Origin of the sequence: Thermorudis peleae (assembly GCF_000744775.1) — a bacterium.
GTDB classification, from domain to species: Bacteria; Chloroflexota; Chloroflexia; order Thermomicrobiales; family Thermomicrobiaceae; genus Thermorudis; species Thermorudis peleae.
The window spans coordinates 115,344-172,232 of the sequence record NZ_JQMP01000003.1; the positions used below are offsets into that span (position 1 = coordinate 115,344).

Annotated in this window: 51 protein-coding genes (2 of these 51 running past the window's edge); 30 read left to right on the forward strand and 21 right to left on the reverse strand. The window is 69.1% G+C overall.

The features are described 5' to 3' along the window. The 7 genes from N675_RS03555 to N675_RS03580 all read right to left on the reverse strand — a co-directional run. Positions 1-427, reverse strand: partial view of a YceI family protein gene (locus N675_RS03555; RefSeq protein ID WP_081886834.1) — the 5' portion only. 137 nt of this gene lie to the left of the window's left edge; 427 of the gene's 564 nt are visible here — the first part of the coding sequence; the start codon lies at positions 425-427; its stop codon lies beyond the left edge, outside the window. A gap of 420 nt (positions 428-847) precedes the next feature. Further along, complete coding sequence (locus tag N675_RS03560) at positions 848-1,756, reverse strand: DUF1028 domain-containing protein (protein ID WP_038038114.1); 909 nt, start codon at positions 1,754-1,756, stop codon at positions 848-850. Positions 1,757-1,994: 238 nt separating this feature from the next. Continuing rightward, a complete protein-coding gene (locus N675_RS13975; protein WP_156100806.1) occupies positions 1,995-2,978 on the reverse strand; it encodes a CARDB domain-containing protein in 984 nt (327 codons plus the stop codon). Beyond that, complete coding sequence (locus N675_RS03565; RefSeq protein WP_038038115.1) at positions 2,924-3,151, reverse strand: hypothetical protein; 228 nt, start codon at positions 3,149-3,151, stop codon at positions 2,924-2,926. Before N675_RS03565 ends, N675_RS13975 begins: the two co-directional genes overlap by 55 nt. Positions 3,152-3,162: 11 nt before the next feature. Next, positions 3,163-3,729 carry a hypothetical protein gene (locus N675_RS13480; protein WP_051914057.1) on the reverse strand — a complete coding sequence of 189 codons (567 nt, stop codon included), beginning with the start codon at positions 3,727-3,729 and terminating at the stop codon, positions 3,163-3,165. A gap of 136 nt (positions 3,730-3,865) precedes the next feature. Continuing rightward, positions 3,866-4,207: a hypothetical protein gene (locus N675_RS03575; protein WP_038038116.1), complete on the reverse strand. Its 342-nt coding sequence runs from the start codon at positions 4,205-4,207 to the stop codon at positions 3,866-3,868. Then, the gene (locus tag N675_RS03580; protein WP_038038117.1) at positions 4,170-5,621 is read right to left on the reverse strand and encodes a hypothetical protein; all 1,452 of its coding nucleotides are present in this window, start codon (positions 5,619-5,621) and stop codon (positions 4,170-4,172) included. The genes N675_RS03575 and N675_RS03580 overlap by 38 nt, the downstream gene beginning before the upstream one ends. Positions 5,622-6,398: 777 nt before the next feature. Here N675_RS03580 and N675_RS03585 point away from each other — a divergent pair. Then, positions 6,399-6,668, forward strand: a complete 270-nt coding sequence (locus N675_RS03585) for a GlsB/YeaQ/YmgE family stress response membrane protein (protein ID WP_038038118.1) — start codon at positions 6,399-6,401, stop codon at positions 6,666-6,668. A 45-nt stretch (positions 6,669-6,713) separates the two neighbouring features. Next, entirely contained in the window at positions 6,714-7,193 is a 480-nt protein-coding gene (locus tag N675_RS13485; RefSeq protein WP_051914059.1) for a YggT family protein, read from the forward strand. Positions 7,194-7,451: 258 nt separating this feature from the next. Here N675_RS13485 and N675_RS13490 read toward each other — a convergent pair whose 3' ends face one another. Together N675_RS13490 and N675_RS03605 are read right to left on the reverse strand one after the other, a co-directional pair. After that, positions 7,452-9,104 (reverse strand): trypsin-like serine peptidase, encoded by a 1,653-nt coding sequence (locus N675_RS13490; protein WP_051914061.1) that lies wholly within the window; start codon positions 9,102-9,104, stop codon positions 7,452-7,454. 541 nt (positions 9,105-9,645) lie between these two features. Further along, positions 9,646-10,590 (reverse strand): fumarylacetoacetate hydrolase family protein, encoded by a 945-nt coding sequence (locus N675_RS03605; protein ID WP_038039234.1) that lies wholly within the window; start codon positions 10,588-10,590, stop codon positions 9,646-9,648. Positions 10,591-10,912: 322 nt separating this feature from the next. On the opposite strand from N675_RS03605, the gene N675_RS03610 reads away from it, so the two are divergent. The 4 genes from N675_RS03610 to N675_RS03625 all read left to right on the forward strand — a co-directional run bounded on the left by N675_RS03610 (position 10,913) and on the right by N675_RS03625 (position 13,471). Beyond that, entirely contained in the window at positions 10,913-12,190 is a 1,278-nt protein-coding gene (locus N675_RS03610; RefSeq protein ID WP_038038119.1) for an MFS transporter, read from the forward strand. 276 nt (positions 12,191-12,466) lie between these two features. Next, complete coding sequence (locus N675_RS03615; protein ID WP_156100807.1) at positions 12,467-12,766, forward strand: hypothetical protein; 300 nt, start codon at positions 12,467-12,469, stop codon at positions 12,764-12,766. Continuing rightward, complete coding sequence (locus N675_RS03620; RefSeq protein ID WP_038038121.1) at positions 12,766-12,984, forward strand: hypothetical protein; 219 nt, start codon at positions 12,766-12,768, stop codon at positions 12,982-12,984. The genes N675_RS03615 and N675_RS03620 overlap by 1 nt, the downstream gene beginning before the upstream one ends. Before the next feature lie 196 nt (positions 12,985-13,180). Continuing rightward, positions 13,181-13,471 (forward strand): hypothetical protein, encoded by a 291-nt coding sequence (locus N675_RS03625; RefSeq protein ID WP_156100808.1) that lies wholly within the window; start codon positions 13,181-13,183, stop codon positions 13,469-13,471. On the opposite strand, the gene N675_RS03630 is transcribed toward N675_RS03625, so the two are convergent. Next, the gene (locus N675_RS03630) at positions 13,468-14,112 is read right to left on the reverse strand and encodes a LysE family transporter (RefSeq protein WP_051914065.1); all 645 of its coding nucleotides are present in this window, start codon (positions 14,110-14,112) and stop codon (positions 13,468-13,470) included. The two genes, N675_RS03625 and N675_RS03630, sit on opposite strands and share 4 nt — an antisense overlap. Positions 14,113-14,391: 279 nt before the next feature. Here N675_RS03630 and N675_RS03635 point away from each other — a divergent pair, with 279 nt between their 5' ends. The 6 genes from N675_RS03635 to N675_RS13505 all read left to right on the forward strand — a co-directional run bounded on the left by N675_RS03635 (position 14,392) and on the right by N675_RS13505 (position 21,341). Then, the gene (locus tag N675_RS03635; protein WP_038038123.1) at positions 14,392-15,279 is read left to right on the forward strand and encodes a major capsid protein; all 888 of its coding nucleotides are present in this window, start codon (positions 14,392-14,394) and stop codon (positions 15,277-15,279) included. 65 nt (positions 15,280-15,344) lie between these two features. Beyond that, the gene (locus N675_RS03640; RefSeq protein WP_038038124.1) at positions 15,345-16,673 is read left to right on the forward strand and encodes a phage portal protein; all 1,329 of its coding nucleotides are present in this window, start codon (positions 15,345-15,347) and stop codon (positions 16,671-16,673) included. Between the two features lie 3 nt (positions 16,674-16,676). After that, complete coding sequence (locus N675_RS13495; protein WP_051914068.1) at positions 16,677-17,231, forward strand: hypothetical protein; 555 nt, start codon at positions 16,677-16,679, stop codon at positions 17,229-17,231. Between the two features lie 13 nt (positions 17,232-17,244). Continuing rightward, on the forward strand, positions 17,245-18,975 hold the full coding sequence (locus N675_RS13500; protein WP_051914070.1) for a hypothetical protein: 1,731 nt from the start codon (positions 17,245-17,247) through the stop codon (positions 18,973-18,975). Further along, positions 18,972-20,477 carry a phage terminase large subunit family protein gene (locus N675_RS03655; protein WP_081886837.1) on the forward strand — a complete coding sequence of 502 codons (1,506 nt, stop codon included), beginning with the start codon at positions 18,972-18,974 and terminating at the stop codon, positions 20,475-20,477. Before N675_RS13500 ends, N675_RS03655 begins: the two co-directional genes overlap by 4 nt. A gap of 18 nt (positions 20,478-20,495) precedes the next feature. Further along, positions 20,496-21,341 (forward strand): N-acetylmuramoyl-L-alanine amidase, encoded by an 846-nt coding sequence (locus N675_RS13505; protein WP_051914072.1) that lies wholly within the window; start codon positions 20,496-20,498, stop codon positions 21,339-21,341. Between the two features lie 146 nt (positions 21,342-21,487). Here N675_RS13505 and N675_RS03665 read toward each other — a convergent pair whose 3' ends face one another. The 3 genes from N675_RS03665 to N675_RS03675 are packed head-to-tail and all read right to left on the reverse strand — an operon-like array spanning position 21,488 to position 24,712. Continuing rightward, positions 21,488-22,324 (reverse strand): carbohydrate ABC transporter permease, encoded by an 837-nt coding sequence (locus tag N675_RS03665; RefSeq protein ID WP_038038126.1) that lies wholly within the window; start codon positions 22,322-22,324, stop codon positions 21,488-21,490. Beyond that, a complete protein-coding gene (locus N675_RS03670) occupies positions 22,321-23,289 on the reverse strand; it encodes a carbohydrate ABC transporter permease (protein ID WP_051914074.1) in 969 nt (322 codons plus the stop codon). The genes N675_RS03665 and N675_RS03670 overlap by 4 nt, the downstream gene beginning before the upstream one ends. A gap of 4 nt (positions 23,290-23,293) precedes the next feature. Then, positions 23,294-24,712, reverse strand: coding sequence for an ABC transporter substrate-binding protein (locus tag N675_RS03675; RefSeq protein WP_051914076.1), 1,419 nt, complete (start codon positions 24,710-24,712; stop codon positions 23,294-23,296). A gap of 205 nt (positions 24,713-24,917) precedes the next feature. Between N675_RS03675 and N675_RS14245 the strand changes: the two genes are divergently transcribed. The 3 genes from N675_RS14245 (at position 24,918) to N675_RS03690 (ending at position 31,223) form a co-directional block, all read left to right on the forward strand. Continuing rightward, complete coding sequence (locus N675_RS14245; protein ID WP_038038127.1) at positions 24,918-25,250, forward strand: hypothetical protein; 333 nt, start codon at positions 24,918-24,920, stop codon at positions 25,248-25,250. A gap of 283 nt (positions 25,251-25,533) precedes the next feature. Continuing rightward, complete coding sequence (locus N675_RS13510; RefSeq protein WP_197066267.1) at positions 25,534-30,717, forward strand: PAS domain-containing protein; 5,184 nt, start codon at positions 25,534-25,536, stop codon at positions 30,715-30,717. Between the two features lie 56 nt (positions 30,718-30,773). Further along, positions 30,774-31,223, forward strand: a complete 450-nt coding sequence (locus N675_RS03690; RefSeq protein ID WP_038038128.1) for a hypothetical protein — start codon at positions 30,774-30,776, stop codon at positions 31,221-31,223. 141 nt (positions 31,224-31,364) lie between these two features. Here N675_RS03690 and queF read toward each other — a convergent pair whose 3' ends face one another. Then, entirely contained in the window at positions 31,365-31,748 is a 384-nt protein-coding gene (queF, locus tag N675_RS03695; protein ID WP_038038129.1) for a preQ(1) synthase, read from the reverse strand. A 301-nt stretch (positions 31,749-32,049) separates the two neighbouring features. After that, on the reverse strand, positions 32,050-34,095 hold the full coding sequence (locus N675_RS03700; protein WP_038038131.1) for a choice-of-anchor Q domain-containing protein: 2,046 nt from the start codon (positions 34,093-34,095) through the stop codon (positions 32,050-32,052). 560 nt (positions 34,096-34,655) lie between these two features. Here N675_RS03700 and N675_RS03705 point away from each other — a divergent pair. From N675_RS03705 to hemG, 5 genes are all read left to right on the forward strand, one after another. Then, a complete protein-coding gene (locus N675_RS03705) occupies positions 34,656-35,570 on the forward strand; it encodes an LLM class flavin-dependent oxidoreductase (protein ID WP_051914079.1) in 915 nt (304 codons plus the stop codon). A 69-nt stretch (positions 35,571-35,639) separates the two neighbouring features. Then, positions 35,640-36,398: a tyrosine-protein phosphatase gene (locus N675_RS03710; RefSeq protein ID WP_051914082.1), complete on the forward strand. Its 759-nt coding sequence runs from the start codon at positions 35,640-35,642 to the stop codon at positions 36,396-36,398. 146 nt (positions 36,399-36,544) lie between these two features. Further along, positions 36,545-37,594 (forward strand): uroporphyrinogen decarboxylase, encoded by a 1,050-nt coding sequence (gene hemE / locus N675_RS03715; RefSeq protein WP_038038132.1) that lies wholly within the window; start codon positions 36,545-36,547, stop codon positions 37,592-37,594. Positions 37,595-37,630: 36 nt separating this feature from the next. Continuing rightward, positions 37,631-38,641 (forward strand): ferrochelatase, encoded by a 1,011-nt coding sequence (hemH, locus tag N675_RS03720; RefSeq protein ID WP_051914083.1) that lies wholly within the window; start codon positions 37,631-37,633, stop codon positions 38,639-38,641. Next, positions 38,638-40,104, forward strand: coding sequence for a protoporphyrinogen oxidase (gene hemG / locus N675_RS03725; protein ID WP_051914084.1), 1,467 nt, complete (start codon positions 38,638-38,640; stop codon positions 40,102-40,104). Before hemH ends, hemG begins: the two co-directional genes overlap by 4 nt. On the opposite strand, the gene N675_RS03730 is transcribed toward hemG, so the two are convergent. Continuing rightward, positions 40,058-40,654, reverse strand: coding sequence for a phosphatase PAP2 family protein (locus N675_RS03730; RefSeq protein WP_051914085.1), 597 nt, complete (start codon positions 40,652-40,654; stop codon positions 40,058-40,060). The genes hemG and N675_RS03730 overlap by 47 nt on opposite strands. Before the next feature lie 120 nt (positions 40,655-40,774). Here N675_RS03730 and N675_RS03735 point away from each other — a divergent pair, with 120 nt between their 5' ends. Together N675_RS03735 and N675_RS03740 are read left to right on the forward strand one after the other, a co-directional pair. Next, the gene (locus tag N675_RS03735) at positions 40,775-42,571 is read left to right on the forward strand and encodes an LCP family protein (protein WP_051914086.1); all 1,797 of its coding nucleotides are present in this window, start codon (positions 40,775-40,777) and stop codon (positions 42,569-42,571) included. A 121-nt stretch (positions 42,572-42,692) separates the two neighbouring features. Further along, the gene (locus N675_RS03740) at positions 42,693-42,872 is read left to right on the forward strand and encodes a hypothetical protein (RefSeq protein WP_038038133.1); all 180 of its coding nucleotides are present in this window, start codon (positions 42,693-42,695) and stop codon (positions 42,870-42,872) included. A gap of 21 nt (positions 42,873-42,893) precedes the next feature. On the opposite strand, the gene N675_RS03745 is transcribed toward N675_RS03740, so the two are convergent. Both N675_RS03745 and polX read right to left on the reverse strand, forming a co-directional pair. Continuing rightward, a complete protein-coding gene (locus N675_RS03745; RefSeq protein WP_038038134.1) occupies positions 42,894-43,391 on the reverse strand; it encodes a GNAT family N-acetyltransferase in 498 nt (165 codons plus the stop codon). Positions 43,392-43,493: 102 nt separating this feature from the next. Then, on the reverse strand, positions 43,494-45,242 hold the full coding sequence (polX, locus tag N675_RS03750) for a DNA polymerase/3'-5' exonuclease PolX (RefSeq protein ID WP_038038135.1): 1,749 nt from the start codon (positions 45,240-45,242) through the stop codon (positions 43,494-43,496). Between the two features lie 194 nt (positions 45,243-45,436). On the opposite strand from polX, the gene ftsY reads away from it, so the two are divergent. From ftsY to N675_RS03770, 4 genes are read left to right on the forward strand one after another with little or no spacing between them, the layout of a single operon-like run. Next, positions 45,437-46,399 carry a signal recognition particle-docking protein FtsY gene (gene ftsY / locus N675_RS03755; RefSeq protein ID WP_038038136.1) on the forward strand — a complete coding sequence of 321 codons (963 nt, stop codon included), beginning with the start codon at positions 45,437-45,439 and terminating at the stop codon, positions 46,397-46,399. After that, positions 46,399-47,904, forward strand: coding sequence for a signal recognition particle protein (gene ffh / locus N675_RS03760; protein WP_038038138.1), 1,506 nt, complete (start codon positions 46,399-46,401; stop codon positions 47,902-47,904). Before ftsY ends, ffh begins: the two co-directional genes overlap by 1 nt. Positions 47,905-47,964: 60 nt before the next feature. Then, positions 47,965-49,044: a sensor histidine kinase gene (locus N675_RS03765; protein ID WP_051914087.1), complete on the forward strand. Its 1,080-nt coding sequence runs from the start codon at positions 47,965-47,967 to the stop codon at positions 49,042-49,044. After that, positions 49,041-49,712: a response regulator gene (locus tag N675_RS03770; RefSeq protein WP_038038140.1), complete on the forward strand. Its 672-nt coding sequence runs from the start codon at positions 49,041-49,043 to the stop codon at positions 49,710-49,712. The genes N675_RS03765 and N675_RS03770 overlap by 4 nt, the downstream gene beginning before the upstream one ends. 144 nt (positions 49,713-49,856) lie before the next feature. On the opposite strand, the gene guaB is transcribed toward N675_RS03770, so the two are convergent. The 3 genes from guaB to N675_RS03785 form a co-directional block, all read right to left on the reverse strand. Beyond that, complete coding sequence (gene guaB, locus N675_RS03775) at positions 49,857-51,329, reverse strand: IMP dehydrogenase (RefSeq protein ID WP_051914549.1); 1,473 nt, start codon at positions 51,327-51,329, stop codon at positions 49,857-49,859. Positions 51,330-51,453: 124 nt separating this feature from the next. Next, a complete protein-coding gene (locus tag N675_RS03780; protein ID WP_038038141.1) occupies positions 51,454-52,251 on the reverse strand; it encodes a ParA family protein in 798 nt (265 codons plus the stop codon). A 107-nt stretch (positions 52,252-52,358) separates the two neighbouring features. Further along, positions 52,359-53,297, reverse strand: coding sequence for a mechanosensitive ion channel family protein (locus tag N675_RS03785; RefSeq protein WP_156100810.1), 939 nt, complete (start codon positions 53,295-53,297; stop codon positions 52,359-52,361). Between the two features lie 156 nt (positions 53,298-53,453). Between N675_RS03785 and N675_RS03790 the strand changes: the two genes are divergently transcribed. The 4 genes from N675_RS03790 to N675_RS03805 all read left to right on the forward strand — a co-directional run. Next, entirely contained in the window at positions 53,454-54,824 is a 1,371-nt protein-coding gene (locus N675_RS03790; RefSeq protein ID WP_051914088.1) for an NAD(P)/FAD-dependent oxidoreductase, read from the forward strand. A gap of 89 nt (positions 54,825-54,913) precedes the next feature. Next, entirely contained in the window at positions 54,914-55,201 is a 288-nt protein-coding gene (locus tag N675_RS03795) for a hypothetical protein (protein ID WP_038038142.1), read from the forward strand. Between the two features lie 254 nt (positions 55,202-55,455). Further along, positions 55,456-56,493: a thiamine pyrophosphate-dependent dehydrogenase E1 component subunit alpha gene (locus N675_RS03800; RefSeq protein ID WP_038038143.1), complete on the forward strand. Its 1,038-nt coding sequence runs from the start codon at positions 55,456-55,458 to the stop codon at positions 56,491-56,493. After that, positions 56,490-56,889: the beginning of an alpha-ketoacid dehydrogenase subunit beta gene (locus N675_RS03805; protein WP_038038144.1), read on the forward strand. It continues 638 nt past the right edge of the window; only the first 400 of its 1,038 coding nucleotides appear in the window; the start codon lies at positions 56,490-56,492; the stop codon falls past the right edge of the window. The genes N675_RS03800 and N675_RS03805 overlap by 4 nt, the downstream gene beginning before the upstream one ends.

Consider the following 56,889-nt stretch of genomic DNA (forward strand, 5'->3'; position numbering starts at 1 on the left):
ACCCCGCGCGCACACCGCCCCACGGATCCTTGGCAACGCCGTGGAACTCAGTGTCGAGCGCGACTTCCTTGGTCACGCCGCGGATCGTGAGGTCGCCGACGACGCGGTAGCGGTTGTCGCCGAGTGGCTCGATCCGCTTGCTGACGAAGGTAATCGTCGGATAATGCTCAACGTCCAAGAAGTCGGCCGAGCGCAGGTGCGCATCGCGCCGCTCATCGCGCGTGTCAATGCTCGCGGCATCGATCGTGACCTCGACCTTGCCGGATTCCGGATGCGCCGGATCGAACTCCGCCCACCCAGTGAACTGCTTGAACTGACCACGCACCGTCGTGACCATCAGGTGACGAACCGCAAATGTCACCTGACTGTGAACGGGATCGATCTCCCAGCGGGCAACTCCGGTCAGTTCTGGTGCGATGACACTCACGCGCGATCCCTCCTTTCGCTGATCCTGCCAGATCCATTGCTACGCAATCCGTAGCTACCATGGTAAGCATAGTCAAAGCCGTGGCACGCTGTCAAGTCAGGATTTTCCCCATCGCCGCCTGGCCCGCCCGCGCGCGAAGCCGATCACACCCAGCCGGCGGGGACTCGAACAGCGTCCCGCTCCTGCTCCCGCCGGAGAGCGAGTCTGCTCCGCAAGCAAGGCGGGGCGCTGCACCGGGCTCGGTTGCGTCATTGACGAGCAGCAGGTGCCGTAGCTCGCTGAGCTGCCATCCTGCTCGGCGGCCCCGCCCACCAGGAGCAGGCAGTGCCGCCAGCGAGGGCGCCCTCCGCCCAGGCACTGCTCCCGTGTTCAGCGCGAAGCGGGCCGGTGCGGCGGGGGCAGCCGGGCGGCGGGCTCAGATTACCGCCTGGCCGCGCGGGCTTCGAGAAACTCGAGGATGACGGTATCGATCTGGTCGTCGTCACGCCAGCGTTCCTCGAGATTCTCGACGCTGACGAACCGCTCGAGCGCAGCCCGCGTCGTCGCGGTGTCAGCATCCGGCGTCGGCAGATAGCCGAGCGCGTGCAACTGGTGCTGGATGGTTCGGAGCAGCGCGGCATCGAGCGGCACGAGATCGCGCTCCTCCAGGCTGAAGTAGACGCGGTGGAGGTGGAGCAGGCGGCGCAGCTCGGCAATCGGTTCGGGATGGTCGTCAACCCGTAGGTCGATGAAGCGGTCGGAGCCGCCGCCGTAGCCCCCGCCCGCGCGGACGACCAGCAGCGCGGCCGATTGCTGGCCACGGGCGTCGCCGCCAGCGGCTTGTCCGGCCTCGAGCGCGGCGATCAGGCGCAGAGGGAAGCTCGCCTGTGTCGTCTGGCAGGCCTCGGCCATGGCCGGGACAACTTCCGGTCCGGCCAGGATGTTGCCTTGGCAGCAGAAGCCGTCGCCGAGAACGATCTGCCCACGCGGGTCAGCAACGACGCGCCCCGCGCCCGCCGTGCCCCCAGCCCAGGCCAGGCAGCGATTGCCGGTGAACGTTGCCGCTCGCCCCTGCGCGTCGACGATGCCAACCTGGCGCTCGGGGCAGTCGGGGTCGGCAGCCAGCAGCCGCTCGAGCGCCTCAGCCGCGCTCAGCCCCTGAGCGAGCAGGGCCAGCCCCTCCGGGCCGTAGCGGACGTTCGCCCGGGCCTGGGTGGCGATCGCGCCGACGCCGGCCTGCGCCCAGGGGACAACCGCGCCGACCGCTAAGAACTTGGACTGGACGGCAATACCAAGGTCACCCGTTGCCGGATCCCGCGCAACAATCGAAAACGTGCTGGGCTGTTGCACCAGGTTCCTCCTTCCCTCGCCCGGCAAGTGTCAAGCGCAGCCTGTCACCGCGCATTGTACCCAGGGGTTCTGGAGTACGATCACGCACTCCGGCCCATAGCCGGAACTGCTTGACCCCACGGGCTCGCAACGCGGTGTCAGGCTACAACAGATGGTTGAACAAACGGCCAGAACCACCGGAACGGCCGTGCCCTCCACTGCCAGCAAGGCAGTGGCCCATCAACCGCCCACCTCGCCGCTACTGGATCAGGAACGGCTGGGCCAGGCTATTGTTGATGTCGTTTACCTCGACCACGCTATTCTCCAAGTCGACCACCGCCACCAGGTATCCCTGCTGCTGCGGCGTGCGTGGCAAGGCTCGCACCGTCACCTGGCAACTCGCCTGCTGGCCCGGCGCCAGCGGCCCCACGCTGCAGGTGCCGAGCAGCAGGGCGCTGGGGCTGGGCGTCGGTCCAGGCACGAAGAGCAGGGCAACAGTGCTGGCCGGCGCAGAGGCGGTGCCCTGGTTGGCAACCGTGATCGTGGCCCGCAGCGGCCCACCGCGGGCTGCACGCGGGTGAGCGTCGAGCGCGCTTACCACCAGGTCAGGCTGGGGCACTGACACCGACGGCGGGGAGGTATTTCCAGGAGGAGCAGCCCCGGTACTGCCCCCACTACCCGTGCTCCCACTCGAGCCACCACCGCCGGCGTTGCTATTCCCACCGCCGGAAGGTGGCGGACAGGGCAAGACGTTAAGACATGGCAACACCGGGATCACGACGAACGGCGGAGAGGACGGTGGGGGCGGCGGTGGAGGCGGTGGGTTCCCATGCGAGCCACCACCGCCGGTGTTGCCATTCCCACCACTACTGGTGTTCCCATTCGAACCACCACCAGATGGCGGCTGACATTGTGAGACACACGGCGTCACGGTAACCACGACGGACGGCGGAGAGGGCGAAGTCGAGCGTGAGGCCATCGACTCAAAGGCCCCCACATCACAGTGGGTGCCCGGTGGTTGGGGGCGCTCCAGCCCGTTCTGGTCAACGGTCACCGGTGCGCCGTTCCAGTCCACACATGCCGGAGCGGCAGAGATCGCTGGTGACGTGTCCGCTGGGATAAAAAGACCAGGGAGACCACCATAGAGTTGCAAGGTCGATGCCAGGTTCGGGACAACCGTGATGCCCCTCAGGCTGCCACCGCACGAGTCGTCATTGGCCAGCACGGCCTGCCGCACCTGCACGGTGAGTCCAGCTTGACAGTTGTGAAAGCGGTATCGGCGGCAGCCTTGACGACCTTCCCGGTCGTGCCGTCGAACCGCACGACGTCACCGGCATTCAAGTCAGTACCGGCGATACCAATGAAGTGCTCAATCGCTTCGACGAGGCGAAGCTTGGTAATCGTCACTTGTGCCATTGTTTCCTCCTCTACCAGAGTTCACGTACCGACACCGTGCGGCGTCGGCGTTCATCTTCTGGGATGACTTGCGGTGTCCCGCCGTTTGGCGTCGGCGGTACGCCCGTCCGTGGGCGAATCTCGTCTGCGTGCTTCGTCAGCAACTCAAGCTGCTCCAGCGGATCAAGCCGCGCTAGTGCTTCCTGCACGAGCTTCGGGGCCGCTTTCATTTGCGTGTCGATATGCCGCTGGAGGACAGCCATGTATCGCTGCAAGCGCTGGTCGGCCTCACGGAGCCGGGCAAGTTCTGCCTCAAGCTCGGCAAGACGGGCAGCGCGCTCCTCCGCAAGTTTCTGCCATTCCTGGTTCTCGGCGAGCGCTTTTTCCCGGGCGCGGCGTTCGACTTCGGCCCGTTCTTTCTCCGCCTTGCGGCGTTCCCGCTCAAGCCGTTCAGCGATGATCCTGTCGATCTCCCGTTGCTGCTCTTCGCTAAACGTGACGCGAGCCACGGGCTTCTCGACCGGCTGCTCAGCTTGCTCGGCCTGCGCCTCCGGCAGCGCTTGCGTTTGCTCGTCCACGCGGTCAGGTTCAACGCTCATGGATTCCCTCCACGATTTCCGGACGTGTCCCGTCACTGCAGATGTAGCGGTGTTCAACGGTCAACGCGAGAAAAACCCAGCACCTTGTGCGGTGCCGGGCCAGGGGTGGGAAAGGAACAGAAGGAGGACGCAGTGATTACAACACGATCGCTCCAGGTGGCGGGTGGAGCAGCGGATCGTCTGGGTTATCGACCGCCACCCCATGGGGTGCAAGATCAGCGAGAAACACGTCGGTTGCGAAGGCGGCAAAGAGCAAAGCGGACGACATGAGGACGGCAAGCGGCATCTCAGTCCGGGCAGGCGTGGGGTTGCCCTGTGCAAGGTCGGCAAGGCGGCGCGTGAGGGCATCTTCGCCGAGTGCCGCCAGCCGCTGATCGCCTGACCATGCTCGCTGCACGCCCTGCGGCGAATCCGTCAGCTCAAGCACCGCGTGGGCACCGTTACGCGAGAGGTGGATACGCTGCAGCAATGTCTTCACCACCTTCCATCAGCACGGTCAAGAACCACGCGCGAACCTCAGGGTCGCCAAGGATGATCATGCTTTTCGCATTGCCCATTTGTGCACTATAGAGCGCTTCCATGAGCATCGACATGATTTCAGTATAGCGATTGGTATAGACCTTTGCCATGTACGGGTCGGCAAACACGCCAGGATAGAATACTTCGTCGTCACGGTAGCCCCTCCCAATCTGGTACTGGTTGAGGCGGTGCAGGTACTGCTTGTCTTTTGGCACACGGGCGAGGCGGAGGTTGAGCAACGAGCGTTCTGCATTGAATCCTCCAAACAGCTGAAAGTTCTGAAAGTTCGCCAACAGCCTGCTGGCGAGCTGGACAGTCGCCGTCCCCGACGTTCCTGGGGCGAGACCAAGCGCATAGACTGATCCATTTTGGGCGATCGTCACGAAGGAGAGCGTGGCTATCGTGTCTGGATGGAGCCCAAGAGCGCCACCGTAGCCGTCGTTCACTGTGTTCAGGCTGAGGGTGCTGTTGACCATGGTGAGCGCCCTGAAGACAAAGATTCCACCGCCGCTGTGCTGAGCATGGTTGTTTGTGAACCAGCTGCCACTGACGTATCCATTAAATACGGATAGCGCACCGCCATCACTCCCGGCCGTGTTGTTCGTGAAGATGCTGGCATCCACAGTGAGTGAACTCGGGAAGTATTGGGCGATAGCACCGCCGTCGCCGGCGATGGCACGATTCCCATCTATCACAGAATCATTATGAATCCGAACGGTACTGGACTGTAAGCCAGTAAACACTGCGCCACCAGCGGAACCGGCCGTGTTATCGCGCAACCCGCCGCGGTTGATCTCAAGCTGCCCCGTACGGACCACGATCGCACCGCCGACACAGTCGGACCCTTCCGGAACAACAGGACAGCCATTGATGCTCACCAACCCGCCCTGCAGGGTCACATCCTGCAGGATCAGGCTACCCCCGTCGATCCAAAAGAAGCGGAAGGGCTGAGAAGCCGTACGCTTGATCGTCGCCCCATTGCCGATGATCGTCAGGGAGAGGCCATCGCTCAGCATGGGGAAAAGGGTCATGGACGGTCTCGACCACCCGAGGGAACCGCTCAGGGTCTGGAGCGCTACGTCATTGACTGTGTACGTATAGTTCGACGAGAGGACAAGGGTGTATGGTGTGCCGGAGCCAGAAGCAGCTGTCGCGCAGTCAGGAGCATATGCCCGGTTCACGAACAGGTAGACCACCGCTTCGAACAGTGAGCAAACATGGTAGAACTCGCTATCAGCGATGGAAACTGCCCGGCCAACGTAAATCGTTGTGCCAGCGGCCCGGACTGTTGAAGAGCCCGAGAAGAAGCTCCCGAGCGTTAACGCGCATGCGAGGAGGACACCGCCCCAGCGGAGCCCAGCGGCCTGCTTCATCGTGAACAACCTTCCTACGGCCTGCGCCGCGCACGCTTGCCGGAACCGTGACGGAACGTCTTCGGCCGCGCCAAGCTGCCTGCGCACGCCGCCAGGGGAGCTGGCAGCTGGTCTGGCTGGTGACGATCAGTCATGGCCATCATAGCAGGACTGGTTTGACTGTCAAGACGGAGAAAGCACCAATCGCTGGCGCGGGCAGGGGCAGTCCGGAGAGGAAGTAGCACGCTTCGCCGCCCATGCGATGACACGGTGCGGCGCACTATCCTCGACGGCAACCAACACCCCGCGCCCCCCGCCCCACGGGATGGCCTGATAGGCCCGGAGCCGGCACGGCAGCGCCTCGCCCTGACAGCCGATTGTGCCCGTGCGCTGCCGCGTGTCAAGCGCAGCACCGCTGCCCCCTCGGCGCCCGCCGGGTGCGCCCGGGGGCTGGCAGTGGCCTGATCATCGATTCTTCGCAGTGAAAAGAAGCCGCGCTGCAGGGCACCCCCACAACCTGCCCAGTTTTGCCGGCAATATACGTCTTAACCCCCACAAATTTGCAAAAAACTGGCAGTATCATGGTCATCAATCCCCACATATCTTTCTCCGACCCTTTTTCGTGCATTTGCACACAATCGATTGTGTGAAATGATGAACTTCTTGAATATGACAGAATAAAGAAAGTCCAGAACCAGTCTCTTTCTCCTGGAGAACTTCGTGAAAAAGCTTGACAACACTCCGCAATGCTGTTATGCTGTGCACTGGTCGGATTGGGATCAGGGAAAGGAAACAAACATGAACCTGAACCCTGGTGGGATTATTGGCTGGATTATTGTCGGCCTGATTGCCGGTTGGCTCGCCGGCCGCCTGACCGGACACGGCCACGGCTTCATCGGCGACCTGATCCTCGGGCTGATCGGCGCCTTCGTCGGCGGCTTCATCTTCTCCTTCTTCGGAGTCTCCGGCACCGCTGGCCTGATCGGCAGCATCATCGTCGCCACGATCGGCGCGGTGATCGTCGTGGTCGTCGTGCGGGCGCTGACGGGCGGCCGCACCACGGTCTAGCTGGGCGCAGCTGCGCCCGGCACGCAGCCGGAAGGAGCGTGCACCATGGCTGAGTCCTTCACGCCGCCGCCCGAAGAGCGCGTTGAGCAGGTTCGCGTCGAGCGCACGGTCGGACAGACGCCGGCCGGCGAGCCGGTCGCCCGCGAGCGCGTCGTCCGTGTCGCACGAGACCGCGGCGCCGAGCAGCAACTCACGGCCTTCAAGCTGGGCCAGCTTCTCTGGACGATCGCGGGGATCATCATCGTCCTGATCCTGCTCCGCGCCGTGCTCGAGCTGATTGGCGCAAACGCGGCAAACGGCTTCGTCCATCTCATCTACAGCGTCACCGGGCCGCTCGTTCGGCCGTTCCGTGGCATCGTCAGCAACCCGCAGAGCGGGCGCATGGTGCTCGACGTCGCCGCGCTCATCGCCGTCATCGTCTACGCGTTCGTCACGTGGGCGATCGTCCGGCTGCTCGAAGTGGCGTTCTTCAACACCCGCTCTCGCACTGTTGTCGACGCCGAACGGCGGATGACCCGCGAGTGATCATGCCCTGACGTTGCATATTCCAACTGCCCGCGCACGGGCCTGCGCCGGTACAGGGGACGGTTTGGCTGCCGTCCCCTGTTCTATTTGCCAGTGCAACAACGGTCACCCCAAGAAAACATGCATGACGGTCTGGTCGAGAGGACGCGGCTGGCCCGCGTGGAGGCAGGCACGCTTCCCACCGCGACCAGCAAGCAAAGCGTGCGCCCGCGAAGGGGGGAACACGCGGGCGCACTGCGATGACCAGACAGGCGTGTGCTACGGATTGAGACGAACGGCAAGGAGTTGGGCGCCAAGACGGCCGAGCAAGACGTCGAACTGCTGGGGGTTTTCGCCCGGGTGCCACTCAAACCGCTCGCGCTCGAAGTACTGGACTGTGTAGACCTTGCCGGTATCGGGATTGACCTCCTGCAGTTCTTCGGAGATCGGGAAGCCGAACGTTGCTAGCCCGCCGTTCTGCTCCCAATAGGCCAGGAACCCTCCGCAGAGGTTGTGACCGGTCTCCGGGAAGAAGCGGCAGCCGGGGCGAGGCTGGAAACGCTGGAACGCAGGCTCGCCACGACGTGACTGGATGAGCTCGTTGCCAAGCAGGCCGAGCAAAACGTCATAGCGCTGGGGGAACTCCCCAGGATGCCATTCGAAGCGGGCACGCTCGAACCACTGGGTCACGAGGCCGGTCTGGGGATCGGTGTATTCCTCAGTGAGGGGATACCCGAAGAGCGCGAGCCCGCCAAATTGACGCCAGTAGCCCAAGAAGCCGCTGCAGAGGTTATGGCGCGTCTGGGAGAAATAGAGACAGTTGGGATTAACGATGGGCTGGGCTGGCTGAGCCGCAGCCGCGAGTGCGCTTGCGGCTGGTTGCCCGGGTGCGGGCTGCGGGCTGGGCGCTGGTTGCGGTGTCGGTTGCGGCTGCGGTGATGGCGCGGGCGTCGGTTGCGGGCTGGGCTCGGGCGTCGGAGTCGGCTGGGGTATGGGTAACGGCGTCGGCTGCGGCGCTGGCGTGATCACGCCAGTCCCAGGCGTCGAGGACTGAGCAAACGTGCAGCCGTTGTCTGCGCAGATCTTGTGCAGCATCGTGAGGAAGTCGCTATTGACCCGCCGCGCAACATTGCTGGTGCTGGACTGGAACAACATGATGCCGACAATACTGAGATCCTGATAAGAAAGAAGCGGGGCTCCGCTCATCCCGACTGTGATATCGGCATCGGTTCCAAGGAACACCTCGGAGACGTTCGTGAAGCCTTGCGCGACCATCCCCCACTGCGTCCCGATCTCCTTATCGGCTGGATAGCCCAGCACAACATAGCGAAACGCGCCACTTGCCAGCGATGACAAGGACAGGTTGACCGGCGCTAGCGTTCCCGTTGCCATGCCGACAGCACGATCCAGGAGCACGAGGCCATAGTCGTAGAGCTCGTTGCCGCCACTGTCGATCCAGCCGCGCGGCACAAACGCTTGGGCCGCTTGTGCCACGCCAAACGGAGCAAAGAGCTTGCCGCCAACGACATCAGCGCCCGGGATGATCAGGATGTCGTTAGCAAAGCCCTTCGTTTGAGGATCGTAGATGCACTGGGCAGCGGTCAACGCCACATCAACGCCGATGATGGACGCCGTGCAGCCGTAATAGCGACCGGCTGCATCCTGTCCGATCAGCAGCGCGATGGCCGAAAACGGGAAGCGAGTCGTATCGGCGACCCGCTGCCGGTCATCGGTGCCGACGATACGCTGGTAGTGGGCTGGGAGATCGAGAGTAGCGAGCGCGGCCTCGAGGTCGATCCGGCCTCGCATCTGGCCACGGTATGGGGCAAGGGGATCGGCCTGAGCCTGGGCCGGGATGGCCAGCCACGCCGGCACGCACAGTGCCAGGACCAGCGCGAACGTGACGATCAATCGACGCGACCAGTGGGTCATTGCACTTCCTCCCCTCCCTCTTGGACGGGCACGGTCGCCTGGCCCGCCCACACCGCACGCAGTCGCCGTCGCGGCCGCCTCGCCGTGTTCGCCGGGGACGGCAGCCATAGCCTACGCTGCAGTGGGAGAAGGATGGGGTTCTCGTGCCGTACCGGCTGACCCAGTCGGGCCGCGATACGGTGAGCATACAATCTACTCGGTAGCCTGTCAAGTATCCTATCGGAACACGCCCTCTGGCCTGACACCCAGGGCCAACGGCCCGCGCGACCTGCCACCATGCGTCACGGTTCCCCCTAGCCTGACACCAAAGAAAAACGGCAAACGGCAGCTGGCGTTCAGGAGCAACCGGGACACCGCGGGACGCCGGGCCGCGACCATAGGCACCCCGGAGCAGCTCGCCCGGTTCGGTATCACGGCAGCGCAGCCGGCTGGCGGCGTGCCTACCCCCGACGCACGCCGGCCGCCAGCTGCCGCGCCGAATAGCACAGCACCCGCAGGGCACAGCGCCGCCGCAGATCCAGCGCGCTGGGCGTGTTATCCCTCAGCCACGACCGGGTTTTTCGAGCGTCCCAACGCGTTCGATGGTCACCCGCACGACATCGCCTGGCTGCAGGAAGCGTGGTGGCTTGCGGGCGAAGCCGACGCCAGCAGGGGTGCCGGTCGCGATGAGATCGCCCGGCACCAGCTGGACAATCTGCGAGAGGTAGGCGATGGTCTCGGCGACCGGGAAAATCATCTCGCGGGTGTTGGAGTGCTGCAGCACCGCACCACTCACCTCCGTGGTGATCGTGAGGTTCTGGGGATCAGGCACCTCGTCGGCCGTGACAAGCCACGGCCCAACCGGCGTCGAGCGGTCGAACGTCTTGCCCGGCAGCCATTGCCGGCCACGGAACTGGAAATCGCGCATGCTGATGTCGTTGAGGATGGTGTACCCCGCCACATAGTCGAGCGCGCGGTCGGCGGGGATGAAGCGACCAGGCCGGCCGATCACGACCGCCAGTTCGGCTTCATAGTCAACCTGCTGGCTTACCCGGGGAAGCACGATCGGCTCGCCCGGGCCGATCAGAGTGCTCGGGAACTTGCTGAACAGTTCAGGGTACTGCGGCACCGCCGCGCCGCTTTCGGCCGCATGGTCGGCGTAGTTGAGCCCAAGGCAGATGATCTTGTCCGGGCGGAGCAGCGGAGGACGGAGCTGCACGGCAGGATCATCCAGCGCGGCGATGATCCCAGCGGCTGCGAAGCGGTCGCGCTTGTCAGGCAGCTGCTCGATCACCGCCGCGGCGACCTCGCGAGCACGCTCGAGCCCATCGCGGGCAAGCAGCGTCACCAGGTCAGGCGGGCACTCGGCCAGGGCACGACCGGGCGCGTCGCTGACACCACGGTCGGCCAGCAGCATGGCATAGGCCCGGGGTACATCGATGATGAGGCCATCGTCGACGACACCAACGCTCGTCCACCCACGCAGGGTATAGGTCACCAGCCGCATCGTTCCGTCCTTTCCCACCGTCTTCCAACGCTGGCTGCGCAGCGCAGGCACAGCCTGTCCAGGCAGCATTGTCGCACGTTGCCCAGCCAATGGGCGAGAATCGGTCTGGGCGCTCCGCCAGGCTGGCTGGCGTGGGCACATTCGTTCAGACCGGAATGCAGGCGGCCAGGACTGCGGCGTGGCGCGTCCAGGTTCAGTATGAATGAACAAGAGGGCGGCAGCCATGCCATGCTAGGGTATACTGAGCGGCAGCCGCACATGGAGAGCAGGCACACTGCGACCGGCAAGCGGGGCACGTCGACGAGAAGGGGATCGGGATACCATGGTCGAGCGAGGGCTGCCCAGTGCAGCAGTCCAGCGAGGGGCACAGTCGGCGGCTGCGGCAGCTGGGCAGGCACGTCACGCCCAGGCCACGCGGCCGGGCGAGCGCGCGCAGGGCGGCGATGAGCGGGGCGTCTGGCTCCTCACCTGGGCCCACTTCTCCCACGACATCTACCCGTCCTTCCTCGGCGTCTTCATCCCGGCGATCCAGTCCCATCTCCACGTCTCGCTCACCCTGGCGAGCCTGATGGTGCCCGCCCAGCAACTGCCCTCGCTCCTCCAGCCGTTCATCGGCGAACTGGCTGAACGCACCAGCCGCCGCTGGTTCGTCATCCTCGGCCCGACGACAGCCGCCATCGCGCTCTCGCTGATCGGCCTGGCGCCGAACATCTGGCTTGCCCTCAGCCTCCTGCTGATCTCTGGCCTGGCCTCAGCCGTCTTCCATGCTCCGGCTATCTCGCTCGTCGGCGAGTTTGGCGGCGAGCGCCTCGGCCGGGCGATGGCCATCTTCATGGCCGGCGGCGACCTGGCACGCACGATCGGCCCGGTCGTGATTACGGCTGTGATCGCGCTCCTCGGCTTCCACGCGACGCCACTGGTGATGGTGCTCGGCGTGCTCTGCGGCGTCAGCCTCTGGCGCTGGCTCGACACCCGGGCAGCCGACGCCGCCAGCCGGGCCCGGCGCGGCGAGCAGCAGCTGGGCACGCTCTTCCGCCAGCACTGGCGGCCGATCGTCGTCCTCCTGACTTACACCGGGATCAACACCGCGGCACTCAGCCCACTCAGCTACTTCCTTGACCAGCTCCTGGTCTCGCGCGGCCGTAGCGAATGGTACGGCGGCATCGCGCTCTCCGTGCTCTACGCCAGTAGCGTCGCCGGCGGGTTGATCGGCGGCGTGCTCTCCGACCGCATCGGCCGGCGGACGGCGCTGGCCCTCTCGGCTGGTCTCAGCACGCCGTTGATCCTGCTCTACCTGGCGCTGGAGAACGGCAGCTGGTGGGTGCTCGGGCTGGTCGTGCTGATCGGGCTGACGCTGATGGCTGCGCGGCCCGTGACGCTGGCGCTGGCCAACGACATCCTGCCGGAAGCGCGCGGGCCGATGTCGGGGCTGGTGCTGGCGATCAACTTCGGTGGGCAGAGCCTGGCAGCGATCGCCTTTGGCGCGCTCGCTGGCTGGCTCGGTGAGACGCCGGCCTTCTGGTGGTTCGCCTGGCTCGGGCTGCTCGGCCTGCCGCTCGTCCTGCTGCTGCCCCGTCGCCCCCGCCTCCTCAGCGCCTAACCTCCCCGCAGCCTCGCCCTGGCACCGAGCGGAACACCTGCCCCCAGCGTATCACAGCGCTGCGACGCCCTCTCCCGTGGCGCTTCCATCAACTGCATCAGCCCCCCAAGGCCTGCCGCTCGGCAAGGCAAGCCGCGCGGACAAAATCGCCTGGCGGTTTTTGCCCCGCTCGGTGTCTTGATAAGAGTAGAGGGTCACCCAACCGCCCCCGTCCTCGTCCCCTGCTCCCCCGTGGAGCAGCGGGACGTCGGCGAGGCGACCACACGAAACGGAGGGATGATGCCGTCGCCTGCTGAACTACCCGAGCCGGTCGCCGCGCTGCTCACCCGCGCCGCCACACGCCTGCAACGCGCCGACCCCCGCGCACCGTCGTTCGCCGCCGAAGCGGCTGCACTCCGCGCGCTGGCCGTCGCACTCTTGCTCGCCGAACGCGACCTCGTCCGCCTGGCGCAGGCGCTGCCCCGCGTCCTCACGGCACTCGCTCGCCTCAGGCAGCTTGAGCGCGCAGCGTCCGCTGGCGATGCCACCGCGCTCCACGCGGTCTTGGCTGCACTTGATGCTGAGGAGGATCGCTGATGACACCGTGCCCAACGCACCAGCCACCCGTTCCGCCTTCAGCGGGCGGCGCCGACCCACTCGCGCCAGCTAGCCCCTACGAGGCGATGACGCGGCAGATGGTCGACGCGCTCGCGCGTGATGTGGCGGAGATCCGGAGCCGGCTCGATCAACTGTTCACGCTGATCGCCGGGAGTGTGCTCGTGGAGTTGCTGCTGCGGTTAACCGGGCTGGGCTAACCAGGGATTCCGGCGCAGGCTCCGCACGCCGGCAGCGGGAGAGCCAGTCGGCACCGTCGACCTCGCCGGTTATGCGAAGCGAGCGTGAAACGAAGAAAGGAGGAGCACAATGGACGATGCCGTGTCACACGCGGCTGAGCCGATGGAGACGGCCGTGACGCCGGAAGCGGCCCCGGAACTGGCGGGCGCGGCGGCAATGCCGGGAGCGAGAGAGCCAGCGCGGGCGGAGACGGTGGAGCAGGAGGCGACGCTGGCAGCGCTCCGCGCGCTCGTGCTCCGCGCTTACCCGAGCGCACCGCCCGAACTCGTGACCGGCGACACGCTTGCAGCGCTCGTCGCGAGCGCGGAGCGGGCCGAGCAACTCGCCCGCCGGATCGCGGCCCAGACCCTGCCGGCCGGACAGCCACCGCGCGATCCGCTGCCACTGCCGGTCGAGCAGCTCAGTCCGAGCGCGAAAATTGCGCACGGCCTGCGCCTGCGTCGCTAGCCGAGGAGCGCCCCGAGCGCCGTCAGGGCAAGCCAGCCCGCCCGCAGCCCGAGCCCAAGGAGCGCCAGCGCACACAGCCCACTGATCCAGCGGAACACGCTCGGCCGCAGCGCGCGCCGTCCCCAGGCGGCGAGGCCAGCCAACACCACGCACCACACGAGCGCGGCAGTCAAGAACCCGCCGAGAAACAGGGCGTACGCCCACCGGCCCAGGGTCTCGGCCTCGACTCCGCCAAGCGCGCCGCCGACGCCGAGCCAGAAGACGATCGCCCACGGGTTGGTCAGCGAGAGCACGGCCCCGGTCGCGAGCGCGCCGCGGCCGCTGCCTGGCCCGGCCGCCAGCGCAAGCACCGGCTGCTGCGTCTCCCGCCAGGCGCTCCAGGCGAGCCGCAGCAGCAGCCCGCTGCCCAGCAGCCCGAGCACTGCCTGCGTCGCCGGATGCTCGGCGAGCGCGGCCGCGCCAGCGAGCGCGAGCGCCGCCCAGCAGCCGTCGCCGACCAGCGAGCCCAGCTCAACCCAGAACGCGCCCCAGAATCCCTGGGAAAGCCCACGCCGCGTCGCCTCGGCGGTCACCGCCCCCGGCGGCGCACAGTAGGCAATGCCCAAAACGAACGCCGCGCCGAGTACGCTGGCCACGCTCACCGCTGTCCCCCCTCTCGGCCACCCGCCGCCACGCGCCGACCAAGGATGCCACCGGCCACCCCGCCCGGCTTCGGGCAGGCGCCCAGTGGCCGCGGCACGCTGTTGTGCAGCTGCACAATCGTCTGACCAGGGCACGGCCGAAACAGTGGCAACATGTGGCGGCCAGCACGCCGGCAAGCGCGCAGCGCACGGTTCTCGCTGCCAGCGAACGCTGGCGAAGGCGCGGGGAGGCATGCCTCCCTGCCATTGTCCGTGTCACCGGTACGAAAGGAGATGCTGATGGCCCTCACGAAGCTCGAAGCCGCAAAACTGACCAATGACCTGCTCCTGCGCGGCGTCGTCGAGACGATCGTCCGCGAGTCGAGTGTGCTGGCGCTGTTGCCCTTCACCGAGGTCACCGGCACGGCACTGACCTACGTCCGCGAGGCGACACTGCCGGCCGCCAGCTGGTACGACGTCGGCGACACCTGGAGCGAGGCGACGCCGACCTACACACAGGTAACCGCTAGCCTCAAGATCCTTGGTGGCGACGCCGACGTCGATACGTTCCTGCAGCAGACCTACGCCGACCCCAACGATCTGGAGGCGCTGGTGCTCGAGAGCCGTGCCAAGGCCGTAGCCCACGCGTTCTCCGACGCGTTCTACAACGGCGACAGCGCCGCCAACCCCAAGCAGTTCGACGGGCTCAAGAAGCTCGTCTCGGCCGCGCAGACGATCGCGCCGGGGGCAAACGGCGGCAGCCTGACGCTCGATTTGATGGATCAGCTGATCGACCTGGTCAAGCCGGGCCGTCCCGACGCCCTGCTGATGAGCAAGCGCTCGCGCCGCAAGCTCAGCGCCCTGCGTCGGGCCTCCGGCAACCTGCTCGAGACCGACGTCGATGCCTTCGGTCGCCGCGCCCTCTTCTACGACGGCATCCCGATCCTGGTCGACGACTTCATCAGCGACAGCGAGACGCTCGGCTCCGGCACCGGCCTCAGCTCGATCTACGCCGTCAAGTTCGGCCCGGCCGGGCTGATGGGCCTCGAGCACGGCGGCATCCAGGTCGAACGGGTCGGCGCGCTCGAGACGAAGGACGCCACACGCTGGCGCGTCAAGTGGTACGTCGGCCTGGCGCTCGCCAGCGACCTCGGCGTCGCCCGCCTGCAGGGCATCACCGCCAACTAGCCACCGTCGGGCCGGCCCCGGGCTCCCCCGCCCGGGCGCTGGCCCACAGCGGGAAAGGAGTTGCGATGTCGACAACGCCGCTCACCGACCGGCTCAGCCGCGCGCAGGCCCTCGCCGCGCTCGATCACGACCGCCTGGCCCGCTACCGGCAGTACCTCGACTTCTATCAGGGCAACCAGTGGGACCGCCCGCCGCGTCCCGGCGAAACCCGCTTGACGGTCAACTACGCCCGCGCGCTCGTCCGCAAGCTGGCCAGCTTCGTCTTCTCCCAGCCGGTCACGTTCTCCGTCCCCGCATCCCCAGCCGCCGAGCACTACCTGAACCAGCTGGCGCAGGAGCAGGACTGGCACGCGCTCGATGAGCAGACGCTGATCGACGCGGCCGTGCTCGGCGACGGCGCGTTCAAGGTGACCTGGGACGCCCAGGCCGGCCAGCCTCGCGTCAGCGCCATCGATCCAGCCACGCTCTTCGCCTGGGTCGCCCCCGACAACGTGCGCCAGCTCACGCGCGTCGCCCAGCGCTACTGGCTGCCAGCCGCGAGCGCTGCCCAGGCCTTCGCTGTGCCGCTGCCCGCCCTCGACGCGGCCGCGACCGTGCCGGTCGTCGAGGACTGGACGGCCGACTGGCTGGTCGTCGAGGTCGCTGGCCAGGTCGTGCGCGACGAGCCGAACCCTTACGGCGCGATCCCCTACGTCATCTTCCCGAACACGCCGCGGCCACACAGCCTGTGGGGCGAGAGCGACCTGGCGGACATCCTCGACCTGTGCCGCGAGCTGAACCGCCGCCTCACGACGCTCGCCCGCATCCTCCAGGTCAGCGGCAACCCGATCGTCGTGCTGGAGAACGTGACCGCCGCCGACGGCGTACGCGCCGAACCCGGCGCCGTCTGGGAGCTGCCGCCCGACTCGCGCGCCTACCTGCTCGACCTGCTCGCCGGGGGCGGCGTGCGCCTGCACATCGACACCATCGAGCTGCTCTACCGCGCCATCCACGACCTGGCCGAAGTCCCCCGCGCGGCCTTTGGCGACCCACGCCGCGAGCTGAGCGGCGCGGCGCTCGAAGTCGAGCTGCAACCGCTGGTGCAGCGCGTCCAGCGCAAGCGCCGCATCTGGGAGAGCATCTACCGCCGGCGCAACGCGCTCGTCCTGGCACTCGCCGAGCAGTTCGGCGGCTATGACTTCGGCGGGGCGCGCCAGTCGGTCGTCAACTGGGGGCCCATCCTGCCGCAGGACTTCACCCGGCTGGTCGAGGCCGAGGTCGCGCTGGTGCGGGCTGGCATCCGCTCGCGTCAGGGTGCACTGGCGGCGCTCGGTGTCACCGACCCAGCCGCTGAGTGGCAGCGGGCACTGGCCGAGCAACAGGCGCTGGCCGCCCAGGAACAGAACGGAGGGTAGCCGATGGCCACGCTTGGTGACGTCCGCGCTCAGCTCCGCCGCCAACTCGACGATACCACCGCCGCACCGCTCTGGAACGATGCCGCGCTCAACGACGCGCTTGCCGCCGCCCTCGCCGCCTACTCGGCCGCCTGGCCCGATGAGTCGCGCACGACGCTGGCGGTGAGCGCCGGCACGACGAGCCTGCCCCTGCCGCCGGATACGCTGGCCGTTGTCCGCCTGCTCGACCCGACCGGCGCGCCCGTCGAAGGCTGGCAGGTCGTGGCCGGCCAGCTGAGTACACCGCCGCTGGCCGCCGGGAGCTACACGCTCGTCGTCCGGCGTCCCCGGGCCTTCCCAGCCAGCGACACGGCCGCCTTCCCGGTGCCCGACGCTGACGTGCCGCTCGTGGTGGCCGAGGCCGCCTGCCGGGCCCTTGAGCTGCGCCTGGTGGCCGACGCTAAGCGCGGCCCGCTGCCGCCTGATACCACGCAGGCGCTGGCGGCGCTGCGCGCGCGGGCCACGGCCGAGTGGACTGCCCGCAGCCGGCGCGTGCGGCCGGCCTCCGTCGTCTGGTGAGAAAGGAGGAACGATGTCTGCCCCGCTTGCCGATATCGTGCTCGACGGCCAGGGCTACCTCGTCGTGCCCGGCAGCTACCGGCGCGACGCTGCCGCCAGCCCAGCCCTCGAGCGCCTGCGACTGACTGCCCCCGCGCAGTCGCCGGCCTTCTGGCGCACGGTGGGGGCGCTCCCAGCCGAGTTCCAGGCGCTCGGCCCAGGGCCAGCCCGCAAAGACGTACCCCTCACCACCTCGCTCAGTACCACGACGCCGCTCTGCAGCGCCGTCTGGAACGCCCAGGCCCTGCTCGTCAGCGGCGCGGTGCTCTACCAGCCGGTCGTGAACAGCGGCGCGCTCACCGGCCTGAACTCGCTCCGCACGCTGGCCGCGCCGGTGCTCGACGCCACGTTGCGCAACGGCCAGTGGATCTTCGCCCACGGCACGACAGCGGCGATGAGCACCTACGATCTCGCAAGTGGCACCTACACGACCGCCAGCCCGAATTACCAGGCGCGCCTGGTCTGCGCCGACCCCTGCGGCCTGATCTACGCCCCCGCCGCCGCCAGCGACCGGGCACGGGTGGCGCGCTGGATCTCCGGCACGACGCAGGTCGTCAAGACACTCGACAGCGAGGTGCTGCGCCTCGTCTCCCACCTCGGGCGCTGCCACATCGCCACCCGCACGACGCTCTACGCCGTGACGACGCCCGAGACCGACACCAGCGGCTTCGCGGTGGACGCCGTCGCCAGCCTGCCGCTGCTCACCCAGCCCGACGACCTTGCCTGGGCCGTCTCCCACCAGGGCGTGCTCTACGCATGGATCGGCAAGCAGGTCATGGCCCTTGACCGCACCCGCGTCAACGGCACCCAGCGCTTCGTCGCCACTGGCCTCGGCGGCCTCGCCACCAGCGGTGCTGTCAGCGCGGGCGGGCTGCTGCTCGTCTTCCTGACGGAGAGCCAGAGCGGGCAGCCCCAGGTGTGGGCCACGGCCGACGGCGCACGCTGGTGGCTGCTCGAACACGGCCTGTCGTGTCTGGCCGTCGCCCCGTTCGGCGGCCAGGCTGACGACGCCGATGTCGTCGCGCTCGGCGGGGCGCAGACGCTGCGGGCCTTCCAGCTGCGACCACGGCCGGGCAAACCCGGGCTGCGCGCCGGCTGGAGCGTGACGACGCTGCCCTTCGACGGCAACGCCCGCGACCTGCCGACCCTCTGGACGCGCTGCGGGGCCACGCTGGCCTGGCCTGGCGAGACAGCGCCGAGCGGCACGACGACGGTCACGCTCGAGTGGTCGATTGATGGCGGCAAGACGTGGCAAGGCGGCAGCCAGAGCGACACGCTGACGCCGCAGGACGCCGGCTGGACCGCGGCCATCACGCGCAGCCTGACGCCGCCGGTGGCCGCGCCGGCGCTGCAACTCCGCCTCACGGTCGCCAACCCGGCCAGCTGGTCACCCCGGCTGCTGAGCCTGTGGGTCGAGGGCGAGCGCCTGGCCGCCGACGCCCTCCGCCGCAGCTGGCGCCTCGCCGTCCGCCTCGACGACCCAGCCGTGCGCCCCGACGGCAGCGTCGAGCCACGCACGCCAGCCCAGCGCGTCGCCGCGCTCTGGCAGGCGCTGCGCCGTGGCACGCCACTGGCCTTCACCGACCTCGATGGCTCGACCGCCTGGGTGCGCCTGCTGGCCATGCGCGAGCGGCACGACGGCCCAGCCTCGGCGCTCGGCAGCCCGACCGCGCTCGAGCTGACGCTGCTGGAGTTGCCGACATGAGCCGCCATCGCCGCGCACGACGCCGTCCATACACGCTGGGCCCGCCTGACCCAGCCCACGGGCTGCGGCAGGCGCTCAGCGACATCGCCGCTTTCTCGCGCGCGTTCCTGCCCCACCGCGCGCTCCGCCCCTACCAGGTCGAGGCCGCGCGGGCCGTCCTGGCGGCCGTACGCCGTCAGCCGGGCGCGCCGCGGCAGCTGGCGTGGGTCTTCGCCCGGCAGTCGGGCAAGGACGAAGCGCTGGCACAGCTGCTGGCCTTCCTGCTCGTCCGCTGCAGCCAGCGCGGCGGCAGCATCGTGGTGGCCGTGCCGGCCTTTCGCCCGCAAGGGCTGATTGCCCGCGACCGGCTGCTCGAGGTGCTGGCCACGCCACGGCTGCGGGCGCTCGGTCTCCGCCCGGTCGTGCGCGAGGGTGCGAGCGTTTGGCTGGGACAGGCGGTCGTCCACTACGTCTCGGCGGGGCCGGCTGCGCACGCCCGCGGCCACACGGCCAGCGTGCTGCTTGTCGCCAACGAGGCGCAGGACATTGCACCCGACCGCTGGGACGCGGTCTTCGCCCCGATGACGGCCGCCACCGCCGCACCCCAGCTTGTGCTCGGCACCCCGTGGACGAGCGACGGCCTGCTTGCCCGCCAGCTCGCCTATCTGGAGGGCCATGACCCAGCCGCCATCTTCCGCGTCCCCTGGCGAACGGTCGCCGCGCTCCTGCCGGCCTACGGCCAGCATGTCGCCGAACGGATCGCCCAGCTCGGCCCCGACCACCCGTTCATCCGCACGGAGTACGAGCTGGTGCCGCTCGACGACGCCGGCCGGCTCTTCCCGCCCGAGCGGCTGGCCCTGATGCAAGGCGCGCACCCGGCCCTCGAACGCCCGCAGGCCGGCGAGCGCTACGCCCTGCTCATCGACGTCGCGGGCGCCGCCGAGGCCGACCAGCTCACGCTGCGGGCCGACCCACACTCGGCGCACGACGCGACCGCTGTCACCGTCGTCCGGCTCAGCGGCGGGCCACAGCCGGTGTACGAGGTCGTGCGGCGCTACCTCTGGAACGACGTGGCCTACCTCCGGCAGGTCGAGGCGGTGCTGGCGCTGGCCCAGGCCTGGCGCGCCGTCGCCGTCGTCGTCGACGCGACCGGCCTCGGTGCGGGGCTGGCGGCCGCGCTCAGCCACGCCTTGCCAGCGCGCGTCCACCCGTTCACCTTCACGCTCGCCAGCAAGTCAGCCCTGGCCTGGAGCTTCATCGGGCTGATCGAACGCGGGCGCTACCGCGACTACGACGCGGCCCACAGCGACCCCGAAGCCGCTCAACTCGCCCAGCTCTTCTGGCAGCAAGCGCGCGCCTGCCGCTACCGCGTGCTGCCTGGCCCGAACCGCCTCGTCCAGTGGGGCGCGCCACCAGGCCAGCACGACGACCTGCTCGTCTCGGCCGCGCTGGTCGCCGCCCTCGACGAGCTGGACTGGCGCGAGCGCGTCGCCCGCGGCATCGTGCCAGCCCGTGCGTTGTGATGGAAGGAGGATTGTGCGATGCGCCTGCTCGACACCGCCGCCTGCGCGGTGCCCGTCCGCCTCGGGCTGATTCCGCCGGGCAGCCCGAACCGCCCAGAGTTGCCGCTGACGCCCCGTTGGCTGACCGTCCACGAGACGGCCAACCCCGCGCCGGGCGCAAACGCCGAGGCACACCGCCGCTTTGCAGCCAGCGGCGGCGGGCCCGAGCACGTGAGCTTCCACTTCGTCGTCGACGACCACGAGGCGATCCAGCTGCTGCCGCTCGACGAGGTGGCCTGGCACGCTGGCGACGGCCCTGACGGGCCCGGCAACCGCACGGCGATCGCCATCGAGACCTGCGTCAACGCCGACGGCGACTGGGCACGCACGCTGGCGAACCTGGTCGCGCTGCTGGCAGCGCTCGGCCGGCAACTCGGGCTGGGCACGGCGCAGATCGTGCAGCACCACCACTGGAGCGGCAAGGACTGTCCGCACCGCATCCGGGCTGAGGGGCGCTGGGAGCAACTGCTGGCCGACGTCGCCGCGCAGCTGAGCGGGCCAGTCCAGCCGGGCACGACGCCGGGTGGCGACACGAGCGCGGCGGGGGCGGTGCGCCGCTTTCCGGAGACGGGCTATGGCATCGGCGGCGGCTTCCGCGCGTTCTGGGAGCGGCTGGAGCGTGCGGGGCTGGCGCTGCTGGTACTCGGCTACCCGCAGAGCACCGAGTTCCGCGCCGTGCTCGACGGCCGCGAGCGGGTTGTCCAGGTCTTCGAGCGCGGGGTGCTGGTATGGGAGCCGGAGCACGCCCCGCCGTGGGACGTCCACCTGGCGCTGCTGGACCAGGTCCGCACCGTGCTCGCCGCGCTGAATCGGACAGGTGGGTAACCGGCGGGGGAGCGCGTGGTCAGGGCCAACAGGCCGTCCACACGGGCACGTCAGCGCAGCCGGGTGGCCTGCCTAACCCAGCGGCCATGCCAGTCGCTGCGCAGGCCTGCGCGGCAGACGCGGGGATGGGGCGAGCATGTCGGTGATTAGCGCAGCCCGCTCTGGAGGACACCGCGCTCGAACGCGCGTCGCAGCACGACGAACAGCCCTAACACTGGCCCGACCACCAGCAGCGTCGCTGCTGCAATCAGCTGCCAGGCAGCGCCGGCCTCGTTCGCCTGCGTGAACAGCGCCAGGCCCACACTCAGGGGTCGCACCCGATCGACGCTCGTGACGACCAGCGGCCAGAAAAACTCATCCCAGTGGGCACTGAACGACACCAGGGCAAACGCCGCCACGGCCGAGCGCGACAGCGGCAGGTAGACATGCCACAGCACCTGCCACAGCGAGGCCCCGTCCAGCCGTGCCGCGTCCTCATATTCCGGCGGGATTGCCCGGAAATGCTGGCGCAGCAAGAAGGTGGCCATCGCTGAGCCGACATAGGGCAACACCATGGCCCACCGCGTGTTCACCAGGCCGAGCTGGCGCACCAACAGCGTTGCCGGGGTGACCAGCACCGGCAACGGGATCAGCATCTGCACAAGGTAGAGCACAAACAGCACGTCGCGGCAGGGGAAGTGCAGCCGGGCAAAGGCATAGGCGGCCAGGCAGGAGGTCACCGTCTGCAGGAGCACGATGCTGCCCGCCACGATCAGGGTCGTGCGTAAATAGCTCCCAAACGGGGCGGCATGCCACGCAGCTGCCAGCGTGGCCAGCGTCAGCCGATGCGGCACCAGGCTGCTGGCCACGCTGTCCTGTTCCGGCCGGAGCGCCGTCAGCACCAGCCAGCCGAGCGGCACTGCCCAGCTCAGGGCCACCAGCAGTGCCCCGCCCGTTGTCACCACCTGCCCAGCCCAGCGCGCCGGGGAACGGCGCCGGCTCACGTCATCGCTCCTCTCCGATCAAGGCCGACCACATGGGCCAGCGTCACCGCGAGCACCAGCAGCAGGAAGACGACCGAGAGTGCCGCGGCCTGCCCCACGTCGCCAAACGTGAACTGCGTCTCATAGATGTGGAAGAGGAAGAGGTTCGTGGCGTTGTTCGGCCCGCCCTGCGTCATGACGTACACCATGTCAAAGGCCTGCAACGCGCTCAGCGTCGCCTGGGCGCTCACAAACACGCCGATCGGCCAGAGCTGTGGCAACCAGACATGCCGGAGCAACGCCCAGCGCCCAGCGCCGTCCAGCCGTGCTGCTTCGGTCAACGCCGGATCGAGCGCATGCAGGCCGGCCAGCCAGAAGATGGCCGCGAACCCGGCCTGTCGCCACAGGTGCACCAGTGCCGTCGCCAGGAGTGCCGTCCGCGCGTCACGGAGCAGTGCAAGACTGGCCGGTCCGCCAAGCCACTGGACGACGCGGCTCACCAGCCCGTAGTCTGGTGTGAGCAAGAACAGCCAGACCGACGCCACGCTCACCGGCGGCAGCACGATCGGGTGCAGGAAGCAGAACCGGACCAGCGCCTGCACTGGCCGAGCATGTTCCATCCACCAGGCAAACACCAGGCCAAGGGCGACCGCGGCGGGCGTCGTCAGCGCGACGAAGCACAGGCTGTTGCGGAGCACCTGCCAGAACAGGGGGTCGTGGGCGAGGGCGGCGAAGTTGGCGAGGCCAGCCCAACGCGGTTGCGGGTGCGCCAGGTTCTGCCGGTGGAGACTCAGCCACAGCAGGGAGCCAAGCGGATACAGCGTGAACAGCGCAATTGCACCGAAGCCCGGCAGTACCAGGGCAACGCCGACGAGCGATTGGCGTAGCTGGCTACGCCACGGTGCACGGCTCGTCGCTGGCTGGCTCAACGCCAGACGCTCGGGCGCTGCTACCTGACCTGGTGGATCAGCACGAAGCCACGCCATTGGCTCACCGGTAGGCTGCAAGAATCTGGTCGGCTTGCCGCTGGGCATCAGCCAACGCTTGTTCAGGCGACTTCTGGCCGGTCACCGCTGCCTGCACGGCATCGCTGACCAGCTTTTGCAGCTGCCCGCTCTGGTGCCCGTTCAACTCCGGGTAGCTATACGCCAGCTGGTCAAGGGCGACCCGTGCTTGCGGCGTCTTGGCCACGTAGTCGCGCCAGATTGCTGTCTCCAGTGCGGAGCGACGCGTCGGCACATAGCCGGTATCGATTGCCCACTGAGCCGCGCGCTCAGGCGCCGTCATCCACTGAATGAATGTCCAGGCGGCCTGCTGCCGCTCGGCTGGGATCTCGCGGAAGATGTAGAGGTTACCGCCGCCCGTCGGTGTCCCATACTGCTCGCGCTTTGGCAAGAAGCCAACGCCCACCGGGAAGCTTGCCTGGTTGAGGATGGCCCGCAGGCTCCCGGTCGAGTGGTAGACAAAGGCGACGTGGCCGGCGGCGAAGTCGGTTGGCGTGGCCGACCAGTCGATTGCGCCGGTCGGCATCACGCGCATGGTCCGGCTCAGATCCACCATCCAGTGGAGTGCGGTACGGGATGCTGCGGTGTCAAAGGCAACTGACGCTGGGCCATCGCCATTGAGGTCATGCCCGGCTTCAATGCAGAGCGCCTGGAATAACCAGTAGGCGCTACCGGTTGCTGGAATCTCGACGCCCCAGGAGACCTTGCCGGTCTGCATGGCACGCTGGGCCACCTCCACCAGCTCGTCCCAGGTCTGGGGCAAGGCGTTGGGGTCGCGGCCCGCTGCCTGCAACGCTGCCTGGTTGGCATAGAGCACGGGCGTGCTGCGCTGGAAGGGGACACTCCAGGTCTTGCCCTGAGCCTGACTGTTCTTCAAGAACGCGGGCTGGAAGTCGTCGAGGGCGAAGTCGGGCCCGGCCTGGCTGAGGAACGCGTCGATCGGCACGATGGCGTTGAGGTCGAGCAGCGTCTGGAGGTCGGTCGAGAGCAGGATGGCCACGTCTGGCGGCTGATGAGCATTGAGCGCGGTCAGCACTTTGGTGGTCGTGCTGGTGTAGTCGCCGGTGAACGAGGCAGTCACGTGAACCTGTGGATGGCTCTGGTTGAACTGATCGACCAGTTGCTGGATGAGCTTACTGAGGGGGCCCGCGACGCCGACCGGGTAGAAGAAGGTTAACTCCACAGTGGCGCGCCCAACCGTTGCCGGGGCAGCGGATGCTCCCTGTGGTGTCGCGTTGCTCCCTGCTCCCGTGCTGGATGTCACTGGCGTGGCTGGCGCTGAGCCACGACACGCTGCCAGCAGGCCTGCAATGCCCCCAGCGGCCAGTCCGGCCAGCATCTGCCGGCGCGTCAACGGCCGCAGCGCTGTTCCCCATCGCATGCCCTGGTTGGCCATGTCGGTCATGGTCTGCCCATGCTCCTTTCTTCCGCGGGCGAGCATAGCGGACACGCCGCGCCGGTCTGTGAACAGCGTATGAACCGGCGCATCACCGCGGCCGCACCCCCTGGCACACGCCGGGGCACGTGACGGCCGACGGTGCCGGACAGCATGGCACCTCCTCGCACGAGGAGTGTGCGTGGCAATCCACCATGACGAAAGGAGGACAGGGATGACCCCAACTGCAAATCCGGCTGATGGGATTATGCTGCTCGGGGTACCGGCCCTGGTGCTGGTGCCGCTGATTGTCGCAGGGCTGAAGCGGCTGGGGCTGCCCCGGCGCTGGGCGCCAGCGGCTGCCGTGCTCGTGGCAGCCGGCGTGGCAGCGCTGGCGGAGGCGGTGCAGGCGTGGCCCGCGCTGACGCCGCTGGCCCGCGTCGTGCTGGCAGCTGTGCTGATCGGGTTCGGCGCACGCGGCGCTGCTCTGCACGCACGGCAGGCCCGGCGGCGTGTGCGAGCCCGGTCACGGCAACGGCGAGGAGACCACGCATCACCCCAGCCATGACCACTGCGCCAGTGGCGCGCCTGCCGATGGGTCATACGGCACGCGGGAGGGAGCATGCGGGCAACGGCCCAAGTGGTACCTTTGGGGGAATGTGTCAGCGTGGCGGCGTCGCTACACTTCTCCGTAGGCATCCGCCAGGTTGAGTGTGTTGGCGGGCTCGGGGCAGGGCAATGCAGCACCATCCGCAGCGACAGCAGCAGGGCAGCCAGGCCTCGCAGGCGCGTGGCGTTCCTACATATGGGGGGGGCAGGAAACACTGCCACAACCGGGCATGCCGACCGTCATGACCGCCAAGCCGGCCACCGCCCTGCAACTCGACCACCTCGGGCATGTCCGCGATGTCAGCGGGCCGCTGCTCGCTGGGCTGGACGGGCCTGCCCTGCTTGGCCAGCCGATCACGGCCGCCCTCGACCCAGCCAGCCTTGACGACGCCACGGCCTTGCTCGATGCCGCCCACGCTGGCCAGCCGGCCTGGGCTGTCCTGCGCTTCCGCACCGGCCTGCTCTGCGACGTCGTCAGCACGCCGCTGTTCACGCCCGACGGCCCGGCCGGCGCGTGGTGGACGCTCCGCCCACACGCCGAGCGGCACGGCCCGGCGGCACTCCTCGTCCAGCACCTGTTGACGCTCTGCAGCAACCTGCCGGGGGTCGCCACCTACCTACTCCACCTGCGCCCGCCCCGGCGCGTGCTCGCCGCGTCGCCCAAGCTCGCCGACTGGCTTGGCCAGCCGCTCGAGGCGCTCGCTGACCCGCACGCCTGGTCGCGCCTCGTCCACCCCGACGACCTGCCCCGCCTCGTCGAGACCGGCTGGCAGACCGTGCAGGCCGCAACGCCGTTCGACCAGCGCTACCGCCTGCTGCCGGCCGACGGCATGCCGCGGCTGGTGCGCGAACTCGCCGTGACGCTCCCCGGCGACGACGGCGAGCCTGGCCTGTGGTGGGGCGTCCTGATCGACCAGTCGGCCAGCAGCCTGCTCACCTTCGCGACGGCCACCACGCCCGAAACGTTGCTCGACCTGATTCCGACCGGCCTGCTGGCGAGCGACACTACCGGGCAGGTGGTCGTGGCCAACCAGGCGTTCAGCCTGCTGCTCAACCTGCCAGCGCCCAGCGCTGTGCGCGGCCAGCCGCTCGCTGCCCTGGCCGACGCGCTGGCCAGCCGCTGCCTTGACCCCGCAGCCTTCCACACCTGGCTGGCCGCGCCGACCGCCGAGCCGGTGACCTTCCCCGGCACCGCTGGGCTGACGCTCGAGGCGCTGGCGCTGCCCAGCGGCATGGTCGTGCTGGCTCGCCCCGACACGACCGCCCCGGGCTGGCAGGCACTCGATACCCTCCTGGCCGAACTGCCGGTCTCGCTCTTCGTCGCCCTCGGCCTGCCCGGATCCGGCAGCGACGCCCTGCGCCTGCTCTACCTGAGCCCTTATGCCGCGCGCCAGCTCGGCCACGACGGGTCTGCCTGCCTCGACCCCACCGCCGTCGCGCAGGCGATCGACCCCGACGACCTCGCCCGGCTGGCGCGCGAGGTCGGACGCCCCACCGCGACTGCGACGCCGTACCAGACGGAGCTGCGCGTGCGCGGGCCGGACGGGCAGACGCGCTGGCTCGCGGTCGAGGCCGTGCACCTGCCGGGCCCGCTGCCACTCTGGATCGGCCGATTGAGCGACGTCACGACCGAACGAACAGCGCTGATGGCTCTGGCCGAACGCACGGCCCTGCTCCACGGCATCATCACCGCCTCGCCCAATGCCTTGCTCTTTGTCGACCGTGAGCAGTGCATCCAACACGTCAACCCGGCCTTCTGCCAGCTGTTCGACCTGCCGAGCCCCGAGGCGGTCATCGGCCAGCGCTGGCCCGACCTGGCCGACGCACTCCGGTTCCGCTTCGCTGATCCCGCGGGCTTCGTCGCCGGCGTGGCCCAACGCCTCGCCGACGGCGTCACCGTGCGCAACGAGGAGCTGCGCCTGGCCGACGGCCGCATCCTCAGCCGCGACGTCATCCCTGTCGATGGCCCAACCGGACGCATCGGCACGCTCTGGCGTCACACGGACATCACCGCCCTGCGGCTGGCCGAAGCGCAACTGCGCGAACTGGTGATGCACCTGCCGGCCGCACTCGTCGTCGTCAGCACCGAGCGGCAGATCCTGCCCGATGGCACGCCCGCCTACCCCTCGCCGATCATCACCCCGCAGATCGAAGCGCTGACCGGCTACACGCCCGCGGAATGGGACACGCCCGGCCATTGGTTCCGCAGCCTCCATCCCGACGACCGCGACTGGGTCGTCGCGACGATCAACGCAGCCCACGATACCGACACGCCGGTTCGCATCGACTACCGGCTCGTGCGCAAGGACGGGCACGTCATCTGGGTGCGGCATGAAGAGACGTCGGGCTACCTGCCCGGCCTGCCCGGCCGCTGCCGCATCGCCTTGCTCTCGGACGTGACCGCCGAGAAACAGGCTGCAGAAGCGCTGCGCCAGGCCCGCGACCAGCTGCGCCAGCTCATCGAGCAACTGCCGGCGGCGCTCGTCGTCTTCCTGCCGGCGTCGAGCACGGCGGGAGACGGCCAGCCCGGCCTGCCGTCTGTGATCATGAACGCCCACGTCGCCGAGGTCACCGGCTACCCGCTCGAGGAGTGGAACCAGCCCGGCGCGTGGGAACGGGCCTTGCATCCCGACGACCGCGACTGGGTGGTGGCGACGGTGCGCGAGGCCGACGCTGCCCATGCCCCGCTGCGCATCGAATACCGCATCTGCACACCCGACGGCAGCGTCCGCTGGCTGCGCCACGAAGAGACGTCCGTCCGTCTGCCAGGTTATCCCGAGCCGATCCGGATCGCCCTGGCCTTCGACATCACCGACCAGAAAGCGACCGAGGCCGCGCTGCGCGAAGCCGAAGCCCGCTACCGCACACTCGTCGAGCAACTGCCAGCCGCGGTGCTCGTGACAGAGTGCCGGCCAACGACGCAGCCGGACGGTGTTCCCGGCTGGCGCGTGCGGTATCTGAGCCCGAAAGTCGCCGAGATCACCGGCTACACCTTCGAGGAAGTATGCAAGCCAGGCTCGTGGGCGCGGATGCTGCACCCGGACGACCGCGAGCGGGTGCTCCGCCAGTTCCTCGAAGCTGAGGAGCAGGAGCAGCCGTTTCACGCCGTCTACCGCATCATCCGCAAGGACGGGCGCATTGCCTGGATTCGCCACGAGGCGGTGCTGGTGCGCAGCAACGGCGGGCCGCCCGTTTGGCAAGAGCTGCTGCTCGACATCACGGCCGAGCGGGAAGCGGTCGACGCGCTGCGCGAGCTGCAGGCCCGCTACCGGCTGCTCCTCGAGACCGCGCCGGTCGTCGTCTACCTTGCGCCAGCGGCCGAGGTCGAGGCCACGACCTACGTCAGCCCACAGGTCGAGGCGCTGCTCGGCTACACGCCCGAGGAGTGGCTGGCGATGCCCCGCGCCTGGGTGCGCCACGTCCACCCCGACGACCTGCCGGCCGCCGTCGAGACGATTCACGCCGCCGCGGCCGCCGGCCAGCCGTTCACGATCACCTACCGCATGATCCGGCGCGACGGCCGCGTCATCTGGGTGCAAGACCGGGGCATGCCCCAGCGCGCGGCCGACGGCACGACGGTCATTCACGGCGTCATGTTCGACGTGACCGCCCAGAAGCAGGCGGAGGAGGCCTTGCGCGAGGCCGAAGCCCGCTACCGCACGCTCGTCGAGCAACTGCCGGGCGCGTTGATCGTGGCCGACGCCGAACCAGAATGGGATGCCAACGGCCTGCCACACTTCCACATGCACTACGTCAGCCCGCAGATCGAAGCCGTCACCGGCTACACGCCCGAGGAGTGGATGGCATCTGGCCTCGCGATCAGCCGCCTGCACCCGAGCGACCGCGCCCGGGTGTTGCGCGCCATCGCCGAGCACACGGGCGGCAGCCCGCTGCACCTCGAGTACCGGCTGGTGCGCAAGGACGGGCGCGCTATCTGGGTGCGGCAGATCACGCACTGGGTGCCGCGCGACGGCGGCCGCGCCCTCCGCCACACCATGCTCTTCGACATCACGGCCGAGAAGGAGGCCGAACTTCAGCGGCAGACGATTGAGCAGCGCTACCGTCTGCTCGTCGAGCAGATCCCGGCCGCGCTCTTCCTCGCCGACGCCCGCGACCCCTTGCGCCTGCTCTACGTCAGCCCCTACATCGAGGCCGTCACCGGCTACCCACCGGAAGCCTGGCAGGCCGAGGAAGGGCTGCTGGCTCAGATCATCCATCCGGCCGACCTGCCCCACTTCACCGCCGCCTGGAGCCAGGCCATCCAGACCGGCGGCCGCTTCCAGTGCGAATTCCGCTTCCGCCACGCCCGCGGCCACGACGTCTGGGCCTACGGCGACGCCTTCCTCGTCCGCGACCAGCGGGGACTGCCGCTCTACTGGCACGGCCTGTTCCTCGACATCACCGAGCGCAAGCGCAGCGAGCAACTGCTGCTCGGGCAGTCGATGGTGCTGTCGCGGATCGTCCAGCAAGCGCCGCTGAGCGAAGTGCTCGAGGCGATCTGCCGGATCATCGAGTTGCAGCGGCCGGGCGTGCGCGCGAGCATCCTGCTGGTGGACGAGCACGGCCGGCTGCGGCACGGCGCGGCCCCAAGCCTGCCGCCGGACTACCTGCGAGCTATCGACGGCCTCGCCATCGCCCCGACCGGCAGCGGCACCTGTGGGCGGGCGGCCGCGATCGGCGAGCCGGTCGTCACTGCTGACATCGAGACTGACCCCAACTGGGCCGACTACCGGGAACTGGCGCGGCAATACGGCCTGCGCGCCTGCTGGTCGATGCCGGTGCGTTCGAGCGCGGGCCACGTGCTCGCCACCGTCGCCCTGTATGCCGGCGAGCCGCGCCAGCCCGACACCGACACCTGGCGGCTCCTGGAGCTGGCCGCCCAGCTCTGCGCCCTGGCCATCGAGCGCTGGCAGGCCGACGAGCAGCTACGCTTCCAGGCCCTCCACGATCCGCTGACCGGCCTCGCCAACCGCACACTCTTCTACGACCGGCTCGAGCACGCCATGGAACACGCCATCCGCGAGGGCCACGCGCTCGCCGTCGCCTTCATCGACCTCGACCGCTTTAAGGACGTCAACGACACCTATGGCCACCAGGCCGGCGACGAACTCCTCGTGACCATCGCCGAGCGCCTGCGCCGCAGCGTCCGGGCGAGCGACACGGTCGCCCGCTTCGCTGGCGACGAGTTCACGGTGCTGTTCGAACGGCTCGACGACCCCGCCGAGGTTCACCCGCTAGCCGAGCGGCTGCTGGACGCGCTGCGCCAGCCGATCCCGCTGAGCGTGGGGACGGTGCAGATCTCGGGGAGCATCGGCGTCGCCGTCAGCACGCCGCCGCACGACCGCGGCGACCTGCTGCTTGCCGCCGACCAAGCGCTCTACGCCGCCAAGCGAGGCGGGCGCAACCGGATTGTCCTTGCCCCCTAGTGCCCGGAGCAGCCCCCTGGTATTCTTGGCCTAACACGGGAACGGAAGGACGAGTGATGTCCGATTCCGACGCTGAGCTTGCCGCCCTGCTCGATCGTCTCCGCCACAGTCCCGCCTTGCGTGAAGCGCTGCTGCGTGCGCTGCTCTCGCCCAGCTGGCTCGGCCCGTCCGATGAACTGGAGGGACTGGCCCGCGCCCACGACCAGCTCGCGACGCGCGTGATTGCGCTGACGAGCCAGCTGCAGCGGCTGAAGGCGCGGCAGGACGGGGCGGACGCCGCCTTCCAGGGACTGGAGGAGGCGCTGGCTGATCTCGCGGCCGAAGCGCGCACCACGACCGAGCAACTCAAGCGGCTCAGCGACCGGGTCACGTTCCTGGCGGCGCGGCAAGAGCGGCACGAGGCACTGCTGGCAAGCCTGACCGAGCGCATCGAGCGGCTGGAAGTGCTGCTTGAGGCGGTGCTGCGCCAGCTGCGCCAGCCCGAGCACGGCTCCCACCCCCACTGAGCGTTCTCGCCCACGGCGGCACGCCCTCCGCCCTGCCAGCGCCCTGCAACGCTCGCCCGATCGCCACGGCGACGGGCTCCGCCCCGGCGCTGGGCACTGCCGCCGGCGTCGCCGCCGAACGCACGCTGGGGCACTGCGCGCTCAGTCGGCGGCTGCCGGCGCCGCCTCCACCGTCCGCTCGTAGCGCGCCGTCACCACCGTGTGCAGCCCACCCCGCACGTTGAAGTCCGCCACCACCGTCAGCCGCCGCGGCTGCAGCACCCGCACCAGATCATCCAGAATCTGGTTCGTCACCGCCTCGTGGTAGTGCCCTTCGTTGCGAAACGACCAGAGATAGCACTTGAGCGACTTCAGCTCCACAATCCAGCGGTCAGGCACATACCGGATCGTGAGCGTGGCAAAGTCCGGCTGCCCCGTCTTGGGACAGACGCAGGTGAACTCGCTCGTCGTGATCTCGATCTCGTAGTCCCGGTCCGGCTTGGGGTTGGGAATCGGCTCCAGCTCCTTGCTCGGCTGCGTCGGCATCGTCCACGCCCTCCCAATCGCACGGCCTCTCCACGCCGACTACCTGGCCCGAGTATAGCCCGGCAGCGTGCATGCGCCAGGGCCAGGGGCACGGCCACACCCCTGCAGATGACCAGCCCGCTCACCGCAGCCCAGCTGTGCAAGAGCGTCCACCGGGGCAGCCGACGGGCCACGTAGCCGCAGCCCCTGCGCCCGTGCCTGCCGCAGCTCACCCGCGGGGATCCGCCAGGGCCTGGCGCAGGATGATGCTCCGGGGGCAGCGCACCTACCCCCGGAGCACGCGCGGACTGCCTCCCCGCCGCTACTGGATCAGGAACGGCTGGGCCAGCGTGTTGTTGGCTTCGTTCAGCTCAACCACCCCATTCCCCCAGTCGGCCACCGCCACCAGGTACCCCTGCTGGTGCTGCGGCGCCCGCGGCAACGCCCGCACCGTCACCTGGCAGCTGGCCTCCTGGCCAACCCCAAGCGGCCCCACGCTGCAGGTGCCCAGCGCCAGGTCGTCGGCACTCGGCGTCGGGTCAGCCGAGAAGAGCAGGGCAACGGTGCTCGCCGGGGCGGGCGCCGTGCCCTGGTTGCGCACGGTCACCGTGGCCCGCAGCGGCCCACCGCGCGCTGCCCGCGGCCGGGCGTCGAGCGCGCTCACCACCAGGTCCGGCTTGGGCACTGGCGTCGGCGTCGGGGTGGGTGTTGAGGGCGTGGGTGTTGAGGGCGGCGTGGCAGACGAGCCGAGCTCACTCTCGTAGGCGCCAGCGTCGCACCGTGTCCCGGACGGGTTCGGCCGCGGCTGGCCCCGCTGGTCTTGCGTCACTGAACTGTTGGCCGAGTCGGTGCACTGCCCCGACGGCACAGCGGCGATGGCCGGTGAGCCGTTCAGCAGCGCATGCGTCGGGGTGGGGCCGCCGTTACTGGTCAGGCTCCCGAGCGTTGAGCGGAGGTTCGGGACGACGCTCACGCCGCTGCCACAGGAGGCATCGTCGGCCAGCACCGCACCAGCCGTCTGGACGGTTAGGCCCGTGCCACTCCCGTTGTCGAGCGGGCCACACTCGGGAACATTCGGGTCAGCCAACACGACGTTCTTGAGCCGGAACGTGCCATGGGGCGCTTCACCAACGTCGAGCGCGGTCGGTCCACTGTTGTCAGCCAGGGTCACGAAGGCGAGAGAGGCCTGCGAGTTCGGACCAGACAGGTAGATCGCGCTCCCCTCGCCATTCGAGACCGTATTGTGACTGATCGTCGAGTTGACCATTGAGAGACTCGCGTCAGAACAGCCGCCGAGAAAGATGGCGCCGCCCTCGTCGGCCGTATTGTCAGTGAATGTACTGCCGGAGACCTGGATGGAGCCGGATGCACTGTCGTGCGTCACAAGCGCGAGCGCGCCTCCCTCTTTATCAGCATGGTTCTGGGAGAACGTCGAGTTGGTGACCGTGACCGGACCGGAAATCGCCCCGCCGTAACCAGCAGTCGTGTTCCCCTGGAACGTACTCTGGTCGACCGTCACCTGAGCGTGACTCGTCGGATTGATCCAGATCGCCCCGCCGCCGGCAAAGAAGCAGAGGATGTTCGTGTCCGCTGCAAGCCCCTGGTTCTGGGTGAACGTTGAACCGGTGATCTGCACCGTCGCCGATGTGCCCCCGGACGGCCAGACCCAGATCGCCCCGCCCGACCCGGCCTGATTGCCATCAAACTGCGAGTTCTGCACGATCAGCGTCGCTGGCTCATTATTATCAATGCCGATTGCCCCTTCGTCGAAAGCAGACGGGCCATTTTGGGTAAAGCGCGTGTTCTGGACGGTCACCGTCCCACCCGACGGGCCGATCAGGAGGGCCATCCCGAAATGCTGAAGCCGAGCGTTGCGGAGCGTGAACGTCGCCCCCGTGGGCTGCAGGCCAGGTGAGTTCGCTCCGCCGTCGAGGGTGAGGTCTTGCACGGTGACCGTGATGTCGCCAAATGCCCAGAGCCAATCCCCTTGTGGGTTGTTGTACTGGACGGTCGTCGCATTCAAGCCGGCGCCGGCAATGACCAGTCCACCGTCTTGAGAGGGGAAGGTCTCTGGTAAGGGGCTGGTCAGCGTATAGGTTCCAGCGGCGAGCGTGATCGTGTCGGGGTCGGTTGCCGATCCAGCGGGACATTCGTGGTAGGCTGCGTTGGTCGTTGCAGCGGTCACCGCTTCGACCAGTGAGCAGACGTTGTCGTTGGGATCATCAGCGACTGCCCCAGCGGGAACCGTGTAGGTTGTGCCGGCGGCGCGGGCTGGCACGGCCCACAGCGTGGCCAGCCAGCCACAAGCAAGCAGCATGCTGAGGATCGCCCGCCCGACCCTCTGCGAACGCAGTCGACGTACTGGCATACGCTACGCCTCCTCTCTCAGGCTATTCCCCAATCCGCTCCAGGCCCCGTGCCAGGCCGCCTGCTGACGAATACCGCCGGTCTCCCACGGCCCTCCTCTTCCCGGCAGCGTGCCACCGCCGCGCCGTCCAGCTAGGCACGGGCCGCTCGTTCACTCCTGGGCATAGCCGAATGCGCGGGGAAAGGGAATACGACAAAGCGCGTAGTCCCCGGGTGGAGGGACTACGCCTTTTGTCGTATGCCAGGTGTACGTACTACGCCAAAAGGCGTATTTTGTGTTGGAACCCGTCGTAATGTAGGAGATAGGGTGGCCTCGGCTGGGGCCGTTACCGGCTGCTCCGCGCTGTCAGGCTCGGCGCGCCCCTCGACAGAGGAGTAGTCTCGGTCGGTGCGCTCACGGGGCTGACAGATCGGCCCGCTTCAGGCATGATGCCGTAGCGGTCGGACGCGACCTGTCCGGGGCTGGTTGCACGGTCAGCCCGAGCGCAGCGTTCCCGGTGGGGGAGGGCACGAGCTGTCCGGGGCTGGTTGCGCCGCGGCCGAGCAGGAAAGGAGCAGACGATGCCACGTGCGATTGAGCTGGGGGTGTTGTTGCCGCAGGCGGAATACCGGCTGGCTGGCCAGACGCCGCGCTGGGCCGACTACCAGGCGTTTGCCGCCGTCGCTGAGGCGATCGGCCTCGATGCCCTCTGGGTCGTCGACCACCTGCTCGTCCGCACGCCGGACGGCCAGCCCGAAGGCGTGTGGGAAGGCTGGTCGCTGCTGGCTGCGCTCGCGGCCATTACCCGGCGCGTCCGCCTCGGCACGCTCGTCCTCTGCACCGCCTGGCGTCACCCCGGCCTGCTGGCCAAGATGGCCGACACCGTCGACGAGATCAGCGGCGGGCGGCTCGTGCTCGGCCTCGGCGCCGGCAACACCGAAAGCGAGTTCCGCCAGTTCGGCTTCCCCTGGGAGCGGCGCGTCAGCCGGTTCGCCGAAGCCGTTGCCGTCGTCCACCAGGCGCTGCGCACTGGCGCGGTCACGTTCCACGGCCAGTTCTACCAGCTCGACGGCGCGCTCATCCGCCCCCGCGGCCCGCGCCCAGCCGGCCCGCCGCTGCTCATCGGCGGCACCGGCCCCCGCGTCCTTGACTTGACCGTCCGCTACGCCGATTGGTGGAACGTCTACTATTCCGAAACCGGCAACCGCGCGGCCGGCATCGGCCCTCACCTCGCCGCCCTCGACGCCGCCTGCGCGCGCCTCGGCCGCGACCCAGCCAGCCTCGTCAAGACGGCCGCCGTGCTCGTTGCCTTCCCCGGCTACGGCCCGATCTACGGCGTCGTCGCCGACCCGCTCATCGGCCCACCCGAGGCCCTGGCCGAGGAGTTCCTCGCCTACGCCGCGGCAGGTGTGCGCCACCTCATCCTCCGCCTCGAACCGAACACGCCGGCCAGCCTGGCCCGCCTGGCGCCCGTCCTCGACCTGCTCGAGCGGTAGCTGTTCACGGCACGGCAACAGCGGGCTTGCCAGCCAGCGTATCCTCAGGGTGGGGAGAAAGGAGTGTGCATGAGCGACGCGCAGCACCAGCGCGAGATTGTCCAGGTTGACCTGCATAGCCACATCCTGCCCGGTGTCGACGACGGCGCGCCGGATCTGGCCACTGCGCTGGCGATGGCGCGCCTGGCCGCCGCCGACGGCACCCGCATCATCGCCGCCACGCCCCACGCCCACCTCTGCCCGGTCGAGGAGGTAGCGCCGGCCGTTGCCGCGCTGAACACTGCCATCCAGCAGGCTGGCATCCCGCTCACCGTCATCCCCGGCCGGGAAGAACAGCTGACTGCTGACCTGGCCGAGCGCCTGGTCGCTGGCCGAGCGCTGCCGCTTGGCGAGAGCCGCGCCGTCCTGGCTGAGCTGCCGAACTGGCGGCAGTGGCCGGCCGACATCGTTGAGCGCGCGCGGCAGGTGCAGGCGGCCGGCTACCAGCTGATTCTGGCCCACCCCGAGCGCTACGATCCCGTCCAGGCTGATCCCGCGATCGTGCGGCCGCTGGTGGCGTGCGGCGTGCTTCTGGAAATCAATGCTGATTCGCTGCTTGGAGCGAACGGCCCGGCGGCCCAGGCGACCGGCGAGCAGCTGCTGCGGGCGGGGCTTGCCCACCTGCTCGCCAGCGACGCCCACGGCACCGGCCCGCGCGCGCCGCTGCTCTCGCCCGCCTTCGCCCACCTCGCCACCCTGCTCGGCCCAGACCGCCTGCAGGCGCTGCGGGCCACGGCAGCGAGCCTGGTGGTGGAGCGCCCGCTGGCACGGGCTGAGGCGGCACGCTGACATCGCGGCACTCGCAGGTGGGCGGCGCATGACAGGTTTGCTGCTGGCGGCTCCGGCGTCGCTGTGGGCAATTCGCCCGCGCCATGCCGCGCCATTTGGTAGAATCTCCCCGGCGCTGGACAGCCTGCCGGCGCCGGGAGTGATGCATGGACACGTCACGGTTCTTGCGGGCCTGCCGTCGCCAGCCGGTCGACACCACCCCCGTCTGGTTCATGCGCCAGGCTGGGCGCTACCTCCCGGCGTATCGCGCTGTCCGGGCCCGTGCCTCGCTGCTTGAGATCTGCGCTGACCCGGCCCTCGTCGCCGAGGTCACGCTCCAGCCGGTCGAGGCCCTCGGCGTCGATGCCGCGATCATCTTCGCCGACCTCCTGCTGCCTGTCCCCGGCCTCGGCCGCTCGCTCCACTTCAGCGCCGGTGAGGGCCCGGTCATCTCGCCGCCCGTCCGCACCGCGGCCGACGTCGCCCAGCTGCTCCAGCCGGAACCCGAGGAGTTTGCCAGCGGCGTGCTCGAGGGCATCCGCCTCGTCCGGCGCGCGCTCGACGGCCGCGTCCCGCTTATCGGCTTCGCCGGCGCGCCGTTCACGCTCGCCAGCTACCTGATCGAAGGCGGCAGTTCCCGCCACTACCTGGCCACCAAGCACCTGCTGACGCATGAGCCAGCAGCCTGGCACGCGCTGATGGAGCGGCTCACGGCGGTCACCATCGCCTACCTGCAGGCACAAGTCGCAGCCGGCGTCCAGGCCGTGCAACTCTTCGACAGCTGGGCCGGTGCGCTCAGCCCCTTCGACTACCAGCGCGCGGTCCTGCCCTGGACACAGCGCATTGTCGCCGCGCTCAAGCCGCTCGACGTCCCGGTCATCCTCTTCAGCACCGGCACGGCTGGCTTCCTGCCCCTGCTCGCCGCCACCGGCGCCGATGTGATCAGCGTCGACTGGCGTATCACACTGGCCGACGCCTGGGCGGCAATCGGCGCCGATCGCGCCATCCAGGGCAACCTCGACCCGGCCGCGCTCTTCGCTCCCCGTGACGACCTGGCTCGCCAGGCCCAGCAGATCCTCGACCAGGCTGCCGGTCGCCCCGGGCACATCTTCAACCTCGGCCACGGCATCCTGCCGGACACGCCGGTCGAGCACGTCCGCTTCCTCGTCGAGTATGTGCACGAGCATGCGGCACAGCCTAGCCCGTCGCTCGTGTGAATCGGGCAGAGGAGCCAAGGTGAAAGGAGTGTCCCCATGACATCGCCTCGCCCCGAGCGCGTCGCTGTGTTGTTGATGGCCTACGGCGGTCCCAATTCGCTCGAGGACATCCCGGCATATCTCAGCGACGTCCGCCACGGCCGCCCCTACTCGCCGGAGTTTCTGGCCGAGCTGACCGAGCGCTATCGCCAGATCGGCGGCCGCTCGCCGATCCTGGAGCTGACGCAGGCGCAGGCGGCTGGCATCGCCCGCGCCCTCAACGATGGCAGCGAGGCCGGGCGGGTCTACCAGGTCTTCGTCGGCATGCGTCACTGGCACCCGTACATTCGCGAGGTCATCCCCGACATCGTCGCCAGCAACCCTGACCGGCTCGTCGGCGTCGTGATGGCGCCCCACTACTCGCGGATGAGCGTCGGCGCGTACCTCGAGCGGCTCCAGGAGGCGCTCGCCGAGCACCACGTGACCATCCCCGTCACGACCGTCACCAGCTGGAAGGACGAGCCAGCGTTCATCGCCGCGCTCACCGAGCGCGTCCGCGAGGCCCTGACCCGCTTCCCCGCCGACATCCGCGACCAGGTCACGCTGCTGCTCACGGCGCACAGCTTGCCTGAGCGCATCCTGCAGTGGGGCGACCCCTACCCGGAGGAACTGCTGACGACGGCCCGCCTCCTCGCTGCTAACTTCCCGAACCACCCCTGGCGCTTCGCCTTCCAGAGCCAGGGCGCGAGCGAGGAGCCGTGGCTCGGCCCGGCCGTTGAGGACGTCGTCGCCGAGCTGGCCAGCCAGGGCGCGCGCGACATCCTGGTCGCGCCGATCGGCTTCCTCTGCGACCACGTTGAAATTCTCTACGACATCGATATCGAGCTGCAGCAGGTCGCGGCCGAGCTCGGCGTCCACCTCGAGCGGATCGTCTCGCTCAACGACCACCCGCTGCTCTGCCAGGCCGTCGCCAATGTCGTGCGCGCGGCCCTGGCTGGGGAGGCCACAACGAGCGGCGCGCCGGCAGCCCAGTCCAGTGCGGCACCGAGCACGACGCCGGCCCCATGACGCGCACGCTGCCGCCGCACATCGTGGTTGTTGGCGGGGGCATGGCCGGACTGGTCGCGGCCTACCGGCTGCGCCAGGCTGCCCGCGAGCGCCCGCTGACCATCACCCTCGTCGAGGCCCAGTCCCGTCTCGGGGGCTGGGTTGAGACGCTCGACTGGCAGGGCGCGCGCGTCGAACGCGGCCCGGATAGCTTCCTGACCAGCAAGCCGGCCGCGCTGCAGCTCGCGCTCGAACTCGGCCTCGGCAGCCAGCTCCAGGCGCCGATCCCCGGCCCAACGTTCATCGCCTGGCGCGGCCGGCTCGAGCCGCTGCCCGACGGCCTCTGGCTCGTCGTGCCCACCCGCCTCGGCCCCATCCTGCGTAGCCGCCTGCTCTCCCCCTGGGGCAAGGCCAGCGTCCTGCTCGACCTCGTCCTGCCCCCGCGACCGCGCACCGACGACGAGGCGCTCGGGGCGCTGCTGCGCCGTCGCTTCGGAGCGGAGTTCGTCGCCCGCATCGCCCAGCCGCTGCTCCACGGCGCATATGCTGGCGACCTCGACGAGATCAGTGTCCAGGCACTGGCCCCACAGCTGGCCGAACTCGAGCGCCGCTACGGCAGCCTCATCCAGGGCGCCCGGGCGCGGCTGCGCGAGCGCCGCACGCCGAGCCAGCCGCCATTCCTCAGCCTGCAAGGCGGCATGGGCACGCTCATCGACGCTCTCGCCGCCGCCCTCCGCCCCGACCGGCCCGGCCTCACGCTCCGACTCGGCACGCCCGTCACCAGCATCACCGGCAACCGGGCCAACGGGCAGGCCGCGAGCTTCACCCTGACCCTGGCTACCGGCGAGCGCCTCACCGCCCAGGCCGTCGTCCTGGCTACGCCCGCCTTCGTCAGCGCCCAGCTTCTGGCCTCGCTTGACGCCGACCTCGCCAGCCTGCTCGCCCGCATCCCCTATGAGCACGGGGCAACCCTGACACTCCGCTATCCCGCCGCCGACCTCGTCGGCATCGCCCGCGGCCGTGGCGTGCTCGTGCCCGCGGCCGCCGGCCGCCTGATCAGCGCGGTCACCTGGGTCACCGAGAAGTTCCCCGACCGCGCGCCGGCCGGCGAGGCGCTCGTCCGCGTCTTCCTCGTCCCCAGCCACCCAGCTGCGCTCGACGCCGCCGACGACGTGCTCGTCAGCCGGGCGCTCGACGAGCTGGCCGCACTCACTGGCCTGCGAACGCGCCCGACCGATGCCCTGCTGCTGCGCCAGCCGAACGCCTTGCCGATCTTCCGCGTCGGCCACCGCCAGCTCGTCGCCGCCATCGCCGCCCGTTGCGCGACGTGGCCCGGCCTCGCCCTCGCCGGCGCAGCGTACCAGGGCGTTGGCCTGCCGGACTGCATCACCAGTGGCAGCGTTGCCGCCGCAACCGTGCTCGAGGCGCTTGCCCAGCCTACGGCTGCCGCGGGTTCGTCAGCCGACGCGCCCGCCAGCGGCTGACGCCCTGCGTTACCAGCGCGCAGCCCCGCGTCACCGGCCGCCGTCCGAGCCGCACCACAAGCCAGCCCACGACGAGGCCGATCACCGCCCCAGCTAGCACATCGCTCGGATAGTGCAGGCCGACGTAGACCCGCGCCACGCTCATTACCGCAGCGAGCACGAGCACCAGCGCCCCCAGCCGTCGGTGGAAGGCCACCAGCAGCGTGGCAATCGCAAACCCGGCCGCCGCGTGGTCGCTCGGGAACGAGGCATCGGCCGGATGCTGCACCAGCAGGTGCACCAGCAGCGGGTGCGCCACGAACGGCCGCGGCCGCGCCCAGAGCAGCGCAATCCCCCCGTTCACCGCCAGCGCCAGCGCGGCCGCGGCCAGCGCCAGCAGCGGCCCAGCCCGCTCGGCCGCGTCGCCACGCCACCAGGCCAGCACGAGCCAGATGGCGACCAGCCCGGCAAACAGCAGCGCCCCGTGTTGTGCGAGCGGAATCATCACCGTATCGAGCAGCGGCTCGTGCCCAGCTGCGCCGTTCAGCCACTGCTCCAGCGCGACATCCATGCTGCCCCCCGTCTCACTTGTCACTGACAGAGTGTATACTCCGGCCGAACGCGCGTGGCAGCGCTGGGGCACTATGCAACGTGCTCGCTGGGCGCGCCACGCACTTGAGGAACGGTGCGCATGGCCGATACACCGTCGGGGCAGCAGCCAGAACCGGCCCCACTCACGAGGTTGACACCGGGTCAAGTCCGCGCCGCTCGCCAACGCGGGCGCAACACTGGTCGCGCCACGCCGACGCCTGTCGCGCGTGCTAGCAACGGCGGTGCGGGTGCCCCGCCAGCGTCATCAGCCCAGCCCGTCGCCGCGCCTGCGCCGTTGCCAGCCCGCCGCCCACGCTGGGGCCGACGCATCGTTCTCACGCTCAGCCTCGTCGCTATCCTCGCTATCTCGGCCTATACCATCCGGCTGGCGTGGGCCGCCCGCAACGCCTTCAACCAGGTCTTCGTCACCGCGGTGCCCCGCGCAACCGTCGTCATCAACGCCCAGGGCACGCCGGAACTGCGCCTCGTGACACCCCAGCCCGGCCAGCCCACCCCCGCCTTGCCTGACTGGAACGGCACCCAGCGGATCAACATCCTGCTGCTCGGTGTCGACCAGCGGCAGGGGACGCCTGACGAAGGCCCGCCCCGCTCCGACACCATCATCATTGTCTCGATTGACCCGGTCGCCAAAGATGTCGCGATGCTCTCGATCCCCCGCGACCTGCTGGTCACGATCCCCGGTTTCGGCCGTGACAAGATCAACGCCGCCTATCCCCTCGGCGCGACCTCGCAGTACACCGGCCCCGGCCTCGTCCGCGCCACCATTGAGTACAACTTCGGTATCCCGATCCACTACTTTGCTGAAGTCGACTTCCAGGGCTTTATCAAGATCGTCGACACGCTCGGCGGCGTGACGATCGACGTTCCTGCCCCGATTAAGGACGACGAGTACCCCGGCGCCGGCAACAACTACACCCGCATCTACTTCTCCACCGGCCTGCAGCATATGGACGGCGCCACCACCCTCCAGTACGCGCGCACGCGCCACGACGACAACGACTTCGCCCGCGGCCTGCGCCAGCAGCAGGTGCTGCGTGCCCTCCGCGATCAGGCTATCCAGCTCAACCTGATCACCAAGGCGCCGACGCTGCTCAACCAGCTGGCCGACACCGTCCGCACCGACCTCTCGCCGACCGACATCCTGGCGCTGGCCAAGCTCGGCACGCAGATTGACCGCTCGCACATCCGGAGCTATACGCTCGGCACCGCCGTCCACGACTACTGGGTACCCGGCCAGCCCTACTACGCCATCCCCGACTGGCCCAAGATCCAGCAAATCCTCAACGAGATGATGCCGCCACGGCCCGGTGAGCCAGCGCCGACCGTCCGCGCTCAGCCGACGCAGGTGCCAGCGACGCCAGCCATCCCCGAGCCAACCGAGGCGCCCACGCCCACCCGCGTCACCAGCGCTCGCGTCGCCCCAACGCCGACGCCAGAGCTGGAATCCACGCCCACTGCCCGATCGCTTGCCACCCCAACGCCGACCACGTCCAGCGCGCCGAGCCGCGTCGCCACGCCAACACCGCGCCTCGCCACCCCGACGCCGCGCCCGGCAACGCCAACGCCAGCTGCGGCCGCGCCCGCGCAACAGCCGGCTATCCTCGTCGAAAATGGCACCCACACCAGCGGCCTCGCGGCACAGGCGGCCGCCACGTTGCAGAACAACGGCTTCACCCACGTCGCCATCGCCCAGGCCCCCGACGCCGGGCAGCATCCAACGTCCGTGATCTACGTCTACGGCCAGCAGTACACTAACGCCGCCCTCCAGGTCGCTGCGCTCCTCGGCATCCCGCCCAGCGCGGTCTATGCCGGCACGCCTGGCGGCGGTGGCAACTACGCGATCGTTGTGATCATCGGCAATGACTTCGCCAGCTAGCCGATGGGGCGGCGGCCCTGCCACATCGGCGTGGCACGTGGCATGATGAAGCAGCGGAGGAGCGCCCCGGGTGGCCACTCAGGCCCCGGGGCAGGCGCTGGCAGAAGGAGGAGTGACCCGCATGAGTTTCATCGGCATGAACCCTGAGCCGCTGACCCCGCGCGGACGGCTCATCGTCTTCTCGGCCGTTATCCTCGCCCTCATCTTCATCGCCCTGATGGTCACCGGCATCGTCCTGATCCTCCACAACCCCGGCCAGGGCACCGTCGCCTGTCAGTGGCATTGGCTTGGCTGCTCCTAACTCGCCATCCTGAGCACCTGCTCACCAGGATGCACGCTCGCCCAGGCGCTTCTGCATCACAATCCCATGCCGGTTGCGGCCGTAGTAGTGCCGCACCTCGCCGACTGGGAGGTAGCCGAGCCGCTGGTAGAGCGCCTGGGCAGCAGTGTTCTTGTCTTCGACCATCAGGGTGAACTGCTCAGCCCCCAGCACCTGCTCGAGCGCGAGCAGGAGCGTCCGGCCGATCCCGCGTCGCCGCACCTCCGGCGCGACGCAGAGGTTGAGCACACGCCCCTGCTTGCCCCGCACGTCGCCGATCGCGCAGCCGACGAGCGCGTCGCCGAGCTGGGCCACCAGCAACTCCGCGCTCGGCCAGTACGCCAGCACCGCCAGCGTCACCAGGCCATACGCTTGCCCGCCAAAACACTGCCGCTGCAGCCGCGCCAGCGCCGGCAGGTCGCGCAACGTCGCCCGCTGGATCCAGACCTGCTCCCCGGCTGTCTGATGCGTCGCGATCAATCGGATGCTGTGCCCCGCCATCGGCTACGCCCTCCGCTTATCACGGCCGGCCGGCGCCGCGCGCCGCCCCATGCCCATCTCTCGTCTGCCTCCTGATCGCACGCTCCTGCCCCGTTCCCGCCGCTAGCCCTGCTGGCGCGCCGCCCGCCGTGCCGCCCGCCAGGCAAGCAACCCGTCGAGATCCCGCGCGTTCAGCACGTGGCGCGCCTCCGCCCAGCCGCGCCGCGCCTGCGCCACCGCATAGCGCCGGTAGTCGAAGTTCCGGCGACTGTGCGCGTCCGTCGTGCAGGCCACCAGCACCCCCTGGGCGATCGCTCGCCGCACCCAGACGTCTTCAATGTCGAGCCGGTCGGGCTGCCCGTTCACCTCGATCGCCACCCCATGCGCGGCCGCAGTCGCGATCACGGCCTCGAGGTCGACGGCGTAGCCATCGCGCCGCCCCAACAGCCGGCCGGTGGCATGCCCGAGCACGTCGACCATCGGGTGAGCGAGCGCCCGGCAGATGCGCGCGGTCATCGCCTCGCGCGACTGCCGGAATTGGTTATGCACCGAAACGATCACCACGTCGAGCATGGCCAGCACATCGTCAGGGTAGTCGAGCCGCCCGTCCGGCAAGATGCTCACCTCGGCCCCGTGCAGCACCCGAAACGGCGCGAGTTTGGCGTTCAGCGCCGCAATCGCGCGATGCTGCTCGCGCAGCCGCTCGGCGCTCAGCCCGCCCGCGACTGCTGGCGTCGGCGAGTGGTCGGTAATCACCAGGTAGGCGTCGCCGCGGGCCCGCGCGGCCTCGACCATCTGCTCCAGCGTGTCAGCACCGTCGCTCCAGTCAGTATGGGCGTGCAGCTCGCCGCGGATGTCAGCCACGGTCACCAACGCCGGCAACGCGTGCGCGGCCGCCGCCTCCACCTCGCCTGCGCCCTCACGCAACTCCGGCGGCACCCAGTCCAGCCCGAGCGCGGCGTAGACCGCGGCCTCGTCCGCACCAGCACGCCGCCGGCCCTGCTCATCGACCAGCCCGGCTGGCGTGAGCCGCCAACCGCGCGCCACGGCCCGGGCCGCCAGCTGCTCGACGTGCGCCCGCGCGCCTGTCCAGAACAGCAACGCCGTGCCCCACGCGTCCGGCTCGACCAGCACGACCCGCACCGGCACTCCGGCCGCGTGCTCGAGCACCTGCCACGCGTCCTCGGCCCGCACGCGCTCGACACCGGGCAGGTTTGGCAGGGCCGCGATCACCGCATCCGGCTCGGCCGTCGCCACCAGCAGCGTCACGTCGCCAACCGTCGCCCGCCAGCGCCGCAGGCTGCCCACTGGCGAGACTGCCCGCACCGCCCGGTGCTGCGCGAGCTCGGCTGCCAGCGCCTCCGCCAGCGGCAGCACTGCGCCGAGCAATAACCGCGCCGGCCGCTCCTCTGGCGTTGCCAGCGCTGCCAGCACCTGCTGCTCCAACGCCGCCCCAAAGCCGGGGATGCCGCGCAGTTCGCCGCGTTCGGCCGCAGCCCGCAGCGCTGCCAGCGACGTAATGCCCCGCTTGAGCAACTGGCGCGCCCGCGCCGGGCCGATCCCCGGCACGCGCAGCAGCGCCACCGCCTCGGCCGGCACCTGTGCCCGCAGGCGTTCCAAGTAGCCCAACTGGCCGGTCGTCAGGTACTCATGGATCTTGGCTGCCAACGCCTTGCCGACGCCCGGAATCGCATCGAGCTGGCCAGCCGCGTCCAGCTCAGCGATATCGACGGCCAGCCCGCGCACCTGCTCGGCGGCCGCGCGATAGGCCCGCACCCGAAACGGCTGCTCGTCCTGCAGCTCCAGCAAGTCCGCGATCTCCTCCAGCACGTGCGCCACCGCGTGGTTGCGCGCTGTCCCGCCCTCAGCCATCGTCCCACCTCACGCCCTTGGCCACCGGTGCCTCCTTGTCGCCAGTGTACTGCGAAGCGCCCACGCTGCGGCAGCGGCCAAATGACCCAGCGCATCCAGCTATACTTAGACGGCAGTGTAGGCCGCAGCGGTTCACCGCTGCCGAACGTTGCCATTATCCCCGGCCATCGCCGGATCATTGAGGAGTTGTGTCTGTGATCTTTCGACGATTCTTTCGGCGAACCACGCCCGAACCCCACGTCCAGGAAGGCCTGCGCAAGAGCCGGCGCGGCATCTTCCGCGAGATCGTCGCGCTCTTCGACCGCAGCGCCATCGACGACGAGCTCTTCGACGACCTCGAGGCCCTCTTGATTCAGGCTGACCTCGGCGTCGAGACCACCCAGGCCTTGCTCGACCAGCTCCGCGCGCGCATTCGCCGCGAGGGGATCACCGACCCGGCGCAGGCCCGCGAACTGCTGCGTCAGGAAATGATTGCCCTCCTTGAGCAGGCCACCCGTAACCGCCGTGTCAAGATCTACCAGCGCGGCGTGCCGTTCGTCACCCTCGTCGTCGGCGTCAACGGCACCGGTAAGACGACGACGATCGCCAAGCTCGCCAAGTACCACCAGGACCGCGGCCGCAACGTCCTGCTCGTCGCCGGCGACACCTTCCGCGCTGCCGCGATCGACCAGCTCAAAGTCTGGGGCGAGCGCCTCGGCGTGCCAGTCATCAGCCATGCGCCCGGCGCTGACCCTGGTGCCGTCGTCTTCGACGGCCTCCAGGCCGCCTTCAACCGCAACTACGATATCCTGCTGATCGACACCGCCGGCCGGCTCCACACCAAGTACAACCTGATGGAAGAGCTCAAGAAGATTCGCCGGGTCATCCAGCGCCAGGTGCCCGACGCCCCGCAGGAAGTCCTGCTGGTCATCGATGCCACCACCGGGCAGAACGGCCTGGCGCAGGCCCGCCTCTTCACCGACGCTGCCGGCGTCACCGACATCGCCATCGCCAAGCTCGACGGCACCGCCAAAGGCGGCATCGCCTTCGCCATCGCCCGCGAACTCGGCATCCCGATCAGCTACATCGGCACCGGCGAGAAGGTCACCGACTTCGCCGAGTTCGACCCCGAAACCTACGTCGATGCCCTCTTCTTCGACGATGAGGAGGCCGCCTGATGTTTGAAACGCTGACCGATCGCCTCACCGCCGCCTTCCAGCGCATCGGCCGCAAGGGCCGCCTGACCGAGGAAGACGTCGACGAAGCCCTGCGTGAAGTCCGCCGTGCCCTCCTCGAGGCCGACGTCCACTACCGCGTCGTCCGCGACTTCGTCGCCACGGTGCGCGAGCGGGCCATCGGCGAGGAAGTCCTGCGCTCCCTCACCCCCGCCCAGCAGGTCATTGCGATCGTCCACCAGGAACTCGTCCGCCTGCTCGGTGAGGAGCGCGTGCCGCTGCAGTGGGCGCCGCAGCCGCCGAGCGTCTTCCTCCTCGTCGGCCTGCAGGGCTCCGGCAAAACGACCCACGTCGCCAAGCTCGGCGCCCTGCTCAAGAAGGAAGGCCGCCGCCCTCTCCTCGTCGCCGCCGACGTCTACCGCCCAGCGGCCATCGCGCAACTGCAAACCCTCGGCCAGCAGAACGACCTGCCCGTCTACGCTGAGGGCCCAAACGCCGACCCGGTCGACATCGCCCGGCGCGCCGTCGCCCACGCGCGCCAGTACGGCTACAACCCGGTCATCATCGACACTGCCGGCCGCCTCCAGATCGACGAGCGCATGATGCAGGAGGTCGAGCGCATCAAGGCCGCCGTCAACCCGGTCGAAATCCTCCTCGTCGCCGACGCCATGACCGGCCAGGAGGCCGTCCGCGTCGCCGAGGAGTTCCACCGCCGCCTCACGCTCACCGGTCTCATCCTCACCAAGATGGACGGCGATGCCCGCGGCGGCGCTGCGCTCTCGATCCGCGCCGTCGTCGGCGTCCCGATCAAGTTCATCGGCACGGGCGAGCGCGTGGATGCCATCGAGCCCTTCTACCCCGACCGCCTCGCCACCCGCATCCTCGGCATGGGCGACGTCGTCTCGCTCATCGAGAAGGCGCAACAGCAGACGTCCGAGGAAGAGCGCCAGAAGCTGCAGGAGAAAGTCCTGACCGGCTCCTTCAACCTCGAAGACTTCCTCCACCAGCTCCAGCAGCTCAAGCGGATGGGCCCGCTCACCCAGCTCCTCGAGATGATCCCCGGCGTCGGCCAGCTCATCCGCCAGCAGCAGGTGCAGATCAGCGACGACGAGTATAAGCACATTGAGGCCATCATCCTTTCGATGACGCCCGAGGAGCGCCGTAACCCTGACATCATTACCTACAGCCGGCGCCGTCGCATTGCCCGCGGCAGCGGCACGACGATGGCCGAGGTCAGCCAGCTCCTCAGCCAGTTCAAGCAGATGCAGCGGATGATGGCCGAGCTTGGCCAGGCGGCCATGGGCGGCGGCCGCCGCGGTGCACTCCGCGGCCTGCTCGGCGGTGGGGGCAACCCCCTGGCCGCCCTCGGCAACGGCGGCCTCGATGGCCTCATGGGCGGCTTGCCCACCAACCTGCCCAGCGGCAGCCTCCCCCGCCGCCCGCCACAGCCACCGCCCAAGGCCGGCAAGCACGCCAAGAACAAGAAGAAGCACAAGAAGCGCCACTAGGGGGCGCCGCGCGGCCCGAACGGCTGCGCACGCCCCCACGAAACGGCACGGTGACCAGCCATGAGCATCCAGTTGCAGCGATGGATGGAACGCCTCCGCACCCTCCCCATCTTCTACAAAGTCTTGATCGCGAACACGACCATTGTCGTCGCCGGCGCCGTCGTCGGCACGACGCTCACCCTGCTCTCAACCGGCAGCACCGAGCACATCGTTGAACTCGTCGTCCTCTTCGGCACCACTGGCACACTCCTCAGCGCCATGCTCAACTGGGTTGTCCTGCGCGCCGCCTTCCAGCCCATCCGCGCCCTCGAATACACCGCCGACCAGGTGCGCCAGGGCAAGTTCGACGTCCGCGCGCCCACCGTCCCCTTCAGCGACCCGAACCTCGACGCCCTCACCGCCACCTTCAACGCCATGCTCGACACCATGGTCGCCTACCAGAGCCGCCTCCGCGAGCTCTCCCAGCGCGTCCTGAGCGCGCAAGAGGCTGAGCGCCAGCGCATCGCTCGCGAACTCCACGACGACACCGCCCAGACCCTCACCGCCCTGCTCCTGCGCCTCAAGATGCTCGAATCCGCCAACAGCGCGACCGACCGCGCCACCGTCCGCGAGCTCGTCAGCCTCACCGCCGCCGCGCTCGAGTCCATCCGCGCCATCGCCCAGGAGCTGCGTCCACCCGTCCTCGACGACTTCGGCCTGCCGACCGCCCTGCAGAGCCTCGCCGACCAGCAGCGCCAGCGCTTCGGCCTGCCCGTCAGCGTCGCCGTCCAGGGCCAGCCCCGCCGCCTGCCGCCCGACGTCGAACTCGCCCTCTACCGCATCGCTCAGGAGGCCCTCACCAACGCCGCCAAGCACGCCGACGCTCGCCACGCGGTCGTCACCCTCAGCTTCGGCGACCACGCCGTCACTCTCTCCATCCACGACGACGGCCGCGGCTTCAACCTCCACGACCTCTCACTCGACCACGGCGAACTCGGCCTCTTCGGTATGCGTGAGCGCGCCGAACTCGCCGGCGGCACCTTCGCGATCCACTCCGCCCCCGGCGCCGGTACCACCGTCCAGATCACCGTGCCGCACAACGGCAAGCTCGCCAGCGCCTCCGCCGCGCTGTCCACCGAACCAGAAAGGAGCACCCCGTGAGCCGCACGCAACAGCCGATCCGCGTCGTCCTCGCCGACGACCACCCGATCGTTCGCGCCGGGCTCCGTGCCCTCCTCGAGTCGCAGCCGGACATGGTCGTCGTCGGCGAAGCCGGCACGGCCAGCGAAGCTGTCGACCTGGTCCGCCAGACTACGCCCGACGTCGCCGTCCTCGACATCTCGATGCCCGGCGGCGGGCTTGAAGCCCTTCGCGAGATCGCCGCGCTCAAACTCCCGACCCGCGTCCTCATCCTCACTGTGCACGCCGAAGAACGCTACCTGCTCCCTGTCCTCCAGGCCGGCGGCTCCGGCTACGTGCGCAAGACCAGCCTCCACACCGACCTGCTCGACGCCATCCGCACTGTCGCCGCCGGCGAAGTCTTCGTCGACCCGGACGCCGCTCGCATGCTCCTCCAGGGCTACCTCGACCAGGTCAAGCGCGGCGAAGTCCAAGACCCCGCCCAACTGCTCTCCGAACGCGAGCGTGAGGTGCTGCGCCTCACCGCTGCCGGCTACACCGCCCAGGAGATCGCCGAGCAGCTCTACCTCTCCCCCAAGACCGTCGAGACCTACCGTCACCGCGTCATGCAGAAGCTCGGCTTCAGCCGCCGCTCCGAGCTCGTGCGCTTCGCCCTGCAGATCGGCTTGCTCGACCCCGACGCGTCCTAACCGGTGACAACGCGGCGGCGTGGCTGCCGGCACTGCGCCCCAGCAACCTCCGACGCGCTGAAAAGCGTGACAGCCTGCCAGGTTACCCCGACAGGCTGCCACGCCCTCCCCAACCGCGCCCTGCCGTCCGTGGGAAGAACGAAGCTAGGACGAAATCCGATAGTTGGGTGCTTCTTTCGTGATCACGACATCGTGCGGGTGGCTCTCCCGCAGCCCGGCCATCGTCATCTGCACGAAGCGCGCGCGCTCCTGCAGTTCGCGAATCGTCGCCGCGCCGCAGTAGCCCATCGCCGCCCGCAACCCGCCGACGAGCTGGTAGACCACGTTCGCCAGCGGCCCCTTGTAGGGCACTCGCCCTTCGATGCCTTCCGGCACCAGCTTGGCAATGCTGTCGACCTCGTCTTGGAAATAGCGGTCCTTGCTGTAGGAGCGGGCCTTCATCGCCCCGATCGAGCCCATCCCACGGTATTCCTTGAACCGCTCGCCCTGGTAGAGGATCACCTCACCTGGGCTCTCGTCGACGCCCGCCAGCAGGCTGCCCAGCATCACCGTGTCGGCGCCGGCCGCGATCGCCTTGGCAATATCGCCTGAGTACTGGATGCCGCCGTCAGCGACCACCGGCACGCCAGCTGCCCGCGCCACCCGCGCCACGTCCAAAATCGCCGTAATCTGCGGCACGCCAACGCCCGCGACCACTCGCGTGGTGCAGATCGAGCCCGGCCCAACCCCGACCTTCACCGCGTCCGCCCCGGCAGCAATCAGCGCCTCAGCCGCCTCCGCCGTCGCGATGTTCCCCGCGATGACGTCAACATCCCAGCGGGACTTGATCGCCTCGACCATCTCCACCACCGAGCGGGCGTGCCCGTGGGCCGTGTCGACGACGAGCACGTCAACGCCGGCCTCGACCAGCGCCTCCGCCCGGGCCAGCGCGTCGGCACCCACGCCAACCGCTGCGCCGACGCGCAGCCGCCCTTGGGCATCCTTCGTCGCGTTCGGATACTGGATCCGTTTCTGGATGTCCTTGACCGTAATCAGCCCCTTGAGACGCCCCTGTTCATCGACGACCGGCAGCTTCTCGATCTTGTAGCGGTGGAGAATCTCCCGCGCCTCGTCCAGCGTCGTCCCGACCGGGGCCGTGATCAGGCCTTCTTTCGTCATCAGCCGCTCGATCGGCTGGTCAAGGTCGTCTTCAAAGCGCAAGTCGCGGTTCGTCAAAATGCCGACGAGCTTCCCCTGGTCGTCGGTGATCGGCACGCCCGAGATGTGGTAGCGTTCCATGACCGCCAGCGCATCGCGCACCCGGTCGGTCGGGCGCAGCGTCACCGGCTCGACGATCATCCCCGACTCGCTGCGCTTGACCTTGTCAACCTCGGCCACCTGGTCCTCGATCGAGAGATTGCGGTGGATGATCCCAATGCCGCCTTCCCGGGCGAGGGCGATCGCCATCCGCGCCTCGGTCACCGTATCCATCGCCGCCGAGACGATCGGGATGTTGAGCTGAATGTGCCGCGTCAGCCAGGTGCGCGTATCGACATCGCGCGGCAACACCGACGACGCCGCCGGCACCAGCAGCACGTCGTCAAACGTCAGCCCAACGCCCACCACCTTCTGCGCCATCACCGCTTCGAGCGTCGGCACCGCGTGGTGCAGAGCAGGGGTTGCGTCGTCCTGGGTGATGACCATTCTGGTATGCCCTCCTTCGTTGCCTTGCTGCGTCGCCTGCCGTTACCATGCCCTGCGCTCAGTCGGCTGGACTAGCCGCCGGCGCGAGAGCCAAGCGTGCCACCAACTCCTCGCCCAACGCCGCATACGCCTGCGCCGCGCGCGAGCCCGGGTCATACTCAAAGATCGTCTTGCCAAAGCTCGGCGCTTCAGCCAGGCGCACCGTCCGCGGGATGATCGTGGCAAACACACGCCGGCCAAAGAAGCGGCGCACCTCCTGCACCACCTGCAGCGCCAGCCGCGTCCGCGCGTCGAACATCGTCAGCACCACGCCCAAGACGTCGAGCGCCGGGTTCAACCGGCGCTTGATCAGGTCGATCGTCGTCACAAGCTGGGCCAGCCCTTCAAGGGCCAGGTATTCGCACTGCAGGGGTAAGAGAATCGCCCTGGCGGCGACCAGGGCGTTGACCGTCAACAGCCCGAGCGACGGCGGGCAATCGATCAGCACGACCTGGTAGTCCTCCAGTACCGGCATCAGCACAGTGCGCAGGCGCTGCTCGCGGCGGGGCAACGCCACCAGCTCGACCTCCGCCCCGGCCAGCGCCGCATTGGCCCCGAGCACGTCGAGCCCGGGCCGCACGTCACGGCAGAGACAGTCGGCCACTGCGGCCTCACCGAGCAAGGCCGTATAGGTTGTCAGGGCAAGCTCCTGCTTGGAGAGCCCCAGGCTGCTCGTCGCGTTTGCCTGCGGATCCATATCCACCAGCAGCACGCGCAGTCCTTGCCGGGCAAGGTAGTGCGCCAGGTTCACCGCCGTCGTCGTCTTGCCGACGCCGCCTTTCTGATTCGCCACTGCCAGCACGTGCGCCACGCTCATCTCCCGGCGCTCCGCTACTTATCGGGCTAGTCTAGCATGTCCACGGCCGCAACACAAGGTCGAACCGCCTGTTGCTGGCCATGCCGCCCGCACGTCGCGCCCCCAGCTCACCCCCCCGCTGGCTTGCCAGCTGGCGGCTGCGCGCTCGCCTGCTCAGCCGCATCCGGCTCCCCAGCGCCCTGCGCCGTCCCCGGCACGCCCGCTTGCGCCAGCGCCCGCACGATCCACAGCCGCAGCGCCTGCTGGACCCGCCACCGATCGAGCGGCCGCGTTCGCACCGCGACCCGCACCGTCACCTGCTGCGCCGCCGGCTGCTCCACGCCCACAATCTCTCCCGGCCCCAGCAGCGCCGGCGCGTAGTCTGGATCGTCCGCAATCACTTGCAGCGCCTGCTGGACCGTCCGCAGCACGGCCTCAAATCCTGCATCCAGCGGCACCGTCACATCCACCATCGCCCGCGCCCAGTCGCGCGTCAAGTTCGTCACCGTCCGGATATCGCCATTGGGCACCACGGTCAGCGCCCCATCTTGCCCGCGGATCGCCGTGTAGCGCAGCGTGATCACCTCCACCGTCCCGGTGACGCTCCCCACCGTCACCACGTCCCCGACGAGGAAGTGCCCCTCGAGGATCAGGAAGAACCCACCGATGACATCCCGGATCAACGACTGCGCCCCAAACCCAACGGCGATCCCGGCCACCCCAGCGCTCGCCAGCAGCGGCCCAATCGGCACCCCGTAGATGTTCAGCACCGTCATCCCGGCGACGACGAGCACCACGAGCCGCACCGCCGACTCCGTCACGCTTGCCAGCGTCTGCAGCCGGACGGCCACCTCCCGCGGCGCTGTCCCGCGCCGTTCGAGCACGCGCCGGATCGTCTCCCCCAGCACCCGGTGGGCCAGCCGGATGATCACCCAGGCCAGCACGACCGTCACCAGCGTTGCCGGCAACCCGCTCACCAAGCGGTCACCCAGCGCCAGCAACCGGCTCACCAACCCGCCCGACAGCGACGCCTGCTCACTTGCCATCGTCAACCATGCACGCGGCATCGCCACCTCCCTCACACTCCGCCCCCGAGGCTAGCAGCCGCCCCCGCCAGCGGCAACCAGCCAACCACGCCGTTTGGTATGCTTAACGGCTGGCCTGTCGCCATTCCGTCGGATGACGACAGACCACCCAACTGGGAGAACGCAAAGGACATGCTGATGTCGACGAGAGCTGCTTCACCGATCACGCGCGCCACCCGCCCGCGCATCGTCATTCTCGGCGGCGGCTTCGCGGGCGTCACCGTCGCGCAGGCACTCGAGCACCACCTCCGGACCGGCGAGGCCGACGTCGTGCTCGTCAGCCGCGACAACGCCTTCGTCTACTACCCGCTCCTGCCTGAGATCGTCCCGGGCCAAATCCGCATTGAAGACATCCTCTCGCCGATCCGCCTCGTCGCCCCGCACGCCCGCCTGCTGATGGGCAGCGTCCAGGCGATCGATCTCGACGCCCAGCTCGTCCACGTCCGCTACGGACTCGATCACGGCCCGACCGACGAGCTGACCCTTCCCTACGACCACCTCGTCCTCGCGCTCGGCGGCATCCCGGCCACCTTCAACATCCCCGGCATCAACGAGTACACCTACCAGATCCAGCGTCTCGGCCATGCCTTCGCGTTGCGCAACCACCTCATCGACCTGCTCGAACAGGCCGAGGCCACCGACGACCGTGAACTCCGCCGCGCCCTGCTCACCGTCGTCGTCATCGGCGGCGGCGCAACCGGCGTCGAACTCGCGGCCGCGGTCGAGGAACTGCTCAGCCGCGCCCTCCACTACTACCGCGGCCTGCAGCAGAGCGATTACCGCGTCGTCCTCGTCCACGCCCTCGAGCGGCTCCTGCCCGAAGCCCCGACCGCCCTGGGCGACTACGCCGAGCGCATGCTGCACCGGCGCGGCATTGACCTGCTCCTCAACCGCCCAGTCGTCCAGGTCGAACCCGACGCCGTCATCCTCAAGGACGGCACCCGCATCGCCGCCCACACCGTCATCAGCGCGATCGGCGTCCAGCCTCACCCCCTGGCCCGGGCACTGCCGGTTGAGCACGACCGCCAGGGCCGCATCGTCGTCGAACCCACGCTCCGCATTCCGGCCTACCCGAACGTCTGGGCGATCGGCGACCTCGCTGCTGTCCCCGACCCGAACACCGGCAACGCCTATCCACCGACGGCCCAGCACGCCATCGCCGAAGCCGAGACCGCGGCGCACAACATCGCCGCCACCCTCCGCGGCCGCCCGCTCCATGTCATCCAGTATCGCACGCGCGGCCAGATGGTCACCCTCGGCCACCGCACCGCCGTTGCCGCCATCGCCGGCCGTGTCATCACCGGGCACCTCGCCTGGTGGATCTGGCGCACCTACCACCTGCTGCGCCTGCCACGCTGGGAACGCCGGCTCCGCGTCCTCTTCGACTGGACCCTCGACCTCTTCTTCCCACCCGAGCTCGTCCGCCTGCCGGTCAGCCAGCTCACGCCCCGTGCCAACGCGGCCGCGCCGGTCGCCGAGCCTGTCAGCGCGCCCGCGAACCCGCGCTAGCCCGCGCCCGCCGCCGATGCCTTGCCTGCCTCATTGTGCGGCAAGGCGGGCGGCGGCACCGTAACGCTTGTCACAATGGAGGAAGAGCAATGAACACCATCGTCGACAACGATAAGCACCTGCGGCAACGCTTCCTGAGCGGCGCGCTCGTCGAGCAACTCCAACAGTTTAGCGTGCTCGACCACGACCAGGCTGAGGCCCTCGGCCTTGCCCTGGCCGACATCGCCGAGGAAATCGTCGTCATCTACCGTGACATCGTGCCACGACTCGAACATGCCACGACGCCCGAAGCGTTCCAGGACGCTCTCACCGATCTCTTCGACGCCTTCCGCCACGTCGATTACCACATCCACGACGCCACGCGGCTCGAACCCTAACCCCATCCCGTCCCCTGCCCCACGCCGTGCGGCATCCCGCACGCAACGCGTCGCCCGCGCACCACGGCCCGTACCACAGGCCCGTGCCATAAGCCCTTCCGTGTCAGATCCCTGCCACACGCGCGCCCGTGAGCCGGCCGCAGCAGGCAGCACACTTCGCCACCCGATTGACAGCGCCGGCCAAGACGACTATCCTGAGGGAAGAACCACGATTCAACCCAAACAGTGCGTCGCCGCAGCAAAGGAGGTGAGGGGTGTTAAAGCCAGAGCCGAGTTTGCCTGACCTCCAGTACCTCGTTGCCCAGTCCGGACTTACCCGCGAGCAACTCCTCAATGCCTACCAGCAGCTCTGCCTCATCCGCGCCTTCGAGGAGACCATCGCCGACCGCTACGCCATCGGCAAGACGCCCCAGTTCAACATGGCCGCTGGCCCGATCCGCGGCGAGATGCACCTCGCCGTCGGCCAGGAAGCGGTCGCCGTCGGCGTCGGTCTCTTCCTCACCGACGCCGATGCCGTCGTCAGCACGCACCGGCCACACCATCACGCGCTGGCCAAAGGCGTGCCCGTCGACAAGCTGGCGGCCGAGATCTTCGGCAAGGCGACCGGCCTCTGCCGGGGCAAGGGCGGGCACATGCACCTCTTCGATGCCGAGCACCGCTTCGCCTGCAGCGGCATCGTCGGCGCATCCTTCCCCCAGGCTGCTGGCGCTGCCTTCGCGTTCAAGCACCGCGGTGAACCGCACGTCGCCGTCGCCTTCGCCGGCGAAGGCGCAGCCAACCATGGCACGTTCACCGAGACGCTCAACGCCGCCGCCCTCTGGCAGCTCCCGCTCGTCATCGTCATCGAGGACAACCTCTACGCCGACTCGACCCCCAAGTGGGCTGCCCTCGCCCAGCCCCATCAGTTCCAGCGGGCCCTCGGCTACAACGTCACCACCTACCTCGTCGATGGCATGGACCTCATCGACGTCGCCCGCGCCGCCCGTCAGGCCATCGCGCGCGCCCGCGCTGGCTACGGCCCCAGCGTCATCGAAGCCCTCTGCTACCGCTACCGCGGCCATTTCGAGGGCGACGGCGAAGAGTACCGCACCAGGGAAGAAGTCGAACGCTGGCGCCAGCTCGACCCCATCCCACGCCTGGCCCGGCGCCTCACGGCCCTCGGCTGGGCCGACGACGCCGTCCTCGCTGGCCTCGCCGCCGAAGCCACCGCCCGCGTCGAGCAGGCCATCGCCTTCGCCGAGCAGAGTCCCTTGCCCGAACCCGATGAAGCACTCGTGGGGGTGTTCCGATGAGCACGACACGCACCATCACCGGCATTGCGCCCGCCATCGCCGAAGCCATCGACCAGGAGATGGCCCAGCGCACCGACATCGTCGTCCTGGGCGAAGACGTCACCTACTGGGGCGCCGTCTTCGGCTTCACCATGGGCCTCTTCCAGAAATACGGCCGTGACCGCGTCATCGACACGCCCATCACAGAGCAGACGTTCATGGGGATGGCGGTCGGCGCGGCAGCCGTCGGCCTGCACCCTGTCGTCTCGTTGATGTTCGTCGACTTCCTCGGCGCCGGCTTTGATCAAATGTACAACCACATGGCCAAGAACCACTACATGTCCGGCGGCCAGTTCGCTATGCCCGTCACCGTCCTGACCGCCATCGGCGGCGGCTACGGCGACGCCGAGCAGCACT

What these genes read in the sequence shown, in the direction of transcription:
- N675_RS13480 (WP_051914057.1), bottom strand. Translation starts at nt 3,729, where the DNA reads ATGAGCGTTGAACCTGACCGCGTGGACGAGCAAACGCAAGCGCTGCCG.
- N675_RS13505 (WP_051914072.1), top strand. Translation starts at nt 20,496, where the DNA reads ATGCGCCTGCTCGACACCGCCGCCTGCGCGGTGCCCGTCCGCCTCGGG.
- N675_RS13510 (WP_197066267.1), top strand. Translation starts at nt 25,534, where the DNA reads ATGACCGCCAAGCCGGCCACCGCCCTGCAACTCGACCACCTCGGGCAT.
- N675_RS03605 (WP_038039234.1), bottom strand. Translation starts at nt 10,590, where the DNA reads ATGCGGCTGGTGACCTATACCCTGCGTGGGTGGACGAGCGTTGGTGTC.
- N675_RS03735 (WP_051914086.1), top strand. Translation starts at nt 40,775, where the DNA reads ATGGCCGATACACCGTCGGGGCAGCAGCCAGAACCGGCCCCACTCACG.
- N675_RS03585 (WP_038038118.1), top strand. Translation starts at nt 6,399, where the DNA reads ATGAACCTGAACCCTGGTGGGATTATTGGCTGGATTATTGTCGGCCTG.
- N675_RS03690 (WP_038038128.1), top strand. Translation starts at nt 30,774, where the DNA reads ATGTCCGATTCCGACGCTGAGCTTGCCGCCCTGCTCGATCGTCTCCGC.
- N675_RS03635 (WP_038038123.1), top strand. Translation starts at nt 14,392, where the DNA reads ATGGCCCTCACGAAGCTCGAAGCCGCAAAACTGACCAATGACCTGCTC.
- N675_RS03640 (WP_038038124.1), top strand. Translation starts at nt 15,345, where the DNA reads ATGTCGACAACGCCGCTCACCGACCGGCTCAGCCGCGCGCAGGCCCTC.
- N675_RS03675 (WP_051914076.1), bottom strand. Translation starts at nt 24,712, where the DNA reads ATGACCGACATGGCCAACCAGGGCATGCGATGGGGAACAGCGCTGCGG.
- N675_RS13490 (WP_051914061.1), bottom strand. Translation starts at nt 9,104, where the DNA reads ATGACCCACTGGTCGCGTCGATTGATCGTCACGTTCGCGCTGGTCCTG.
- hemG (WP_051914084.1), top strand. Translation starts at nt 38,638, where the DNA reads ATGACGCGCACGCTGCCGCCGCACATCGTGGTTGTTGGCGGGGGCATG.
- hemH (WP_051914083.1), top strand. Translation starts at nt 37,631, where the DNA reads ATGACATCGCCTCGCCCCGAGCGCGTCGCTGTGTTGTTGATGGCCTAC.
- N675_RS03730 (WP_051914085.1), bottom strand. Translation starts at nt 40,654, where the DNA reads ATGGATGTCGCGCTGGAGCAGTGGCTGAACGGCGCAGCTGGGCACGAG.
- N675_RS03580 (WP_038038117.1), bottom strand. Translation starts at nt 5,621, where the DNA reads ATGAAGCAGGCCGCTGGGCTCCGCTGGGGCGGTGTCCTCCTCGCATGC.
- N675_RS03655 (WP_081886837.1), top strand. Translation starts at nt 18,972, where the DNA reads ATGAGCCGCCATCGCCGCGCACGACGCCGTCCATACACGCTGGGCCCG.
- hemE (WP_038038132.1), top strand. Translation starts at nt 36,545, where the DNA reads ATGGACACGTCACGGTTCTTGCGGGCCTGCCGTCGCCAGCCGGTCGAC.
- ffh (WP_038038138.1), top strand. Translation starts at nt 46,399, where the DNA reads ATGTTTGAAACGCTGACCGATCGCCTCACCGCCGCCTTCCAGCGCATC.
- N675_RS03785 (WP_156100810.1), bottom strand. Translation starts at nt 53,297, where the DNA reads ATGCCGCGTGCATGGTTGACGATGGCAAGTGAGCAGGCGTCGCTGTCG.
- queF (WP_038038129.1), bottom strand. Translation starts at nt 31,748, where the DNA reads ATGCCGACGCAGCCGAGCAAGGAGCTGGAGCCGATTCCCAACCCCAAG.
- N675_RS03705 (WP_051914079.1), top strand. Translation starts at nt 34,656, where the DNA reads ATGCCACGTGCGATTGAGCTGGGGGTGTTGTTGCCGCAGGCGGAATAC.
- N675_RS13500 (WP_051914070.1), top strand. Translation starts at nt 17,245, where the DNA reads ATGTCTGCCCCGCTTGCCGATATCGTGCTCGACGGCCAGGGCTACCTC.
- N675_RS03710 (WP_051914082.1), top strand. Translation starts at nt 35,640, where the DNA reads ATGAGCGACGCGCAGCACCAGCGCGAGATTGTCCAGGTTGACCTGCAT.
- N675_RS03565 (WP_038038115.1), bottom strand. Translation starts at nt 3,151, where the DNA reads ATGGCACAAGTGACGATTACCAAGCTTCGCCTCGTCGAAGCGATTGAG.
- guaB (WP_051914549.1), bottom strand. Translation starts at nt 51,329, where the DNA reads ATGGCGCAGAAGGTGGTGGGCGTTGGGCTGACGTTTGACGACGTGCTG.
- N675_RS03615 (WP_156100807.1), top strand. Translation starts at nt 12,467, where the DNA reads ATGATGCCGTCGCCTGCTGAACTACCCGAGCCGGTCGCCGCGCTGCTC.
- N675_RS03790 (WP_051914088.1), top strand. Translation starts at nt 53,454, where the DNA reads ATGTCGACGAGAGCTGCTTCACCGATCACGCGCGCCACCCGCCCGCGC.
- N675_RS03610 (WP_038038119.1), top strand. Translation starts at nt 10,913, where the DNA reads ATGGTCGAGCGAGGGCTGCCCAGTGCAGCAGTCCAGCGAGGGGCACAG.
- N675_RS03740 (WP_038038133.1), top strand. Translation starts at nt 42,693, where the DNA reads ATGAGTTTCATCGGCATGAACCCTGAGCCGCTGACCCCGCGCGGACGG.
- N675_RS03765 (WP_051914087.1), top strand. Translation starts at nt 47,965, where the DNA reads ATGAGCATCCAGTTGCAGCGATGGATGGAACGCCTCCGCACCCTCCCC.
- N675_RS03745 (WP_038038134.1), bottom strand. Translation starts at nt 43,391, where the DNA reads ATGGCGGGGCACAGCATCCGATTGATCGCGACGCATCAGACAGCCGGG.
- N675_RS03625 (WP_156100808.1), top strand. Translation starts at nt 13,181, where the DNA reads ATGCCGGGAGCGAGAGAGCCAGCGCGGGCGGAGACGGTGGAGCAGGAG.
- N675_RS14245 (WP_038038127.1), top strand. Translation starts at nt 24,918, where the DNA reads ATGACCCCAACTGCAAATCCGGCTGATGGGATTATGCTGCTCGGGGTA.
- N675_RS13485 (WP_051914059.1), top strand. Translation starts at nt 6,714, where the DNA reads ATGGCTGAGTCCTTCACGCCGCCGCCCGAAGAGCGCGTTGAGCAGGTT.
- N675_RS13495 (WP_051914068.1), top strand. Translation starts at nt 16,677, where the DNA reads ATGGCCACGCTTGGTGACGTCCGCGCTCAGCTCCGCCGCCAACTCGAC.
- N675_RS03795 (WP_038038142.1), top strand. Translation starts at nt 54,914, where the DNA reads ATGAACACCATCGTCGACAACGATAAGCACCTGCGGCAACGCTTCCTG.
- N675_RS03700 (WP_038038131.1), bottom strand. Translation starts at nt 34,095, where the DNA reads ATGCCAGTACGTCGACTGCGTTCGCAGAGGGTCGGGCGGGCGATCCTC.
- N675_RS03620 (WP_038038121.1), top strand. Translation starts at nt 12,766, where the DNA reads ATGACACCGTGCCCAACGCACCAGCCACCCGTTCCGCCTTCAGCGGGC.
- N675_RS03670 (WP_051914074.1), bottom strand. Translation starts at nt 23,289, where the DNA reads ATGGCGTGGCTTCGTGCTGATCCACCAGGTCAGGTAGCAGCGCCCGAG.
- N675_RS03780 (WP_038038141.1), bottom strand. Translation starts at nt 52,251, where the DNA reads ATGAGCGTGGCGCACGTGCTGGCAGTGGCGAATCAGAAAGGCGGCGTC.
- polX (WP_038038135.1), bottom strand. Translation starts at nt 45,242, where the DNA reads ATGGCTGAGGGCGGGACAGCGCGCAACCACGCGGTGGCGCACGTGCTG.